We start from the raw sequence: 57,671 nt of genomic DNA, 5'->3' as shown, positions 1-57,671 counted from the left end.
GTGAACTGTATATCGGCGACAAACTGGTGAACGACGTGGCTCCCAAGGACCGCGACATCGCCATGGTTTTCCAGAACTACGCTCTGTATCCGCATATGACCGTGTTTGACAACATGGCTTTCGGTCTGAAACTGCGCAAGACCCCCAAGGATGAAATCAAGCGCCGCGTGGAAGAAGCCGCCAAGATCCTGGACATCGCCCACCTGCTGACCCGTAAGCCGAAGGCTCTGTCCGGCGGTCAGCGTCAGCGTGTTGCCCTGGGCCGTGCTATCGTCCGTGAGCCCAAGGTCTTCCTGTTTGACGAACCTCTGTCCAACCTGGACGCCAAGCTGCGTGTTGCGATGCGTACCGAAATCACCAAGCTGCATCAGAGACTGCAGACCACCTTCATCTACGTTACCCATGACCAGACCGAAGCTATGACCATGGCCAGCCGTATCGTTGTTATGAAGGACGGCGTTGTGCAGCAGGTGGATACCCCCCAGAACCTGTATGACTATCCGGCCAACGAGTTCGTCGCCGGCTTCATCGGCAGCCCCCAGATGAACTTCTTTAATGTGAAACTGGATCGTGAAGGCCAGGATGTCGTCGCCACCTTCGGTGACAACAAGATCGTTGTTCCGGAACAGAAAGTGGCCAAGTTCATTGATGAAAGCTACATCGGCAAGGAAGTTATCATGGGCATCCGTCCCGAAAACATCCATGATGATGAGCAGAAGCTGGCTGAGTTCGCTTCCGCTACCATCGATGTTGACGTTGAAGTGACAGAACTGATGGGTTCTGAAACCTACCTGTACCTGAGCACCACCGGCAAGGAAGGCAACATCATCGCCCGCGTTGATCCCCGTACTTCCAGCAAGGCCGGCCAGAAGATCAAGATCGCTCTGGATACCAACCACCTGCACTTCTTCGATAAGGAAACCGAAAAAACGATCCTCAACAAGTAAGGATCACATCGGTAAAAAGTCAGAAAAAAACTCCCGGACCTTGATGGTCCGGGAGTTTTACTGTTCGGGATGATATCTGGATATTTTCAGGCCGGGAATAACGGACAGCTCCTCCAGGGAAGTGACGTTCTCCACATTTCCGTCTGAGAATCCTTTTCCGATAGATATCCTGTTGTAGGATCCGCCGGAAACCTGAAGAAATACGATTTCCTCTCCGTTGATCTCGTAAACTACGGCGCTGTGGTAGTATTCATGGCCGCTCTTCCTGTATTCCACGCGGACAATATCTCCTACACAAAGACCGCCGGAAGACTTGGTGTCATAATAAAAATCCCAGTTGTGCTGCGGATTGACCTCACCGGAAAGCAGATAACCGATAAACTGGGCGAAAGCGAAGCATTCAGCGTATCCGCCCCTGTCCGGAGCGGCTTTCCTGACATGGTCGATGGGCCAGCGGCAGCCGTACCATCCTTCCTGATAAGCTTTCCGGTTGTTCCTGTCTACCGTTGTGGTCCAGCCGGGACATTCAGGATGGCCGTGAAAGGTCTGGGGGATATCCGCCTGGGTTGTCCAGTACCAGCCATCGTACAATTCGTATTCTTCTATAATCGCATCCAGGTTTTCCGTGGTCAGAACATTCTGAAAACGGGTATCCTGAAAAGAGAAGGCAGCCAGAGCCTGGGAAAAGGAAAAGACGGCATAAAACGCTGCTGTAAGCAGGGCTGCCAGCTTCAATCGTTTCATGCGGTCACTCCTTCAGGATTCATTTCCGGAATCTATTATACTGTTGACAAAGGAGAGTTTCAACCTCAGACAAGATTGCGTTTTCCAAAAGAGTGATCTGTGATATAATAAAATATCAATGGAAAAGGGGAGGAATTGTATTTGTCCGGTAAAAAACTGATGACGGAAATCATCGGCATCGATGAGCTTCCCGACGATCTCCGCCGTTCACTTATGATTTCTCCTGAACACCGTGTCACCCGAGACGGATCTGTTTATGTGATGCATGAACAGAAAGTCGTTATCCTCCCGGACAGTCAGGAAGGATATGATTTTTTGTGCCTGTTGAAGGGGGGACAGACAGCGTCGGAAGCTGTTCCGGAGAACAGCGGAGATCTGTTCCGGAAGATGCTGGATGATCCGGCATACAGGCCGGATTTCAGTACGCTGCGGAAATGCATGGTCAATCCTGATATTCAGCGCTGCGCGGTTCTTTTCCGCGCATGTCACCCAGATGAAAAGGACTTCCTGCAGATATTCCGGGATATTGCCCCGCTGGAGAAGAAGGATATCCTTATCCGTACCGGACCGTCTGATGTCCTGCTGATCAGGGAAATCTCCGATACAGAGGAAGAAGAACTCGCGGATTATGCCGAGGCGCTGATCGGAACCCTGGAAAGTGAAGGCATCCCCGGAATCAAGGCCGGTATCGGGCAGGCCGCCGCTGATCTTTTCAGCTTCCGGAACAGTTTTCTCCAGGCAGCCGGCGCACTGGAAACCGGTATACAATATCACCGGAATGACAGCGTATTTGTTTACGGCAGGCTGACGTTTGAAAGAATCCTTGAATGTATTCCCCGGGAAAAACAGGCGGAAATAGTCCGGATGATTTTTCCTGAAAACGCGCAGCCCCTTTCGGAGGAAATACTCGAAACGGTGCGGGTTTTCTTCCTGAACGACCTGAATCTTACAGCCGCTTCCAAACAGCTGTTCATCCATCGGAACACGCTGAATTACCGACTGGACAAGATCAAAAAGGATTACGGCCTGGACCTGCGCAGTTTTACAGACGCGGCCGTATTCAAAATCATTACAGAACTGTCTGAAAAGCCCTGAAATCTATCAGTTTTTTACTGAAGGGAGATCCACCATGAAGAAAAAACGCCTCTTTGTCCTGACAATCCTCATTCTGGCACTTACATTAAGTTCCTGCTCCGTTATTCCTGCTTCCACACTTGAAGCGATGTTCCGCACAGATGAATACACCCCCTCTTCCTTGTCATCTATGCAGGGTGATACGGTGATGATCAGCCGGGAGGAATATGAAAAATACAAGCAGTTCTCGGAAATGTTTGATATTTTTGACGCGGCGAATGAAAGCTTCTATGTGGAAACGAATAAGGAACAGATGATCGAATATGCCACCAGAGGCCTGATGGCAGGGCTGGATGATCCTTATTCCTTCTACTATTCCCCCAAAGAATATGAAGAACTATGGGAAGAGGATGAAGGAAAATACGTCGGTATCGGTGTAATGATCCAGGCCAATATGGAAACACAGGAATGCACCATTATCCGGGTGTTTGAAGGCGGACCGGCCCAGGAAGCCGGAGTCCGACGCGGCGATATCCTGTACCGGGTGGGCGAGGATCTGTATGTGAACGCGACAAACCTCCAGGACGCGGTCGATATCATGCGGGGAGAACCTGAAACGAACGTTGACGTGACTTTCCTGCGTGACAATGAGGAAATCACTTTCACGATCACCAGAAGACAGGTGAATGTAAACCAGGTTGAAAGCCAGATGCTCGACAGAAGAACCGGCTATATCGCCCTGTATGAATTTGCCGGACATTGTGACGAAGAATTTGAAAAAGCACTGAATACGCTTGTCTCCCAGGGAGCAGAGGGAATCATCATTGACCTGAGGGACAATTCCGGCGGATGGGTCGACCAGGCCAGGTATATCGCGGATCTGTTCATGGACGAAGGCGAACTCTGCTACCTGAAGTACAGGGATGAAGAGAAGCACGGGGATGAATACAAAACCAAAGACGGCAAAGTGGATGTGAAACTTGTGATCCTGATCAACGAACACAGCGCCAGCTCCTCCGAAATCCTCACCGGAGCCCTGAGGGACTGCGCGGGGGCTGTAACAGTAGGCGTCAAGAGCTACGGAAAGGGCATTATCCAGGGAGTATTCCCCGTAGGCAATAAAGGCGCCGGATATCAGATGACCATTGCCCAGTATTTCACCCCCGGCGGATCCGCAGTTCATAAAGTCGGAATCACTCCGGACTATGAAGTTCCGCTGCCGGAAGGGGACAACGGAACCTATGAATTCGCGGACCGGAAAAACGACGTCCAGCTGATCAAAGCCATTGAAGTGATGGACGAACTGCTGCATTAAAACGATTTCATTTGCATAATGGTTATAAGTAGGCTATAATATACAGGCGAATTGTCCCAATTTCTCCATGGAGGTTGTTGGATGTACAAGCTTTTGCTGGTATCTGATCAGGAGGATGTGCTGAACGCATTTTCCAGGATTCAAAACTGGGAACTGATCGGCTTCAAGCCGCCGCATATCCGCCATGACTACGAAGGCATGCTGGACAGCCTTGCCAAGCATCACGCGGATGGTATCTGCCTGGCTGTCAGCCATGAACAGGAAGAGCTTATGCTTGCCTACCTGCAGGAGAATTTCCCGAAGGTATCCATTTTTGAGGCAGGAAGAACCGAAGAGGAAGTCCTTCGGTACCTGAATGAGCTCAAGGCCCTGCTGAACAAGATCCACGCGGATTTTTACAACGAAAGATCCAATACCCGTGATGTGCTGCAGGTTTGCAGGCATGATTACTTTAAAAAAGTGATCAACGGCCAGGTAAAGAGCAGTGATGACCTGCACCGGAACATGAAGCTCCTGCGCAGCCGGATGGACGCGGACAGACCCTGCCTTCTGATTGAAATCGACCAGTCCGCCCCGTACGACAAGCTTGAAGGCAGATGGCATTACGGCAAAGACCGCCTTGAGGTTGCGCTGCGTACTTCCTTTGCCGGTGACCTGAACGGAATCCATATCCTGCCCACGATTCATTCGGACGGACGGATCCTTGTGCTTGCCTGCCCGCTGCATGGCGTGGACACGGACATGACAGTGGATAAAATGACTGCCATGCTGACTACCTATACAGCAGACAGCATCCAGCATATGAAAGAGTTTTTCGGACTTGATCTCCATATTACCGGAATTCGCGTATATCCCGCACTGACCGCTTTGTGCGGGGATACGGATGAAGCATAAAAAACTACATATCAAGGAGGAATCACGATGGGTATTCTGAACGCTATCAAAGGTCAATTGATCGATGTGATCGAATGGTCCGACAGTTCCAGCAAAACAATGGTTCACAAATATGACATGAACGGCAAGGAAATCATGATGGGCGCCCAGCTGACCGTTCGTGAAAGCCAGGTCGCTATTTTTGTGAACGAAGGCGAACTGGCTGATGTGTTTGAGCCCGGAAGGTATGAGCTCCAGACAAGCAATATGCCCATCCTTACCGCCCTGAAGAGCTGGAAGTACGGGTTTAATTCTCCCTTCAAATCTGATGTCTATTTTGTCAACACCAAGCAGTTCCTGGATATGAAATGGGGCACAAGCAACCCCGTTATGATGCGCGATGCCGAATTCGGCATGATCCGCGTACGCGCCTTTGGTATCTACAGCTTCAAAGTATCCGATCCCGCCAAATTCCTCAAGGAAGTGTTCGGCACTGCGGCGCTGTTCACGGTTGAAGGCGTTGAAGGCCAGATCAAACGGACCCTCGTAAGCGGCCTGAGCGACGCGATCGCAGAAAGCAAAATCCCTGCGCTGGATCTTGCCGCCAATTATGAAGAGCTGTCCGACTATGCCATGAAAGCCATCAATCCCAAGCTGGCTGAACTGGGCCTGACGCTCTGCAGTTTCGTGATCGAAAACATCTCCCTGCCGGAAGATGTGGAAAAGAGTATTGATAAGCGCACCTCCATGGGCGTGCTCGGAAACATGGATCAGTACGCCAAATACCAGGCGGCTGAAGCGATCCGTGACGCTGCCAACAACCAGAACGGCATGGCCGGCATGGGCGTTGGCATGGGCGCGGGCGCGGCCATGGGCCAGATGTTTGCCAACAGCATGAACCCCTCCGCACCGCAGGCTCCCGCCGCCGCTGCCGGCGCTGTATGCGCTGCCTGCGGAGCGCAGATCCCTGCCGGAGCGAAATTCTGCCCCGAATGCGGCGCCAAGCAGAATGCCGGAAGCTTCTGCACAAGCTGCGGAACCGCTATTCCCGCCGGAACCAAATTCTGTCCGGAATGCGGTGCCAAACAGTAACAAATAACCCATCAAAAAGGAGCTGCGTCACGCAGCTCCTTTTTTCATGAATTCAAAATGCTTATCTAAGTGATCAGGAGAGCATCGCCGCGCCGATAATGCCGGCTTCAGAACCGAGAACGGCAATTTTCACAGGAGGCAGGGGCTGGTCATTGAAAAGAACATAACGGGGATATTCCTTCAGAATGGGATCCAGAAGATAGCTGCCGGCTTTGCTGACGCCGCCGCCAAGGACAATGATCTCGGGATCCAGCAGGTTGACAACGCTGGCAACGGCCTGGGACAGATAACTGATGAACCGCTGATAAACGGAAACCGCAACTGCGTCACCGGCTTTGGAAGCATCAAAAACTGTTTTTGCCTCAATGCCGGAAGAATCGCCGCCGGCCAGGGCCAGGATCATGGAATCCGGATGTTCCACAACAGCTTCACGAGCCATACGGATCAGGGCCGTGGCAGAGCAATACCGCTCCAGGCATCCCTTGTTTCCGCAGGTGCAGGGTACACCGTCCAGATCGAAGATGACATGGCCCAGTTCTCCGCCGATGCCGTGGGCGCCGCTCCAGATCCGTCCGTTCAGGATGATACCGCTGCCGATACCTGTTCCAATCGTGATGAAAACGCTGGAGGAGGAACCCGCACTGACGCCGGCAACGCTCTCGGCAAGCGCCGCAACATTGGCGTCATTTTCAATAAACAGCGGCTTGTCAAGGAACTGACGGAATACCGTGCGGAAGGGAACGTGATTCCATCCCATGTTTGTGCATTTGATGATCTCCCCGGTGGACGCGGAAGCGATACCGGGAATGCCGATGCCGACAGATTCAATATCATCCACAGACAATCCGGCGCCGGCAGCAGTGGACTTAACACATTCGGCGATCCGCTTTACCTGCTCCTCAAAAGGAATATCCGTACGTGTGGGGATGGATTCCTCGTGGATAATCCGGTTGCTGCTGTCCACAGCACCAAACTGGATACCTGTTCCACCCACATCAATACCGATTCTGATCATTCAAAGGATCCTCCTTGTTCATTCGTTTCATCCTGCAAAACCGCGGACAATTCACGTGCCGCGTTATAACCGGTGCGCTTCAGACTGAGGTTACGTGCGGCAACTTCCACAATAATGGCGAGGTTGCGGCCCGGCTTGATCGGCATGAGCTGATGGGGAACCCGGACACCCATGATCTCGATCGTTTCATCCTGGATGCCGATCCGGTCATAAGCCTTGTTTTCGTCCCAGGTTTCCAGTTCGATAATCAGGTCGATGGTTTTGCTCTGCGCCACAGCGCCGATTCCGTACAGCGCTTTGATATCGATCACGCCGATACCCCGGATCTCCATCAGATGGCGGATCTTTTCAGGACAGGTACCGATCAGACGGTTGTCCGAGATCCGGCAGATATCAACCACATCGTCCGCAACCAGCTGATGACCGCGCTTGATCAGCTCCAGCGCGGCTTCGCTTTTGCCTACGCCGCTTTTCCCCGAGAGGAAGACACCGACGCCATATACATCAACGAGCACCCCGTGCCTGGTGATATGGGGAGCAAGCCGGCGGTTCAGGTAATTGATGGCCAGGGCCGTGAACTTGCTGGTCACCATCTGGCTGGAATAGACCGGAATATCATGCGCTTTTGCTGCCGCCAGGAACTCCGGCGGCGGCGTCTGATTCCGGCAGATGATAATACAGGGAATCGGATAACTGCAGTATTTATCCAGGAGTTTTGTACGTTCTTCCGGAGACTGTTTCTCCAGATAAGCCATTTCCACCTTGCCGATGAGCTGCGGACGTTCAAAGGCAAAAAACTCGTAGAATCCGCAGAACTGCATACCCGGCCGGTTCAGGTCAGGCGTACGGATATCCCATTCCGTCCTGGAGGAGGGAACAAGACACTCCAGATGAAGCGAGGACTCAAAGTCCTTTGCTGAAATCAAACCATTACCTCCCTGCGGCTTTCAAACAAAAACAACATTTTACAGGTGCTTAGCTGGTCATTATCCCCTGAAATGATCAGCAGCAGCCTTTTCAGCCGGAATACAGCTGACAAAGCGATCCATATACCGGTTAAAACCTTCTTCATCCGCAGAATCAGGAGATACGGTGATCTGCTTCATACCGGTGAACACATGATCCTGCAGGTAATCTTCCAGGGTTTCGTTTTCACCGCGGTAAAGCAGGAAATCAGCCAGCAGGGCAATACCCCATGCTCCGCCTTCTCCCGCTGTTTCCATTACAGTAACAGGCGCGTGAATGGCGGCGGCAAGGTAGTTCTGACCGACTCCTTCGGTTTTAAACAGGCCGCCGTGGCCGTAGACACGGTCAATCGCCACATTCTCCCGGTTCATGATCTCCATGCCGTATTTCAGGGTTTCCATGCTGGAATAAATCTGGGCGCGCATGAAATTGGCCAGATTCATACGGGCATCAGGAAGGCGTACAAAGAGGGGACGGCCTTCAGACAGTCCGGTGACGGGCTCACCGGCCAGATAATTGAAATTCACCAGTCCGCCGCAGTCCTTATCGCCCTCCAGAGATTTCCTGAAGAGCTTTGTGAAGACATCACCGGCCTCTGTTTTGACACCCAGAAGGTCCGCGAACTCCCGGAGAAGTGAAACCCAGGCATTGATATCACTTGTACAGCTGTTGCAGTGAACCATACCGACCTGTTTGCCGGCAGGCGTGGTGACAATATCGATTTCGGGATAGACTTTGCTCATGGGCTTTTCCAGGACGATCATGCTGAAGATGGAAGTACCGGCGCTGACATTGCCCGTTCTTTCACGAACGCTGTTCGTGGCGGCCATACCCGTTCCGGCGTCACCTTCAGGGGGACAGAGCGGGCATCCGGCTTCCAGGTCTCCGGCCGGATCCAGCAGCAGGGCGCCCTCTTTTGTCAGGGTACCGGCATTCTGGCCGGCACACAGCACTTCAGGCAGGATATCGATCAGCTTCCAGGGATATCCCTTGTCAGCAATCAGGGAATCAAAAGCGCTGACCATCCGGCTGTCATAGGAACAGGTATCGGAATCGATGGGCATCATACCGCTGGCATCACCAACACCCAGCACTTTACGACCGCTCAGGAGATAATGGATCCAGCCGGCAAGGGTGGTCAGATAGGCAATATCCTTTACGTGGCTCTCATTGTTCAGGATCGCCTGGTAAAGATGGCTGAGGCTCCAGCGCTGCGGCATGTTGAAGGAGAACAGATCCGTAAGCGCGTCGGCCGCCTGGCCGGTAATGGTGTTGCGCCAGGTGCGGAAAGGAACCAGGAGATTCATGCCGGCATCGAAGGGGAGATAGCCATGCATCATGGCACTGATGCCAAGAGCGCCGATTTTATTCAGTGTGACATGATATTCATCCTGTATGTTTTTCTTCAGATCGGCATAACAGGACTGTAGGCCGGAAATTATGGCTTTTTCACTGTAGGTCCAGACACCGTCCACATAATCATTTTCCCATTCATGGCTGCCGCTGGCGATGACCTTATGATCACGGCCGATCAGGACGCCCTTGATACGGGTTGAACCGAATTCTATACCCAGAACAGCAGTACCGTTGACAATCTGATTGATATCCATATGATTCTGTTCCTCCTGTGATAAGTAAATTCATCCGCTGAAAGAAATCGTATCACATCGTTTTTTAACTGTAAAGATGAAGATTATTCTGACATTGTACGGTTTAGCACGGTTATTCATGAGTTTTAATCATATTTTCATCTTCTTTTTGCCTTCTTTTCAGAACAACGGGGCAGGATTTATGTTATGATACACGTGCCGGTTGAAAACGGCAGAAGGGAGCTAAAAAATGGAACCGTATACGATCGAAGACATTGAGCTTCTGAGAAAAAAGAGCGGGCTGAGTTATCAGGAAGCTGTCGCGCTGCTTGATTATCATAACGGCAGTCTTGCCCGTGCGATCATTGACCTGGAAAAAAGCGGCAGACTGAAAAATGAGGAAGATATACAGAAAGAAGGAACACGTACCATGAGTGAGAACGGCAGGAAGAATGAAACCAAGGAAAAAGCCCTGAATCTTTTACAGAAGCTATATCGCAGCAGGATCAAAATCCGCAAGGGCGATACCAGCATCGTCAATGTATCCGTACTTTTCGGCGGACTCTGCCTGCTGTTTGCGCCGCATATGACCATCGCAGGTGTGATTGTTTCCATGATCCTGGGCTATCAATTCTCTTTTTCCGGCATGGATCCCGAATTCGCGTCCGACAGCCTTGAGAAAATGGTGAAAAACGCCGCGCAGAACGCCAAGAGTTCTGTTTCCAACGTGGTCAAAACCATTACGAACGACGAAAAAATGAAAAAGGGCCATATGCAGTTTGAACTGAACATCAATAAGGATGATCAGAAAAAGGCCGAAAAAGAGAACGATACCAAAGACAGTGCAGTATTCGGAAACGAACCCCAGGAACTGCGCGACCAGGCGAAAGAACTGGAGGAAACAATGGATTCCTTCTTTGAAAGCAATCCGGCAGCCACAACCTATCACAGCGCTTACTCCGCCGCTGCCTCCAGCGTACCCACCATTCAGGTTCCCGTACAGACGGAAACCAAAGAGGGTGAAGTCAGCATAGACGATGATCAGGACGGATTTTCCTCCGTAACGATCGGATAACAGAGACAAAAACGGTATCCTGACCGGATACCGTTTTGCCGGTGTTTCCCAAATACAGAAAAAGGAATGATCCTATGGCCAGAATACTCATTGTTGAAGACGAAAAGAAAATCGCCCGTTTTCTCGAGCTTGAGCTGAAACATGAGGGATATGAAGTGGATACGGCTTTTGACGGACGGAGCGGACTGAACACCGCCCTGGAAACAAATCCGGATCTGCTGATCCTGGACCTGATGCTTCCTGAACTGAGCGGTATAGAAGTCTGCAGACGACTGCGGCATACCAGTGACCTGCCCATCATCATGCTTACCGCGAAAGATGATGTTTCGGACAAAGTCATGGGCCTGGATATGGGCGCCGACGATTATGTGACCAAACCTTTTGCCATAGAGGAACTGCTTGCCCGGATCCGCGTGGCCCTGAAAAAACGGCGGGCCGGGGTTCAGGCCGCTCCTGAACAGGAGGATCATATCCTTACAGCCGGATGCCTGAGTATCGATACCGCATCCTGGCAGGTGCGCGTGAAGGGCGAACTCGTTTCCCTGACCCGGAAGGAATTCGATACACTGAGATACCTGATGGAACACCGCGGAACAGCGGTCACACGCGACCAGATCATGAACGAAGTCTGGGGATACGATTTCATCGGCGATTCCAACATTGTCGATGTCTATATCCGTTACCTGCGCCATAAGATCGATGATCATTACGGCATCAAAACAATCCATACCATCCGTTCCGTGGGATATTTATTTGAATATGAAGAAGAATAAAAAGAAAAAGCAGACGAAAATCAGGACTGAGAAAAACAGGAACCGTGATCTGGTCCTTGCGAACAAAGCCAGCGACAGCATTCACGGCGGTGTCAGCAAAATACGGCTGTCGCTGGCATTCCGCATCGCGCTGCATTACTGCATCCAGCTTTTCAGAAGCTTTATTCCCGTACTCTGCATCCTTTCCTTTGTTTTCTGTATGGCAGTAAGCATCCCCGTATCAAGGGAGGTACGTGCCCTGATCCCGGAAAACATAGATGAAGAAACCGGAAAAACGGTGAGCCGCGGGCGGATCACAGCGGAGCGCACGGATGTGGAACCGGAAACGGAATTCTTTCCGAGGGTCGGACAGCAGTTTTCTATTTTGTTCAACAACCTTTTTTCCGATGAAACCCTCTGCTTCTACTACGCCCGGGATAACAGCGCAAACTGGCTTGTGTTCCTGAACATGCATGATATCTTTGTCCTGTGGATGATGATCGCAGGCGGTATCCTGCTGTGTGACGTGTTCCGGATGTTCTATTTTTTCCGGTATGACCAGCGGCTGAACAAAAGGGTGCTCGCGCCGATCAGGGATATCACAAACATGGCGGAAACGCTTTCTGAAAGCAATCTGTCCAACCGGATCAATATTGCGGGAACAAAGAACGAACTGAAGGACCTGGCAGTTGTGATCAACAGGATGCTTGACCGGATCGAAAGAAGCTACAACAGCCAGAAACAGTTTGTTTCCGATGCCAGCCACGAGCTGAGGACACCCATTTCCGTCATACGCGGATATACAGATATGCTGAAGCGGTGGGGAAAAGATGATCCGGAAATCCTGGATGAAGGCATATCCGCCATCTCACAGGAAACCGAGAGCATGAAGGACCTGGTGGAAAGCCTTCTTTTCCTGGCAAGGCATGATAAAAAGACGCTGATGATGGAGATATCCGCCTTTGACCCCTCCGAACTGATCCGCGAAGTCCAGAAAGAAGAAGCAATGGTCCATACAGACTATACATTTGAGACGGATCAGATGGAACCGATGACAATCAAGGCTGACCGCAACATGATGAAACAGGTCCTGAGGATCCTGTGCGACAACGCCGTCAAGTATTCCAGTCCCGGATCCAGGGTGACACTGTCCTGCAGGGACGAAAAGAACGGGACCTGCTGCCTGGCAGTACGCGATGAAGGCCAGGGCGTATCACAGGAAGACCTTCCGAAAATCTTTGACAGGTTTTACAGAAGCGATAAAGCGCGCAAGTCCGAATCCGGCGGACACGGTCTGGGACTCAGCATCGCAAGGATCATTGTGGTGGCGCACAAAGGAAAAATCCGGGTCAGATCAAAACCCGGATTTGGATCGGTGTTTTCCATTATACTTCCTGTGGAATAAGATCACTTTACATACCGGTTCACAGGAGCAGGCGCGCGCATTTTATGCGTGCGCTTCTTTTTATGCCGCCTGATGAGGAGGATGATGACGGCAATCAGCACCAGCGGCGGTCCGAAAAGAATGAGGCAGAATTCAAAATTGAAAGGCGGGAAGGGATTCGGATCCGCATAGGTTTCCGCGACAATTTCCTCCAGCGTTTTCGGAGCGTTTTCACGCTGATCAATCGTACGGGAAGCGGTCAGCAGGTACCTGACAGTTTCTCCGTAAGGCGGCGTGTAATACATATAACCAATCTCTTCACCAGCTTTGATCGGCGCCCTGAAATCCCTGGTATACTGGATCTGGAATGTGTTTGTAACGCTGTCAAACACATCCGTCAGGCTTTCCGCGATCCGGTCGATCTCACTTTTGGTCGTCACGATACTGACATTCTGATCAACAGGGGTACACACCAGCTGCAGCTTTCCATTCTGCGTATCCGATGTGGAATAGTTGCTGGTTACAATGGTAATGGGATTCATGTTGAATATTTCCACAGGTGTAACGCTCATATACTGGCTGAAGCCGTAATCCATGAGCTTGATCGTATCTGCCCAGCGGGCTTTTCGGCCTGTGAACATAACAACAGAAACCAGTTCAACCCCGTCCCTGGACGCGGCACCCGCGAAACAGTAACCGGAATGAGAGTGGGAACCGGTTTTGATGCCGGTGGCGTTTTCATAGTAATATTGATTCGGATTGTCTTCAGATCCGGTCAGCATATATTCTGTTTTGGTTGTGATGGAACGGGCCCTGTTTTTATTTGTTTTCGGAAGCTGATAGGAGACCGTTCCCGCGATCTGGCGGAAAAGGTCATTCCTCATTGCTTCACGGGCGATGATGGCGATATCCCTCGCGGTGGAATAGTGATTATCATCGTGATAACCGTGGGCATTTTCGAAATGGGTATTGATACAGCCGATGTTGGCAGCCGATTCATTCATCAGGTCCACAAAATGAGGAATGTCCCCGGAAACAGTTTCCGCGATTACGTTGGCCCCGTCATTGGCAGACAGCAGCATCGTACCGTAAAGAACATCAATAAACCTGATTTCCTCTCCGGCCTTCAGATACATCGTAGACGAATCGGAAGGCACGTTGACTGCCGTTTCAGACACCGTCACCATCTGCTCCGGATCATCCACATACAGGATTCCCAGCAGCACCGTCAGGATTTTTGTCATGGATGCCGGATAACGCACAGCATCCGCGTCTTTTTCGAAGATGACTTCTCCCTTATCCTGTGTCATCAGGATGGCTGAAGCGGCATAAAGCTGTTCAGGGACAAGGTTTTCAGGATGCTCTTTATCATATTCGGGGGCATCCGGCGCAAGCGTAGGCTGGGGAATCTTCTCGGGAGTGGCAGTAGGTTCGCTGTTTTTCTTGGCGGCAAAAGCACAGGTCCAGGAAGTGAAAAGCAATATGAACACAAGCAGAAATGCTGTGATTTTTTTCATCTGCGCATCACCTCACAATTATATACAGAAATAAGCATTATTTATGACACGGAAGCAGGAACGGAAAAGGACGGAATCAGCGTATTGCCGCTCAGCTGCAGGAAGAGGAAAATCAGGCCAATAACAGCCAGGTACAGGGCAAACCAGGAAAGGGGTACTTTGGCAATGACACGAAGCATGAAACGGATCGCCAGATAACCGACAACAGCGGCAACAATGATGCCGACAAGGGAAGGAATGAGCTCGATCTGGCTGATATATCCTTCCTCAATCGCGTCCTTGCCTTCCATCAGAAGAGAACCGACAATGGCAGGCGCACTCATCATAAAGGAAAATTTTGCGGCTGTGGATTTATCGAGTCCTGTGGAAACGCCGCCGAGGATTGTTGAACCGCTCCTGGATACACCGGGGATCATACCGACGCCCTGGAACAGGCCCATGACCACCGCGTGCAGCAGGCTGACCTTATGATCCCCGCCGGATTTTCGCCTGGCCGCGATCCTGTCGCAAAGCAGCAGGAAGAAAGCGGTGATCAGGAAGGAAAAGCCAAGGAACCAGCCGCTGTCAAAGACAGCAAAACCGTTCACTTCCGGAAACAGCTTTTTGGCGGCAATATAGACAGCCAGCGTGGGAAGGGAAGCGGCAACGAGAAGGACCAGGGTTTTGTTGCGGACAGGATGCATGATCATATCCAGCCATTCCCTGCGGAAAACGATGAAAACAGGGATCAGCGTGCCGACATGCAGAAGAATGTCAAACATTTTCATTGCCGGCGTATCTGTCTGGATTCCGAAAAACAGACGGGAAAGCAGCAGGTGACCGCTGGAAGAGATAGGAAGAAACTCACCAAGCCCTTGCAGCAGGCCCAGTACAGCACATAACAGAACGGACATAAAAAAGCCTCCACAGATAAAATCATTTTATTCTACCATAAGGGATAAACTTTGCAAAGCTTGACTGAACACAAGCAAACAGATATAATTTTTTGCCGGATATGCAGGAAATATCGTTAGTTTGTAAGGAGTGTAGCCTTTCATATGAAATTAGGTGTTGTTGGTCTTCCCAATGTCGGCAAAAGCACATTATTCAACGCGATCACAAACGCGGGAGCCCAGGCGGAAAACTATCCGTTCTGCACCATTGAGCCCAATACCGGCGTTGTGCTTGTTCCGGATCCCCGTCTCAACGTCCTTGCCGATATGTACCATCCGAAAAAGGTGACACCCACCACCATCGAATTTGTTGATATTGCCGGACTTGTGAAAGGCGCAAGCCGGGGCGAGGGACTGGGCAACAAATTCCTTTCCCATATCCGGGAAGTGGATGCCATTGTGCATGTGGTCCGGTGTTTTGATGACGATAACATCATTCATGTGGATGGTTCAGTGGATCCGGCCAGGGATATTGAAACCATAAACCTGGAACTGATCTTCGCCGATATGGAAACCGTACAGAAAAGAAAAGACAAAGCGGAAAAAAGCTTCCGCGGCGGAGATAAAAAAGCGGGTGCCGAAGCAGAACTGGCCGACCGCCTGTACGCGCATCTTGAGAGCGGGAAACCCGCCCGCACCCTGGAGTGCGATGATGATGAAAAGCAGATCCTGACGAGCTGGTTCCTGCTGACGACCAAGCCTGTCATCTACGCAGCCAACATATCTGAGGATGATCTTGGCAAAGACGATACAGAGAATGATTATGTCAACCAGGTACGGAAGATCGCCGAAGCCGAAAACGCTGAGGTTATTGTGATCTCCGCTGCCATTGAACAGGATATCGCCTCCATGGGACCCGATGAAAAGAATGAATTCCTGGAGGAACTGGGCATCGGCGAAAGCGGACTGGACCGGCTGATTACCGCCAGCTACCGGCTCCTGGGACTGATCTCTTTCCTGACAGCAGGTGAGGATGAATGCCGTGCCTGGACGATTGTAAAAGGAACCAAAGCACCGCAGGCCGCCGGAAAAATCCATACGGATTTTGAAAAAGGATTTATCCGCGCGGAGATCGTTCCCTTTGACACCCTGGCGGAACTGGGCAGCATGGCTGCCTGCAGGGAAAAGGGCCTGGTCCGCAGCGAGGGCAAGGATTATGTGATGAAAGACGGAGATATCACCCTGTTCCGGTTCAATGTATAAAGAAGGGATCGAGTTATCATGTCACGTATTCAGTATTTCTGGAACCGCCTGAAAAAAATGGACTGGAAAGCCATGTGGAAAACAACCGGCCTGCTGAAAAAACGCAGCGGGAAGGGAAGGCTGTGGCTTCTGGCCGATATGCTCAAATGCGGCATCAAATACAACGCGGGTTATATTGACTACAAAATCGCGCAGATGTACAAGCTGAACGATGAACAGCGCAAAACGGTCATCACGCGCGGTATTTCCAACGATATTGTCCGCAGGATGAATCCGAAGGAATACTGGCATACATTTGATGACAAAGCGGAATTCAACGAATTCTTTAAGCAATGGATTCCGCGCAGGTGGATCCGGATTGATGACAACACATCCACAGAAGATGTTTACGCGCTCTGCAGGAGTTTCCACGAACTGATCGGCAAGCCCCTGGAAGGATCCAGCGGCGCCGGCATCCAGAAGTATTCCGAGGACGACTGGAAGGACGGACCGGAAGCATTCCTGGCCAGGCTGAAGAAAGACGGCATCGGTATCCTGGAAGAGATCGTCATTCAGCATCCGAAAATGGCTTCCCTGTGCCCGACTTCCGTCAATACCTGCCGTATCGCCACACTGCTGGGCGACAAGCAGCAGGGGATTGTATATGCCTTCCTGCGGATCGGCAACGGACGCGTGATGGACAACGTGGACTGCGGCGGTATGGCTTCCAGGATCAATCTGGATACGGGGAAACTATGCACGGTAGGCGCTGACAAGCAGGGGAACACGTTTATCAAGCATCCGATGACAGATACCAGCATCATCGGTTTCCAGATTCCCTTCTGGAACGAAGCGAAACAGATGTGCCTTGAAGCGGCTCAGAAGATACCACAGATGCGTTTCATCGCATGGGACGTGGCCATCACTGAAAACGGCCCCACCTTTATTGAAGGGAACAGTTTTCCGTCGCACGCGATCCCGCAGTTCGCGGCGCATTATCCGGACGGAATCGGCATACTGCCAGAATTTGAGAAATTTATTGACCTGTAAGAAAAAAACTCTTGCACGCGGTTGACTATTGTGATATAGTTCATATGTTATGCGGACGGTCCTCTGTCCGGAGTAATATGATTCATCCGTTCGGATGAACCGCCGGGTCACGAACGTCTATGAGGGAAGGAGGCACAAACCATGAACGAAATTATCCGCTCTATCGAAGCAAAACAGATTCGCAGCGATCTGCCCGAAATCAACGTCGGTGATACCGTGCGTGTATGGGTTAAGGTTGTTGAAGGCAACCGTGAACGTCTGCAGGCTTTCGAAGGAACCGTTATCGCCAAGCGCAACGGCGGAATCCGTGAAACATTCACTGTTCGCCGCGTATCCTACGGTATTGGCGTGGAACGTACTTTCCCGATCCATTCTCCCCGTGTGGATCACGTTGAACTGATCCGCCGCGGTAAGGTCCGCCGTGCTAAGCTGTACTACCTGCGTGAACGTCAGGGCAAAGCGGCCAAGATCAAGGAAGTCAAGCGCGTCTGATTTGTGCTCTAAAAACTGCTGCAGTGCAGCAGTTTTTTTGTTTTTGGTTCAGTTCCCTCACAGAGAAGGATTCAACAGATGGATTGTTGAAATATAATAAGATATATTATTGACAGATGAAGGAGATTAATCCCATGAGAGACAGAACCGAAGCAGCATCCAAAGCCAAAGAGCTGGTAAGCCGCATGACGCTTGAGGAGAAAGCCTCTCAGCTGAAATATGACGCACCCGCGATCCCGAGGCTTGGAATTCCCGCCTATAACTGGTGGAATGAAGTGCTTCACGGTGTTGCCCGTGCCGGTACCGCCACGGTTTTTCCGCAGGCCATCGGCCTGGCTGCCATGTTTGATGAGGACCTTCAGGAGAAAATCGCTGACGTTATTTCGGATGAGGCGAGGGCAAAATACAACGGACAAAGCAGCCACGGAGACAGGGATATCTATAAAGGCCTGACCGTCTGGAGCCCGAACATCAACATTTTTCGTGACCCGCGCTGGGGACGGGGACATGAAACCTACGGAGAGGATCCCTATCTGACTTCCAGGCTCGGCATCCGCTTCATCAAAGGACTGCAGGGCAGCGGAAAATACCTGAAAACCGCGGCGTGCAGCAAGCATTTCGCTGTTCATTCCGGGCCGGAAGCCGTCAGGCACCAGTTTGATGCCCGCGTGAATGCCAAAGATATGAATGAAACCTACCTGGCCGCGTTTGAAGCCACTGTCAGGGAAGCGGAAGTCGAGTCCGTGATGGGCGCCTACAACCGTGTCAACGGTGAACCGGCCTGCGGCAGTGAAACCCTGCTGAAAAAGACACTGAGAGACAAATGGGGTTTCCGTGGACACGTGGTCAGTGACTGCTGGGCCATCCGTGATTTCCATGTTAACCACAAGGTGACCGCGACAGCACCCGAAAGCGCAGCACTGGCGATAAAAAATGGCTGCGACCTGAACTGCGGCAACACTTATCTTCATATCCTGGAAGCCTTACAGGAAGGCCTGGTTACCGAAGAAGACATCACCACCGCCTGTGAACGGCTGTTTACTACAAGATTCCTGCTCGGTCTGTTTGCGGATGACTGTGAATATGACAGCATTCCCGTTACGGATAACGATACAGACGAGCATGCCGCTCTTGCCCTGGAAGCCGCTGAAAAAAGCATGGTGCTGCTGGAGAATGACGGCATCCTGCCCCTGGATCCGCAAAGTATCAAAACCATTGCGGTAATTGGTCCGAACGCTGACAGCATTCCCGCGCTTGAGGGGAACTATAACGGCACAAGCAGCCGGTATGTCACTTTCCTGGAAGGCCTGCGGGATTACGGCAGGAAACATGGTATCCGTGTTCTGTACAGCCTTGGCTGTCATCTGTTCAAAGACAGGACATCCGGCCTGGCGCAGGCTGACGACAGGCTGGCCGAAGCTGCTATGTACGCGGAAGCCGCGGATGTTACGATCGCATGCGTCGGGCTGGACGCGGGTCTGGAAGGCGAGGAAGGGGATACCGGTAATGAATATTTCAGCGGGGATAAAAAAGACCTGCTGATTCCTGAATCACAGCGCAGGCTTCTGGATGTTCTCGAAATGAGCGCCAGGAAACTTATTACCGTTGTTACCGCTGGCTCCAGCCTGAACGTGCCCGGCGGAAACGCGAAAGTATTTACCTGGTATCCGGGGCAGGCCGGCGGTACCGCCCTGGCGGAACTGCTTTTCGGCGAAAAGAACTTCAGCGGACATCTTCCGCTGACATTCTATCAAAGCATTGACGATCTTCCTGATTTTGAAGATTACAGCATGGAAAACAGAACCTACCGCTACTTTACAGGTAAACCGCTGTATCCCTTCGGTCACGGACTGAGCTACACCACCTATGAAGTTCTGAAAGCGGATGCGGATGATCTCACCGTATCCGCCGAGATCCGCAATACGGGCAGCATGGCAGGCGACGCTCTGATCCAGGTATACGCTGCCTGTGACAGTCCCTTTGCGCCTGTTCATCCCAGGCTCTGCGGTTTTCAGCGTGTCAGCCTGAACCCCGGGGAAACGAAAACCGTTTCCGTAACCCTGGATCCTTTCACCCGCACCGTGATCAACAGTGAAGGCAACAGGATTTCCGCGGAACACGGCACCCTGTATGTCGGTCTCGGCCAGCCGGGCTTTGAGAATGCCGGAGATACGGTTGAGATCCGTTTCTGATCCATTTTCATCATTATTCGGAGGATTTAATGTTTACAGGCTTCACCGACGAAACAATCCAGTTTCTGCTGGACCTGAAATTTCATAACAACAGCACCTATTTCCATGAGCAGCATGACCGCTATGTAGAAACAGTCCAGACCCCTTTTTACGAACTGATCAACGATCTTGCCGATGATATGCGGAAGATTGATCCGCTGATGGAAACGAGACCCTATAAATGCCTTTCCAGGATACACCGGGACACCCGGTTTTCCAGGGATAAAAGCCCGTACCGCGATCATCACTGGTTTCTTTTCAGACGGGCCGCAGAACCCAGGGATAAAAGCCTTTTCTATTATTTTGAGTTCGGTCCTGACAGACTGGGCTGGGGAATGGGCATCTGGGGTGAAAACAGGGAACTGATGGATCTTTTCCGGAAAAGGATGAGAGCGAATCCGGACGGTACCCTGGCCCTGATCGATGATATGAATCTGGCCGGACGGCACCTGCTGCTCAACGGCAGATTCTATAAAAGAATGGATATACCCCCTGAAATACCGCAGCGGCTGAAGCAATGGTATACCGGAAAGGAAATCTACATCAGCCGGTATGAACCGGACTGGAAATGGGCTTTTTCAGACAGAATAGTCAAAGAAATCAGAAAAGATTTCCTTGCCATGGCACCGATGTACAGACTGCTCCGGGGCTGTATGGATGACATACAGAAGGACGGGACAGAATGATATCCCACCGGAAGGAAGTGAATTGACCGTGAGAAAACCGTTCAGACCGCATCCTGATGAACACAGAGAGGAAAGAAGGCACCGTATTCCCTTTATTGCAAAGGTTTTTATGCTTATCGGCATGATCACGGTGCTGTATTTCCTGATCACATACGCCGTGATGCCCGTGCTGGCCATGCTGACGGTGTCCTGAGGAATCGCTTATGAAAAAAACAGGTAAATGGTTTGCTTCTGTTATCGCAAAAGCGCTTGTTATTATCCTGGTCATTGTTCTGCTGCCGTTCGTCAGGCCGCTTGTCAGGCGTCTGCTGCCCGACGCGACAGGGGAGATCAGGGTGCAAAGCGTTATTCTTGAGCAAAAGCTTGAATCCAGCAAACGGCTTGAAGTGACCACAATCGATGAGGAAGGCGTCCTGGAAGCGAAAACCAATGTGATCATTTTCGGAACCGTAGGGTCCACCACCATACGGTACCGGTATACAGCGAGCATCGGAATAGACCTGAGCAAGGTCGTTATGACAACAGACAGCGACCGGATCATATTTGCCCTGCCTGATCCGGAAATCCTGAATGACGGGATCGAAGCCCTTGAGATCAACAAAAACAACCTGTTTTCCAAGGCGATTGAAAAAAGCGTGGAAACGCTTCTGAACGAACAGAAAATGAAATGCCGGGAACAGTATGTTACTGAAAAGGAGCATTCTGACAGGGCATGGGAAGATATACGGAAATCTTTCGAGGAAACGATCTGCCAATGGCTGGAAAACTACGGTGAACGACACTATGAATTTGAATTTGTCAGACTGAATGACGCGGCGGCCGCTTCGGCCGCTGTTTTTATGTGACAGAAGCTGCCGCATCGGCGGTTTTGTTCGCCTTGACTGAAATCTCTTTTTTGCATAATATAATGAAGTAATTTTTTTTGCCATGAATGAAACGGGCATCGTTTATGCCTGCGCGAAGGGATCTGCGGACAGTTCCCGTAAACAGATTATATCCATAAATGGTTTATGAAAGATGATAAAGCAATAAAGGAAGTGATTCCGATGAGCGATCAGAACGCTAAAATCAACTGGTATCCCGGGCATATGGCCAAAACGAAAAGGCTTCTCCAGGACCACATCAAGCGTATTGACCTGATTATCGAAATATGTGACGCCCGTCTGCCGTATTCCAGCCGGAATCCGGAACTTTCCTCCATGATATCCAGGAAGCGGCATCTCCTGTTCCTAAACAAATCTGACCTGGCGGACGCAAATATGAACAATCTGTGGATTCAGTATTTCCGCAGGCAGGGAACAGAAGCCCACCTGACTAACGCCGCGAAAATGAACGGCAAGGAAACGCTGGGCCTGATTGACAAGGCCACAAAGGAGATTGTGGATAAAGCCCTTGAAAAAGGCGTCCGGAAAACTGTCAGGGCCATGATCACAGGAATCCCCAATGTCGGGAAAAGCACACTGATCAACCGCCTTTACGGACGCTCTGTTACCCAGATCGGTGATCGTCCGGGGGTCACCAAAAGCAATCAGTGGGTAAAGGTTTCCCCTTATCTGGAACTGCTGGATACCCCCGGACTGCTCTGGCCCAGACTGGATAACCAGCTGTCCGCGCGCAGGCTGTGCTATATCGGATCCATCAAGGATGACGTTGTTGATACCGCTGAACTGACAATCCATCTTCTTGAGGATCTGTGCAGCGTTATTCCGGACGCTGTAGCGGAAAGATTCCATATTGAGGATACAGGTCTGAAAGGCGTTGAGCTCCTGGATGCCGTATGTACGGGAAGAGGCTGGCTGCTGAAAGGCGGCAGAATGGACTATGACCGCTGCTGCAGCGTTGTACTGGATGAATTCCGGGGAGGCAAGCTCGGGAGAATCACGCTGGAAAAACCTGCCGAATTCGAAACGGAAGAGGATAAGATAAATGATTGACAGAGCTCTTCATGCTGCCGAACTGATGGAATTTGACAGAAATTACCGCAAAGGCGGGCTGGTTGTAGCCGGCATGGATGAAGTGGGACGCGGTCCGCTTGCCGGTAATGTGGTGACAGCCTGCGTTGTCATGCCTGAAGAACCCCTGATTCCCTGGATCGATGACAGCAAAAAGCTGAGCGAAAGCCGCAGGGAAAAGGTTTTTGACGAGATCATGTCCTGCGCCCTATACGTCGGTATCGGTGAAGTGAGCCCGGAAGAGATCGACAGGATCAATATTCTTGAAGCCACCCGCAAAGCGATGCGGAAGGCTGCGGAAGCCGTTCCTGCCGATATTTTCCTGATCGACGCTGTAACCGGCCTTGGACTGAAAGGAAGGGAAGTCCCTATTATCAAGGGAGACGCCACCTCCTATTCCATCGCCGCGGCCAGTATTGTCGCCAAAGTCATCCGGGACCGGCAGATGAAGGAGCTGGATAAGCTGTATCCTGAATACGGATTTGCCAGGAATAAGGGATACGGCACAAAGGAACATACTGACGCTTTAAAACGAATCGGACCCTGCCCCGAGCACAGGAGGAGCTTTATCACCCATTTTGTATGAAGATGACCTATGAAACCGGACTGCTGGGCGAGGATATGGCTGCTGTCTGGCTGGAAGAGCATTATGGAATGCGGCTGCAGGAAAGCAGGTACAGGAACAAAGCCGGAGAAATTGACCTGATTATGCTCGATAAGGATTACATTGTTTTTGTCGAGGTTAAAACAAGGATATCAGGCAGACCCGGATGCGGGCTGGAGTCCGTGAACCGCAGAAAACAGCAGCGGATCGCCAGGGCTGCCACGCTTTACCTGATGCAGCATAAAATGCTGAACCACGCCATCCGCTTCGATGTGATCGAAGTTCGGGATGATGAATTCCTGTATATCCCAAACGCGTTCCAGCCGGGCGGCATGTTTTACAGATAAAGAAAGGTGCGTTACAGACTGATGACATATAAACGGTTTTCCCTGTTCATGGTTTTGACGATGCTGATCGTTATGCTGTTTTCCGCCGGCTGCGCTGCAGCGGAAAACCTGCTCGTCAATGCTGATTTTACAGAAATTGATGAAGACGGGATCCCCGAGCACTGGTATACAGACGCCTATTATCCCCAGATCGGGTACAGCGTGTTCAGCACAGGCAAAAACGGCCAGGAAGGCAGGAATACCGTTACTGTCCGCAACATCAATGAAAATGACGCCCGTTTTGCCCAGACGGTTGCGGTTGAACCGGATTCCCTGTATCTGCTCAGCGGTTATATCAGCGCGGATGAAGTATCCGGAGGGCACGGTGCCAACCTGAGCGTTGAAGGTGTCTACGCTTTCAGTGAGCAGGTATATGATACAGACGGGGAATGGCAGTATATCGAATATTACGGCGAAACAGGACCTGAACAGCACTATATAACCGTATTTGCCCGCCTCGGCGGTTACAGCGGTATGTGTACGGGAAGCGCAGCCTTTTCCGGGCTTTCCCTGGAGAAGGTGGACAGCATTCCCGATGACACAATCGCGGATATGTGGTACAGGGAAACCGATGATACGGATGATTACGCGGATGACGAGGAATACGGGGAAGAGGAAGAAGAATCCAATATCCCCACTGTATTCTGGCTGATCCTGATCAGCCTGGTTTATGCGTTTGTATGCCTTGTCATCCTGCACCGCCGGCATCACAGGCCTGAACTGATCTCCGATTATGAAACTGTATCTTCCCTGAAAGTCGCTGCCCTGCTTGCAGCCGCACTGGTTCTCCGGATGATCATCAGCTGGTTTGTGGAAGGATACCTGGTTGATGTCGGGTGCTTCCTCAGCTGGGGAAAGACAATGTATTCCCATGGTCCCTGGGGATTCTACGCAGGAACAAGTTTCTGCGATTATCCTCCTCTTTACACCTACATCCTTGGACTGAACGCCTGTATCACGGATCTGCTGCAGGCAGGAACCGAACTGACGAGGGTTATTTACCGCTTTGTTCCGTCCATATGTGACCTGGCTGGATGCTGGTTGATCTACCGGCTGATGATCAGGCAAAAGCTGTTCAGGCCGGATACCTGCCTGTGCTTCCTGGCGCTTTCGCTGTTCAATCCGGCAACGATCCTTAACAGCGCCGCGTGGGGACAGATGGACAGCGCCCTCTGCCTGATGCTGCTTGCGGTTGCCTTGTTTGCGGTGAAGGGGAACTGGATTGCCGCCCTGCCGCTGTATGTGTTATCTGTGCTTCTTAAGCCCCAGGCCCTTATGCTGGGGCCGCTGGGACTTGTATATATCCTGTTGACCTTTATCCGGAATCCTGAAGCACGGAAAACAATCCTCATTGGTACTGCTGTAAGCCTGGGAGTACTCGCTTTGGGTGTGATTCCTTTCAGCCTGCAGCAGGACTGGGACTGGCTGATCAACCTTTACAGCCGTACGCTGGCTTCCTATCCCCACGCAACGGTCAATACAGCAAACCTGTATTACCTGCTTGGCGGGAACTGGGCTCCTGTGGCTGATGAAGCCCATGTGATGGCGCCGGTACTTCTTTGCATCCTCTGCGCCGGTTACGGGATCTGGTGGTATTACCGCGCGGAAGGGAAGCCGAATCACAGCACTGAGACTTTCATCTGTTTCCTTTTCTCGGCCGCGTTTATCGTTTGTGCCTTCATGAAGGCTTCCTGGGCCTGGATCGGCGGCATAGCCATGGCGTTCCCCTTTGCCGTTGTGATCAGTCCCGCGGTCCGTTCCCGCAATATACAGCTCCTGCCATGGCTTGGGGGACTGCTGTATATCCTTTTGTATGTATTCGGCATCAAAATGCATGAGCGGTATGTTTTCCCCGCACTTCTCCTGCTCGCACTTGCCTGGACACTGCTCCGGGACCGTCGGATCCTCTATATCCTGCTGCTGTTTACGGTGACGGTATTCATCAATGAGGGAATTGTGCTGGACAACAGTATCCGCCTGGGATCAAGTGCCGGTCACCTGAACAAGGATACGGTATGGCTTGCGGATATCATCAGCGCCGCCAACATCCTAGGCGCGCTGTACGCGCTGTGGCTGAACCTTGAATTGTTCCTCCGGGACGGCAAGGAGAAACCTGCCCGGGAGAAGGCACCGGATGCAAAGCCCGAACCGCTTAACGACCGGTTCCTGCACTGGAAACGGAAAGATACGATCCTGCTCACCCTGATCACCGCGGTATATGCCGTGATCAGCCTGCTGACGCTAGGAAGCACAAAAGCTCCACAGTCATACTGGACATCCAGCAGCCCGGACGAACAGATCATTTTTGACCTGGGAGAATCCAGAAGCGGAACGGAAATCCTGTATTTCGCACAGGTCAGCCAGAAAAACTTTACATTTGCTTCCAGTGTGGACCTTGAAAACTGGAGCGATGAAGTTTACGCGCAGATGGATCAGGGTCAGTGCTGGAAATGGAAGTATGTCACCATTTCCACGGAAAAACCCACGCGGGATAAGCCCTACAACCGCGAATTCACCAACTCGGAAAGCGGTATTGTCCGTTTCAGCGGCAGGTATATCAGGCTGTCGGCATGCCAGGTCAACCTAGTCCTGAATGAAGTCCTTTTCCGCGATGCTGACGGGAAAATCCTTCCCGCAAAGGTTATCAGACAAAGCGGCGCTGAACCGGAATCCTCCCTGTTCTCCGATCCGTCCAACATGCTGGATGAACAGGATACCATGGAGGGCCTGCCGGCATTCCCGGAAACGAGTGAAACAAAACAGGCAAAAATCCAGCCCAGCTGGTGGAACAGCACCTATTTTGACGAAATCTATCATGCCCGAACCGCGTATGAATTCACGCGGGGAACCGTACCGTATGAAACCAGTCATCCGCCGCTCGGAAAAGTGCTTATGAGCCTGTTTGTCTCCCTGTTCGGCATGACACCCTTCGGATGGCGTTTTGCCGGGGCACTGGCCGGTATCATTATGCTTCCGGGTATGTATCTGCTCGGCAAGCAGCTTACCAAGAAAACAAGCACAGGATTGATCGCGTGCCTGCTGATGGCGCTTGACTGTATGCATCTGACGCAGACGCAGATCGCGACAATTGACAGTTTCCCGGTTCTGTTTATCATCTTCGCATTCTTCTTCATGCTGCGTTTTATGCAGACGGATTATGTGTCTGAAAAGCTGTCGGCATCCCTGAAAAACCTGGCCCTGAGCGGACTTTTTATGGGACTTTCCATCGCCAGCAAATGGATAGGAATTTACGCGGGTGCCGGCCTGGCGATCCTGTTCTTCTGGCACTGCATCCGGATCATCCGCGCGAAAGCAGCTTCAGGCCAGGACGAGAAAAGTGCCGCATGGGGCAGAACCTTCTGGATCTGCGCCTGGTGCATCCCGTTCTTTATAGTCGTTCCTGTACTGATCTACCTGGCCAGCTACATTCCCTATATGGCCTATGCCTTCAAACGTATGGAGACCATATGGGATTATATTGCGGAAGTCTGGAACGCCCAGGTGGGGATGTTCAATTACCACAGCCAGCCCGGGCTCGGTATGGATCATTACTTCTATTCACCCTGGTGGCAGTGGCCCATCATCGGCAAGCCTATGTATTATGCTTCCCAGCAGTATATACCCTATGATTCTCCGGTTCACCACAGCATCTTCTGCTTCGGAAACCCGGTTATCTGGTTCGGCGGGCTCGCCGCGCTGGTCCTCTGTATATTCCGCTGCGCACAGGCCAGAAGATACCGCATTGAAGGATCCGATTATCTGTGGCACCTGCGTTCCTTCCGCTGGGACAGCCGTTACGTATTCCTCTTCATTGGCATCCTCGCGCAGTATCTGCCCTGGGTTCTTGTTCCGCGGGGCACCTATATCTACCATTATTTTGCCAGTATTCCTTTCCTGATGCTTGCCATCGCCCTTTGCTTTGACGGATACGGAAATAAAGCGGTAATCCCCGCACGGATCGCGGCTGCGGTATTCATAGCCGCCGCGCTGGTATTCTTTGTCATCCTTTTCCCTTACGCATGCGGAATCAATGTTCCCACAGGCTGGCTTGACCTGGCCATCGGACATCTGCAGATCTGGTACTGAGAGGGGAGTAAAGTTCAGTGAGAGAGGTTATGGCCAGGACGGTCAGCTTTGGAGTCAGCGGTGTCAGCGGATTCCAGGTCAATGTTGAAGTATTCGGCATTGACAGCATGCCAGGTATGGAAATCATCGGCCTGCCCGATACTTCCGTACGGGAAAGCAAGGACCGGGTCAATGCCGCCATCATTAACAGCGGCAGGGAAATGAAGGCCCGCAGAATCACTGTCAATCTCGCTCCCGCTGACATGAAAAAAGAGGGCCCCTCCTTTGATCTTCCGATCGCGGTCGGAATCATGATCGTTGTCGGTGCAATGGAACCAGATCCTCATATTGATATGGACAAAACTGCCCTTTTTGGCGAACTGAGCCTGGACGGAAGCGTGCAGCCGATCAACGGAGCGCTTCCCATGGTCATCAGCGCCAAGGAAAACGGCATACACACCGTTATCCTGCCGGAAAAGAACGCCAGGGAAGTTTCCTGCATCCAGGGAATCAGGATCCTCCCGGTGAACCATCTGAAGCAGGTGATTCACTGGTTTGAAGGGACAGGGACCATTGCTGAACAGGAACAGATTTCCTTTGAAACCCTGAAAAACGAAGCTGTTCCCGCAATGGATATGGCCCAGATCAAAGGGCAGAAAGGCGCCAGGCGCGCAGTGGAAGTGGCTGCCGCGGGCGGTCACAATATGCTGATGATCGGCGTACCCGGCAGCGGAAAAACCATGCTGGCGCGCTGTATCCCGGGAATTCTTCCGCCTATGAGCTTTGAGGAATCCCTGGAAACCACCAGGATCCATTCCATTTGCGGCAGGCTGCCCGCCGGGAGCGGGCTGATGGTGACCCGTCCTTTCTGCGCGCCGCATCATAACGCGTCCGTTGCCTCCCTGATCGGTGGCGGCCAGGATGCCAAGCCCGGTGAGGTTTCACTGGCACATAACGGCGTACTCTTCCTGGATGAACTGCCGGAATTCAGCAGGGGAGCACTGGAATCCCTGCGACAGCCGCTGGAGGACGGCATTGTTTCTGTGGCCCGTGTGAAACGCCAGGCACAGTATCAGTCCTCCTTCATGCTTGTGGCCGCCATGAATCCCTGTCCCTGTGGTTTCTACGGAAGCAACCGGCGCACCTGCCGGTGTACGCCGCCTGAAATACGCCGTTACCTTGACCGGGTATCCGGGCCTCTTCTGGACAGGATTGACCTGCAGATCGAAGTAGATTCCGTTCCCGTAAATGAAATCAATGACGCTGTCCCTTCCGAATCTTCCGCACAGGTCGCGGAACGTGTCCGGAAAGCGCGTGAAATACAGCTGGAAAGATACCGCGGAACCGGCAGGCACTGCAACGCGCAGCTGACAAATACAGAAGTCAGCAGATACTGTACGCCGGATGCCGAAGGCCTCAGGCTGCTGAACATGGCCGTAGATTCCATGCACCTGAGCATGCGCGCATACCAGCGGATCCTGAAGGTATCCAGAACCATTGCCGACCTGGCAGGAGAAGAAACCATATCCTCCGTTCATATTGCTGAAGCCGTGCAGTACCGTGAGCTTGACCAGAAGTATTGGAGATGAACCGGATGGAACGAAGTATAACGGATTTCCAGTATGACTGCTGGCTGGCTTCCGCCGGTATGCCGTCAGGAACCGTCCATAAAGTACTGGAGCGTTACGGTACTCCGGAAGCCTGCTGGCAGGCTGTTCAGAAACACGATGAATCCATCAGCTCCCTTGTCACACCCCGGTTTGTTCAGATCCTATCGGAAACCTGTAATGAAAATGCCCTGGGCAAATACAGGCAGAAGCTGGAGAAGCATTCCATCCGTTCGGTTCTTTTTTCGGATCCGCTTTATCCCGCTTCGCTGAAAGAAATACATGATCCTCCGGCTATTCTTTTTTATCAGGGAAACCTGGAGTGCACGGAAAGCAGAATGCTGGGTATGGTCGGAAGCAGGGCTGCTTCCTATACAGGACAGAAAGCGACAAGGAAACTGGCTGAAGACCTGAGCGCCCAGGGCGTCACGATCGTCAGCGGCATGGCCTGCGGCATTGACGCTTCCGCGCACAGGGGATGCCTGGACGGGAAAAGCCCAACGATCGCGGTGCTCGGATGCGGTCTGGACAAACCATATCCGGCTGACAACATTCCGCTGCGGGATGAAATCCTGAAGAATAACGGGCTTGTACTGAGCGAATATGCTCCGGGTGAAAAAGCCGCCGGCTGGCATTTCCCCGTCAGAAACCGGATCATTGTGGGACTAAGCCGGGCACTGATCCTGATGGAAGCCAAAATACGCAGCGGGAGTATGACATCCGTCAGCCACGCGCTGGAGCAGGGAAAAGATGTTTTTGTCTATCCCGGGGATCCCTCATCGGAGAATTTCGAGGGAAATCACCAGCTGCTCCGGGAAGGCGGCATCTATTTTACGAGCGCCCGTGACATCCTGGAGGATATGCACTGGCTTGACAATCCTCCTGCTGTAAGGCACAATAGCGATTGTGCGCAGACATCTTTGTGCCGTACACCTGAAGAAGAATCTGTGATCAAAGCCCTGAAACCCGGCACCCTCAGCTTTGAACAGCTTCTTATCCACACCGGAATGAATCCGCCTGTGCTGATGAGCACGCTGACGATCCTGCAGATCAGGGGCGTGATTGAAGCACTGCCGGGTAAACAATACCAGATTAAGCAATAAGCTGCTCCGAAGGAGAGAGATTTATGGCAACCACCAAGCAGAAACTGATCATTGTCGAATCCCCCGCGAAAGCGAAAACCATCGGGAAATACCTGGGCAAAGGGTATAAGGTTGAAGCTTCGCAGGGACATGTCTGCGACCTGCCGAAAAGTCAGCTGGGCGTTGATATTGACCATGATTTTGATCTGAAATATATCACAATCCGCGGACGCGGCGACATTCTCAGCCGTATACGCAAGGAAGCGCGGAACGCCTCCCAGGTTTATTTCGCGACAGACCCTGACCGCGAGGGAGAAGCCATCAGCTGGCATCTGTTTCACGTACTTGGCGTTGATGAATCTGCTCCGTGCCGGATTGAATTCAACGAAGTTACCAAAAAGGCTGTTCAGGCAGCCATTAAGAAGCCCCGTAAGCTGGATATGGGCCGCATTGATGCCCAGCAGGCCCGTCGTGCCCTGGACCGTCTTGTAGGCTATAAGATCAGTCCTCTGCTCTGGGTAAAAGTGAAAAAGGGCCTGTCCGCAGGCCGCGTTCAGAGTGTTGCCACCCGTATGGTGGTGGAGCGTGAACGCGAGATCGATAATTTCATTCCCGAGGAATACTGGGATATCAGCGCTGAATGCGCAGCGGGCGGAGAAAAGAAGCCTATCGCTTTCACCGCTAAATTCGTCAGCCTGGACGGTAAAAAGTGCCCTGTTTCCAGCAGGGAAGAAGCTGAAAAGATTAAAGCGCTGATCGAATCCGGCAGTTTTTCCGTTACCGACATTCGCAGGAAGGACAAAAAGAGGCAGCCCGCTCCGCCTTTCACAACCTCCAGCCTGCAGCAGGAAGCCGGCAGAAAGCTCAGCTTTACGACTGCCAAAACCATGCAGGTGGTGCAGCAGCTCTATGAAGGTGTTGACCTGCAGGGAGAAGGAGCGCAGGGTCTTGTAACCTATATCCGTACCGACAGCGTACGGATCAGTGATGAAGCCATGACCGCCCTGCGCGCGTTCATCCCGGAAAAATACGGCAAGGAATTCCTTCCTAAAGTAAAGAACGAATTCAAGGGACGGAAAAACGCGCAGGACGCGCATGAAGCTATCCGTCCTACGGACGTAACCCGCACCCCCGAATCCATCAAAGCATCCCTGACAAGGGAACAGTTCATGCTGTACCGGCTGATCTATAACCGTTATGTGGCCAGCCAGATGTCCCCGGCTGTCTATGAAACCCTGTCCGCGGAGATCACCGATAAACGGATCGGCCTTCGTTTCTACGGAGAACATAAGACTTTTGCCGGCTTTACCGCCCTTTATGAGGAAGGTACGGACGAAGCCACGGATAACGTGGAAATGACCCTTCCGGCCCTGAAGGAAGGCCAGAAGATCACGGTCAGCAAAGTCAGTACAGACCAGCATTTCACTCAGCCGCCGAGCCGCTTTACAGAAGCGAGCCTGGTTCGTACGCTGGAAGAAAACGGGATCGGCAGACCTTCCACATACGCGCCTACCATCACCACCATTATTTCCCGCGGATATGTTTCCAGGGAGAAAAAGCGTCTTTTCCCGACAGAGCTCGGTATCATGGTGACCGAGATGATGGAAAAGTATTTCTCCAGGATTGTTGACACTGAGTTTACAGCCATCATGGAAGAAAAGCTGGACGAAGTGGAGGAAGGTAAGACCGACTGGAAACAGATTCTCCGGGAATTCTATCCGGACTTTGTATCCACCCTTTCCGTGGCAGAAAAAGAAATTGAAAAAGTTGAGGTCAAGGATGACGTAAGCGATGTGCGCTGCGATAAATGCGGCTCCATGATGGTCTACAAAATGGGTAAATACGGCCGCTTCCTCGCGTGCCCGAATTTCCCGGAATGCAGGAACACCATGCCGATCCTGAATTATATCGACGCTTCCTGCCCGTTATGCGGCAAGCGGCTTCTGGAAAAAACCAGCAGGAAAAACAGAAAGTTCTATGGATGCGAAGGCTATCCCGAATGTGATTTTGTCAGCTGGGACAAGCCTGCCAATGAAAAATGCCCCAAGTGCGGACAATACATGATCGAGAAGAGGAACAACAAGGGCGAAACGCTGCATCTCTGTACCAATGAAAACTGCCGGTTCAAAAAAACCGTTGCCGGCGCAGAGGAAGAAGAGAATGAGTGATCGTACCGCAACGGTCATCGGAGCCGGTCTCGCCGGCTGTGAAGCCGCATGGCAGCTGGCGCAGAAGGGGATACAGGTTCGTCTGATCGAAATGAAACCCGTCCGGATGTCGCCGGCGCATCATTCCGAACAGCTGGCCGAACTTGTATGTTCCAACAGTTTCCGCGGCGACAGGCTGACCAATGCCGTCGGACTGCTGAAGGAAGAAATGCGGATTATGGGTTCGCTGATCATGCGCTGTGCTGATGAAACACGCGTACCGGCCGGCGGTGCCCTTGCAGTGGATCGTGATTCCTTTTCAGCGCATGTGACAAAAGCTGTTTCAGAACATCCCCTGATTCAGCTCGTCCGAGAGGAAGCTGTATCCATTCCCGACGGTCCTGTGATCATTGCCACCGGTCCGCTGACAAGCGACAGGCTGGCTGAGGTGATCATGTCCGTTCCCGGTCTGTCAACGCTGAATTTTTATGACGCCGCGGCACCCATCGTCCTCAGGGAGTCCCTGGACGAAAACAAGCTTTTCCGCCTCAGTCGGTATAACAGGGGAAACGACTACCTGAACGCCCCCATGACAGAAGAACAGTACACTGTTTTTATCAATGAGCTGGTAAGGGCTGAGACTGCCGAAGTGCACGGATTTGAGGAAAACCGTGTGTTTGAGGGCTGTATGCCGATCGAAAGCATGGCGAAGCGCGGCTTTATGGTTCCTGCTTTCGGGCCCATGAAACCTGTCGGCCTGGCAGATCCCAGGACAGGCAAAGAGCCTTTCGCTGTCGTTCAGCTCCGTCAGGACAATGCTTCCGACACCATGTATAACCTTGTGGGCTTCCAGACTCGTCTTAAATTCGGTGAACAGAAACGCGTCTTCGGCCTGATTCCCGGACTGGAACATGCCGAGTTCGCCCGTTACGGCGTTATGCACCGGAATACTTTCCTGAACAGTCCCGGATTCCTGAATGCGTCCTTTGAAATGATCAGCCGGAAGCAATGCTTCTTCGCCGGACAGATTACCGGTGTGGAAGGCTATGTTGAAAGCGCCGGAAGCGGACTGGTTGCAGGATTAACCCTGGCCGCCGAGCTGAACGGCACCGAACCGCCCGTCTTCCCGTCATACACAGCCCTTGGCGCCATGGGAAAACATGTATCCACCCCGAATCCGAATTTCCAGCCGATGAACTGCTCCTTCGGGCTGATTGACCCGCTTCCGGTTGTTCCGGGTCAGAAGCGCCTGAAAAAGAAGCAGGACCGGTATGAAGCAGTCGCGGAGAGAGCCCTGGCCTATATCCGATCCATGAGTTCAGAGACAGGAGGGAATTGACGATGTCCAGTCCTTTCAGAGGTACCACCATATGCGCCGTGAAGCGCAACGGCCAGATCGCCATTGCCGGTGACGGCCAGGTGACAATGGGGGAGCATACCATTTTCAAAACAACAGCCCGTAAGGTTCGCCGTCTTTATAACGGCGAGGTTGTTGTCGGCTTTGCCGGCAGCGTCGCTGATGCTTTCACGCTGTGCGAAAAGTTCGAGGAGAAACTGCAGCAATGCGGCGGAAACCTGGAGAAGGCCGCTGTGGCCCTGGCCCAGAACTGGCGCGGTGATCAGATGATGCGCCAGCTGGAATCCATGATGATCGCAGCCAATAAAGACAGGCTGCTGATCCTCAGCGGTACAGGCGAGGTAATCGATCCGGATGAAGGAATCGCCGCGATCGGTTCAGGCGGAAACTACGCGCTTGCCGCGGCCCGCGCGCTGCTTCAGAATACCGACCTGAGCGCCGCTGAAATCGCCGAGAAGGCCCTGCATATCGCGGCAAGCATATGCGTTTATACGAATGATCATATTATCGTCGAAACTGTTTAAAGGCAGGTGAACACCATGAGCGAGCAACTGACACCCAGGCAGATTGTACACGAACTGGATCGTTTTATTATCGGCCAGGACGAAGCAAAAAAAGCTGTCGCCATTGCCCTGCGGAACCGTTACCGCCGCAGCCGGGTGGAAGGTGATCTCCGTGATGAGATTATTCCGAAGAATATCCTGATGATTGGTCCCACCGGTGTAGGTAAAACGGAAATTGCCCGCAGGCTCGCCAAGCTTGTCAGCGCTCCTTTTATCAAGGTGGAGGCCACCAAATTCACCGAAGTCGGCTATGTGGGCCGGGATGTGGAAAGCATTATCCGTGACCTGACCGAAAACGCTGTCAGAATGGTCCGCAGGGAACATGAGGAACGTGTTATGCCCCGGGCGCGGGTCCTGGCTGAGGAACGCCTCAGCGATATCCTGGCACATGGTCCCCGGAAGAACAACGCCTCCAATCCCCTTGATTTCCTGCTTGGAAAACAGAAGGAACAGCAGCCCAGCGGAGAAGAAGTCGCGGCTCTGGCCCGGCGGAAGGAAGATATCCGCCAGCAGCTGATGCGCGGCGAAATTGAAGACACTGAGCTCGAGCTTGAAGTGGAAGAGGAAGCTCCCACCCTTGAAGTCGGTGGAAGCAGCATCAGCCTGGGCGATATGATGGGCAACATGATGCCCAAACGCACCCGGATGCGTCATGTGAAGGTCAGCGAAGCCCGGAAGATCCTGACTGACCAGGAAGCTGCCAAACTGATCGATAATGACGCTGTCCAGGAAGAGGCGGTGTACAGAACCGAGCAGAACGGCATCGTATTTATCGATGAAATCGACAAGATCGCCAGCGCTTCAGGTGCCCACGGTCCTGACGTGAGCAGGGAAGGCGTACAGCGCGATATCCTTCCCATTGTGGAAGGCTGCACCGTCAGCACGAAATACGGAGCCGTAAAGACGGATTATATGCTGTTCATTGCTGCCGGAGCATTCCATGTCAGCAAGATCACAGACCTGATTCCCGAGCTGCAGGGCCGTTTCCCGGTGCATGTGAAGCTGAAGAGCCTGACAAAGGAAGACTTCATGCAAATCATGACTGTGCCTGAAAACGCACTCACCAAGCAGTACCAGGCTTTGCTGGCTGTGGACCGGGTGATGGTCACGTTTGAGGAAAGCGCCATCTCCGCGGTGGCTGAAGCGGCATGCAACGCCAACGAAAACGCCGAAGACATCGGAGCCAGGCGGCTGCACGCCATTTTCGAGCAGCTGCTTGAAGACGTTCTGTTCAACGCCGGCGATGAAAACATGCCGCCCTTTGAGCTGAAAATCGATGAAGCCTATGTGAACGAACGGCTGAAAGGTGAGAACCGCCCGATGGACATCCGCAAGTTTATTCTTTAATGCATAATCAATACCGCCTGACGCTTTGCAGGCGGCTTTTTTCATGTTATAATCCATTCAAAACAGGCGGGGAGGATCTTCATTATGATTAATACAATCGGTATGATCGGCACCGGAAATATGGGATCAGCGATTCTGCGCGGCATTGTGGAAGCGGACTATGTAAAAGCTTCCCAGATCATCGCGTATGATACAAGCAGCCGCAGGATGAACGAACTTTCTGAAGATCTTCCGGGTATCATGATCGCCCGTGACTGCCTTGAGGTAGCGGAAAAAGCTGACCTGATCATCCTGGCGATCAAACCGATCTATGTGAAGGATGTCATCGATGAGATCCATTCCGGCCTGGACGGAAAGGCAGTCCTCAGCATTGCTGCCGGCTGGACAGTCAGCATGCTGGAAAACGCGCTGTACGGAACCACGGCCACTTACCTCCGGGTGATGCCCAACACGCCTGCCCTTGTTGGCGAAGGCATGACAGCGATCTGTGACAACACCACCTTCTCCAAGGAAGATTTCAACTACGCAAAGGGAATCTTCGATTCGGTAGGCAAGACAAAGGTCCTGCCCGAAAGGCTGTTTGACGGCGTTGTCGCGGTCAGCGGAAGCAGTCCCGCCTATGTTTACATGATGATCGAAGCGATGGCTGACGCTGCCGTAAAAGAGGGAATTCCGCGTGTATATGCCTATGAAATGGCAGCCCAGAGCGTCCTGGGCAGCGCGCTGATGGTCCTGTCCTCCGGTACGCATCCGGCAGCCCTGAAAGACGCGGTCTGCTCACCCGGCGGAACCACCATCGAAGCGGTGGAAGAACTGGAACGCAAAGGATTCCGTGCTGCCATTATGGACGCGATGGATGCCTGCGCCAGAAAGAGCCGGGAACTGTCCAAGGAATAAGGAAGAGGTAATAATCCCAGATGGATGAAAACAGGAAATCAGTCAATATTTATACAGACGGCGCCTGCAGCGGCAACCCCGGCCCGGGCGGATGGGCTGCCATCCTGGAATTCGGTCCGCACAGGAAAGAGCTGAGCGGATATATGGCCGGGACAACCAACAACCGGATGGAACTTTTCGCAGCCATCAGCGGTCTGGGCGCCCTGAAAGAGCCCTGCAATGTGAAGCTCTATTCTGACAGCAATTACCTGGTCCAGGCTTTCAATGACCACTGGATCGAAAACTGGAAGAAAAACGGCTGGAAAACAAGCAGCGGGGCCAAAGTGGAAAACCAGGACCTGTGGTTTATCCTGTCCGCACAGACAACGAAACACAACGTGACATTCATCAAGGTTAAAGGTCACGCGGACCATCCGGAGAACAACCGGTGCGATGAGCTGGCCAGGGCCGCGATCGATGAATACAGGAGAATCAACACAGAACCTGCCGAAGAGCAGAAATAATCAAAGTATTACAGGCGGAGAATGGCTATGATCCTTTATGAAGGCAGGCCTGAAGACGTTTCCGGAAGGCTGGCCAGGGAAATACGCACCTATGATTTCCTGGATAAACTGGGAATTTCTTATCAACGGACCGATCATGAACGCGCGGATACAATGGAAGCCTGCAACGCGATTGACGCAGTACTCAATGTTGTGATCTGCAAGAATCTGTTCCTTTGCAACCGGCAGAAGACGGCTTTTTACCTGCTGATGATGCCCGGCGGCAAGAAATTCAAGACCAAACAGCTGTCTGCACAGATCAATTCAGCGCGTTTGTCCTTTGCGGAAGCGGAAGATATGCTGAAATACCTGGATATCGAGCCTGGAGCTGTGAGCATTATGGGCCTGATGAACGACAGGGAACACAGCGTCCGGCTGCTGATCGACGAGGATATACTGAAGGATGAATACATCGGATGCCATCCCTGTGTCTGCACATCCAGCCTGAAAATGAAAACGGCTGATGTCCTGGAACGTTTCCTGCCGGCTGTGGGCCATACTTACAGAACGGTACAACTGAAAGGGGAGGAATGACTCCCTTTTTTTTCGTGCAGAAATGATCAGCTGACACAAAACATCTATGAAGCAGGAAGCAGAAAATACAGTCATACAGGATGCTGGTTGACAGACCGGGCCGGTCATGATATCATAAGCACAGATATATAACTATTCGCTAAACCACAGTTTTACGAATAGTTGGACCTGAAAAAGCGTTTACAGGGCTATAACGTTCCGGGAGGGTCTGTTCCCATGGCAGAGAGAACCAATCGTTACAGAGAAGATATGGATGCGAAACGTATCCTGCAGATTCGTGATATCACCCACGACCTTCCTCAGGCCTGCGGTGATTTTATCCGGTCCATCGCTATATCCACTAGCACGCTGACGAGGCTCGCATATGCCATCGATCTGAATACATTTTTCACCTTTCTGCACAATGAACGCATCAGCTTTTCCGATAAGCCCCTACGCTTTATGACGGACCAGGACCTGGAAAAACTCGACAGAACCGATATCATCGCCTACACCGAATACCTGACCTACTACCTGAAGAATGAAGATGATTCTTCGGTACCTAACAAAGTATATGTAAATCATGAACTGGCGATTAAAAGAAAACTTTGTTCCATTCGCTCCTTTTATGATTATCTGTTCAAAAACCAGCGGATCTCCTCCAACGTGACCGAGCTTGTCCCCCTCCCCAAGATCCATGAGAAACCGATTATCCGCCTGAATAAGGACGAAATGGTTCGTTTGCTGGACCAGGCGCAGACCGGTGACCAGCTGACCAATCATCAGCAGAAATACCAGAAACTGACGGCAAAACGTGATTTCGCGATCCTCTCCCTGTTCCTGGGCACCGGAATCCGCGTCAGTGAATGCGTCGGTATCAATATTGCGGATGTTGACCTTGAAAACAATGCTTTTATTGTCACACGCAAAGGCGGAAACCAGGTTGTGCTATATTTCCCGCCTGAAGTGGCAGATGCGCTGGCCGAATATATGGAGGAACGTTCCCGTACAGAGGCCGTGGAAGGTCATGAAGACGCCCTGTTCCTGAGCCTTCAGCGGCGCAGGATCACACAGCGTGCCGTACAGAACCTGGTCAAAAAATATGCTGCTGTTGCTGCGCCCCTGAAGACCAAAATCAGCCCGCATAAGCTCAGAAGCACGTACGCCACCAATCTGTATAATGAAACAGGAGATATTTACCTGGTGGCGGACGTACTCGGCCATACTTCCGTGGATACCACCCGTAAACACTACGCGGACATGACAGACGCTCGCAGAAGAATGGCTGCGGAACATGTCCATCTTCCGGGTGATCCTGATTTTCATCAGTAAAACATGATCCGGTCCACTATTTTGGGACCGGATCATGTTATGTCTTTTATTTTTCTGTCAGTTCAAGGATACGCTTCGTCAGCTTTTTCAGTTCGCTGTTGGAATGTCCCTTCAGGCTTTCGGCATAGACGGTCAGTTTCTTTACAGCGCTGATCAGATCCCTGAAAACATCATCGCGGCGGGAACGCGGCGCAGCGTCACGGACAGATTCACCGGCCTGTTTCTGCCTGTATACAGGTTCTGTAAGCCTGATCCACTCCCCTTTCAGCAGGTCGAATTCCGAACCCGAATACGGAGCGCAGGCCTGCAGGCTGAATTTCTCACAGACAGCTTCCGCCAGTCCTGTACAGGACTCATCATCCCCGTGATTGACAAATACAACAGCAGGTTTTTGCTCAAAGGAAGCAACCCAGTTTATCAGTCCGTCCCTGTCAGCGTGTCCGGAAATTCCGGCCAGCAGCGCCACCTGGGCATTGACGTCGATTTCCTCGCCCAGGATCTTCACAGTCGCTGCACCGTCATAGATAATTCTTCCCAGGGTGCCGTTGGCCTGGTATCCGGCAAACAGGATCGTATTCCTTTTGTCCCAGAGGTTATGTTTCAGGTGATGCCTGATCCGGCCGCCTTCGCACATACCGCCGGAGGAAATGATGACCTTGGGTGTCTGATCTGTATTCAGCGCTTTTGATTCCTCAGAGGAGACAATGGTATTCAGTCCGTCAAACCAGATGGGATTCTGTCCGTCCGCCATGATCTCCTTTGTGGCCGGATCCAGGCAGTCCTTGCTGCACTGCAGGAAGACAGCCGTAGCTTCGTTTGCGAGCGGGCTGTCCACATATACGGGAAAAGACTGGAATTCCGGCAGCATATGATTCTGTTTGATCTCCCGGAGGAAATACAGGATCTCCTGCGTTCGGCCCACAGCAAAGGAAGGAATAATGACAGTGCCTCCCCTGCTGAATGTCTGCCTGAGGATCTCGGTCAGCGCAGGAACAGGTGCCTGCACGGATTCATGCAGCCGTGTTCCGTATGTGGATTCGATCAGCAGGTAATCAGCTTCTTTGATTTGCTGCGGATTATTGATGATCGGCTGATCAGTGTTTCCCACGTCTCCGCTGCAGACAAGCTTCTTTTTGATGCCCCGGTCTTCCAGGAAAAATTCAATGAAGGAGGAGCCAAGAAGATGGCCCGCGTCTGTAAACCGGACAGACAGCCCTTCATCGATCATATAAACCTCTCCATACAGGCAGGGCCTGAACAGTTCCATCGTGCCAGCCGCGTCTTCGGCTGTATAAAGCGGTTCCACCACAGCACCGCTGTGGCGCAGGTTCTTTTTGGTTTCGTATGCGGCATCGGTTTCCTGGATATGGGCACTGTCTGCCAGCATGATCGAGCAGAGGTTTGCGGTTTCAGGCGTGGCATACACTGCTCCGCGGAATCCCTGCTTGTAGAGGAGCGGCAGCAGACCGGAATGATCAATATGGGCATGGGTCAGGAAAACGTATTCTATCCTGGAAGGCGCTACGGGAAGCTCTGACCGGACGTACTCGTTTTCACCCTGTTCCATTCCGTAATCAACCAGGAAATAACGGTCATCCATCCATTCCACAAGCGTACAGCTTCCGGTGACCTGGTGTGCCGCGCCGATAAAAGTGATCTTCATTCCGTTCGGACCTTTCATTGTTTATGATTGCCAAACAGCAGTGAGGCCGATATAATAGATAAGCTTTTTGTACTGGCAGAAGGTTTAGGGTTCTTCGGTATCCTCCTCATGTTCCAGTACAATACCGTCAATACCGATTCCGCGGTATTCCGCGTCTCCGTTGACACACTTCATACAGTTGTCACAGATTTTTTCCGGATCGAGATCGCAGCGGTCGCATTCCCCGCAGCCGATACACTCCCGGTCATACAGTACACATTGTTTATGTACGGCCATCGTTCCGGAACACCTCCTTTTTGCCCATTATACATTTACTCTGAAAGGAAGGTCAAGCACAGGCATGGTTGAATTGAGATGCTTTACAGAGAAGGAATATCATCAGTTTTTCAAGGGATATATATCAGATCCGTTGATGGATCCGGTTCCTTTTGTATATAATAAAGAGCAGATATCCCGTTCCTATGCCTATAACCACGGAGGATACAGGGAAAACTACGCGCATTTCGGTATTTTCCAGGACGGAGTGCCCGTTGGCTCATTCCAGCTGAAAAGAATGGACCCCGTAAGCAAAAAATGTGAATTCGGGATCATCCTGCAGAATGATCTGGTGAAAAACCGCGGAATAGGAACCGAAGCGATCAGGCTGGGTCTGGAAGCGGCCCGGGAGCAGTTCGGAATGAAGACAGTTATCGGCGATACCATGGGCAGAAACAAGCGCATGATCCACGTGTTTGAGAAACTGGGATTTACGCTGGTTGAAACCATACCCGGATCCTTTGAGCTTCCCGGCGGTATCCGGGAAGACAGGCTGGTGTTTGAGAAAAACCTTGAGGAGGTCTGATGATCTATGGCAGCAAAAATCACGCTGAAACCCGGAAAAGAAAAACGTGTTTATACTTTGCATCCCTGGATCTTCAAAAGTGATATAGACCAGGTTGATGCCCAGTGCCTGCCCGGCGATACGGTTGATATAATAAGTTCGAAGGGCCGGTTCCTTGCCAGGGGTTACTATAATCCAAACAGTCAGATCGCTCTGCGGATTTTGACCTATCATGAAGATGAAGCTGTGGACCGTGCATTGATCTTCCGCCGGATCCATGAAGCGGTAGAATACAGGCGTTCTTTTGCCGATCTGAAAAGCTGTCGTGTTGTTTTTGCTGAAAGCGACAGGCTGCCCGCGCTGATCGTGGACGCGTTTGATGATATCCTTGTTCTTCAGTGCCTTGCGCTTGGCATGGAAAGATTTAAACAGGATGTGGTGGATGCCCTGGTGGAAGAGCTTCATCCCAGAGGCATATGGGAACGCAACGACGTTCCCGTACGCAGGCTTGAAGGCTTGGATATGTGCACAGGTCTTCTGTACGGAGAAGTACCGGACCGTGTGCAGATGGTTGAAAACGGCGTAAAATTCTGGGTGGATGTAAAAGAAGGCCAGAAGACCGGTTTTTTCCTGGATCAGAAGGAAAACCGGGCGGCAATCGCTCCGTTTGTCAAAGGCCGCAGAGTCCTGGACTGCTTCACGCATACGGGTTCTTTCGCCCTGCACGCGGGATATTACGGCGCCAGTGAAGTGACCGGTGTCGATATCAGCGAGTACGCCTGCACATTTGCCACCGAAAACGCAAAGCTCAACGGACTGGAAGACAGGGTTCATTTTGTGACCGCCAACGCGTTTGACCTGCTTTCCGACCAGAGCCGGAAAAAGGAAAAATATGATGTCATTATCCTGGATCCCCCTGCCTTTACGAAAACACGCGGCGCTGTGGACAGCGCTCTGAGAGGCTATAAGGAAATCAACCTGCGCGCGATGAAAATGATCGAAACAGGCGGCTACCTGATCACCTGTTCCTGCAGCCAGCATGTTCTTCCTGAAATGTTCCGTAATATGGTGCTGGATGCGGCCAGGGACGCAAAAGTGCTCCTGCGGCAGGTAGAATTCAGGACACAGGGAAAAGATCATCCGATTCTTCCCTATGCCCAGGAAACAGAATACCTGAAATGCGGTATCTATCAGGTTTTCAGATAAGAAAAGAGAAAAGCGAAACTCAGATATCGTAGCCGAGATTTTTCAGGTCTGAGACATTGTTACGCCAGTCCGGACGTACCTTCACCCAGAGCTTCAGGTTGACATGTGTATCGAGCAGTTTCTCGATATCGCCTCTGGCTTCGGTACCGATTGTCTGGAGCATGGCTCCGTTTTTTCCGATAATGATGCCCTTATGCGCGCTTCTCTCGCAGTATACGGTGGCGTTGATCTCGGTAAGACGGTCACTGAGCTGCTCGATCTTCATAATTTCAACATCGATCCCATGCGGCACTTCGTCCCTCAGGTGGCGAAGTGCTTTTTCACGGATAATTTCAGCACAGAGGATACGTTCCGGCTGATCTGTGATCATATCATCAGGGAAATAACGCGGTCCTTCTGGAAGCTGTTTCCTGATACACTGAATCAGTTCATCCACTCCGCTGCCGGTTTTTGCGCTGACAGGAATGATCTCATCAAATCCGGCATCCGCTGCTTTGGCTGTGGCGGCAAGGATTTCTTCCGGGGATGCCAGGTCGATCTTGTTCAGGGCCAGGATCACCGGCACCTTCTTCCCTTTCATATCCGTAGCAATGGTCAGGTCATTATCGGTCAGATGGGTGACATCAAAAATGACCAGGACCGCATCCATTCCGTCCATGGCATCCCGTACGGAATGCATCATATACTCTCCCAGACGGGTACGCGGATCATGGATACCGGGTGTATCCAGGAAAACGATCTGGTAATCCGCCTGTGACAGTACGCCCATGATCCGGCTGCGCGTCGTCTGCGGTCGGCTGGATACAATGGCAATCTTTTCACCGATCATCCGGTTCATCAGGGAGGACTTCCCGACATTGGGCCTTCCGATAATGGTAACAAATCCGGAATAGTGCTTCTGTTCCTGCTGTTTCATAATGATCTCCTGTTTACTGATCCATGCTGTGCGGCCCGAAACCTTCAGGCAGCAGCTCTGTAAGTTTTTTCTCCTCAACATGGCCCGGCCATGTGACAAGGATCCTGATATCCGGCGCGAATTCGTTCAGTACCTGCCTGCATGCGCCGCAGGGCCAGGCTTTTGTCGTGGCGGCGATAGCGATGGTATCAAAGGAAAGCGCGCCTTCGCTGACCGCCTTGAACAGTGCTGTACGTTCCGCGCAGTTTGTTAATCCGAAGGAAGCGTTTTCAATATTGCATCCTGTAAAGATCCTTCCGTCAGTGGAATGCAGTGCCGCGCCAACTGGATAGGATGAATAAGGCGAATAACTTTTTTTCATGGCTTCCCGTGCCGTTTCCAGCAGCTGTTCGTCTTTTTCCGGATCTGTGTCCCGTGTTACGGAAGCGGCTGAAAGAATCTTTTTCTCCATTGCTCTCATCCTTTTCTTATCATCGTCTTCTATATGATCATATCCCATCAGATGACAGATCCCGTGAACCAGGAGGTATACCGCCTCCCTCATTTCAGAATGGCCGTATTCCCTGGCCTGAGCTGCCATATGGGGAACTGAGATAAACAAATCCCCCAGGAAAACCGATCCGTATTCATCATCATATTCCTGCCTGAGAAGAGCAGGACAGCTGCCTGCTGTTTTCCCTTCCGGATAACGCACTGAAGGAAACGATAATACGTCCGTGGAGCGGTCGATCCCCCTGTATTGTCTATTGATTTCCTGAATGGTTTCATCATCGCACATGCATACGGAAATAGCACAATGCGCAGAAACGTTTTCACATTTCAGGCAAAGATCCGCCGCGGCCTGCATTTTCTCCAGGATATCATCATCAGTCTGATATCTTATATCCCAATCAATCAGCACTTTCTGCCTCCCTGCCGGTCTCCTGAACGGCATTATTCTGTTCATCAGGCTTTTCCGCGGCATTCACTTTCTTTTCCGCCGCGTTTCTGTTCTCATTGGCCTGATCAGAATCCGAAGACTTTTCCGTGTTCTTTACGGATTCATCTTCTGAAACAGTCTGGCTCGTTTTTGTTCCGGGCTGAACAGCGTATTTCTCCACTTTGGGATACTCTATTCTTTCATGATAAACGCCTTTAAGGATGCCGGAGAAAGCACTGCAGATCTCATCAATGTCATGCAGTGAAAGCGGGCATTCACTGAGCTGTCCGTCTTCCAGTTTTCCGCGGATGAGGCGTTCAATATACTGGTCAATGGCTTTAGGTGTAGGATCCTTCATGGAACGGACCGCGGCCTCAATACTGTCCGCCATCATCACAATGGAAGCTTCACGGGTCCTGGGTTTGGGACCAGAATAACGGAAATCATTAATATCCACATGTTTGCCGTCAGACAGCTGAAGCGCCTTATGATAGAAGAACATCACAGGAGTCACGCCATGATGCTGCAGGATAATATCCTGGATTTCAGGAGGCAGGTGTGCCTTCTGGGCCATCAGCGCGCCGTCCTTTGTATGGGAGGTCAGGATAGCGGCGGAAATATAAGGATCTGTTTTTTCGTGCGGATTGGTCCCGTGTTGGTTTTCGCTGAAATAACCCGGCCGTTTCAGTTTTCCGATATCGTGATAATACGCGCCGGCACGGGCCAGGTAAGCGTTGGCGCCGATCTTATCCGCGGCTGCTTCCGCCAGGTTCGCGACGATGATGGAATGGTGATAGGTTCCGGGCGCCTCGATCATCAGCCGTTTCATAAGAGGATGATTTGGATTGGCAATTTCCAGGAGCCTGCTGGGCGTAGCCAGGTGGAATACCGCCTCAAAGGCAGGCTGCAGAGCCACGGCGATGGTGCCGCTCAGCAGACTGCCCGCTATGGTCCAGACTCCGGTCTGAACCATATTCAGCGTTTCCGCGGAGGTGAGCAGTTTGATGCCGGCGATCATCACAACATTGAAAACCGCGGCGATCAGTCCTGACAGCAATACGCGTATACGCTGGGGCCTGCCCTTCAGGAACCAGACTGTCGCCACACCGCAGGACAGCGTGTTGGCTGTGATAAGCACAACATCGTAGAATGATGTAGTGCTGCTGCAGGAAGTAATGGCGGCAAAAAGCAGCGTTAGCGGAACCGTCAGGACAAGTCCTGCCCTGTAACCGATGAGAACCGTTCCGAGGATCGCACCAAGGGATATCGGAATAATATAGATGCTGGGAAGCAGCGTGGCCAGGACGGCTGATCCGACGCAAAGAACAAGGATGATCAGGATAACCGCCAGTTTCCGGATATCCGTCAGTACGTCCTTCAGCAGCAGCCGGAGCATCATCAGAAGGATCACCATGGAAACAAGCACAATAATGGATGCTCCGTAATAGACGGAGTAATCATAGTCATTTTCATTCAGCATGCCCAGGCTTCTGATCATTTCGACCTGGCTGAGGGTGATACGGTCTCCTTCACGGATAATGTTCTGCCCCTGCAGGTAAACGATCGGTTCAACCGCGTCCCTGGCTTTCTGGCGGGCCTCTTCTGTTTCTGCCGGATCTATGATCATATTCGGCTTGATACAGGTCCGCAGGACAGTCGGTACGATGATCTGGGTGAACGAAATGTCCAGCGAATATCCGACGTTCTGCTGAATGAGGTTGATCGCCTGGCTCACCTGTCCCTCACGGATTGTGGACGAGTTCAGGGAATTTTCCACAGCTTTCGTGACGGTACTGACCATTTTTTCAAATTCATTTGTATCAGACCTGAGGATGATTTCCATCTGGGCACGGTTCAGTTCAAGAATGTCCACCATGGAGAAAGCATACTCGATCTCCTCTTCGGAAAACGGACGGTCCGCAATCAGCTGACCGTTTTCGTCCGTTCTCAGCGTCAGTCCGTATTGCTGGATGGAACGAAGCTCCTGGAAAGCGTCGGCAAGGGATGTAAGTACTTCTTCCTTAACTCCCTGTTTATAATGATAATTCGGCGTAACCTGTTCCGCGGCTGCGTTCTGCAGCTGCTCTGTTGTGACCTTATCGATGACATCCTTCGTGGCGTCAATCGTGACATGGGAGATTGAATTGACACGAAGGTCGTATTTACGCGGAGTACACACACATAACAGCAGGCCGAGGATAATCAGAAAAGCGGCCAGGATCATCAGGAGACATGTGCTTTGTGAAGAGTGCAGCCATTTCCGGAAAGAATCCCTGAAATTCCTTCCTTTTTCAGCTTTGTTCTCTGTCATTGTTCGTCCTTTCCGGATACCTGATCCGAAACACGTGTTTTTTCGTATGCTTCAACGATCTGCTGTACCAGTTCGTGCCGGACAATATCCTTGCCGGACAGCTCCACAATACCGATTTCCGGGATATTCCGCAGAAGGTTCACAGCTTCCGCCAGGCCGGATTTCTTGCCTGCGGGAAGATCTGTCTGGGTAATATCGCCTGTAACAACAACCCTGGAACGGAATCCCATGCGTGTCAGGAACATTTTCATCTGCTCTGATGTGGTATTCTGCGCCTCATCCAGGATAATAAAGGCATCTGACAAGGTGCGTCCGCGCATATAAGCCAGCGGGGCCACTTCAACGATACCGCGTTCAATGAGCTTGTTATAGGAATCTGAACCCATGAAATCATACATGGCATCATAAAGGGGACGAAGATAAGGATCCACCTTCTGGGTCAGGTCTCCGGGCAGGAAACCAAGTTTTTCCCCAGCCTCAACAGCCGGCCTTGTGAGGATGATTCTTTCAACTTCCTTGTTTTTCAGAGCCATCACAGCCAGGGCCATGGCCAGGTAGGTTTTGCCTGTTCCGGCAGGACCGACCGCAAAAGTGAGTACATGGTTCCGGATGGTATCCACATAGAGTTTCTGACCGACTGTTTTGCAGGTGATCTCTTTGCCGCGGTGTGTTACGGCAATAACCCTTTTCAGGTTTTCCTCGATCTGAGATACTTTTCCTTCGCGCACCATGGCGATGGTATAACGGATCCTGATCCGGTCAACGTTTTCATTCCTGTGGATCATTTCAAGGAGAAGCGTAATAACCTGTCCCACAAGCTCCCTGTCTTTTTCCTCACCGGTAATCACAAGATGATTGCGGCGCAGCGCGATGCTGACGTTGCATTCCTGTTCGATCAGCGCGATGTTGCGGTCATTCATTCCGAAAAGTGAAACATAGGCATCCATGGACTCAGCTGTAAGTTCGAGTTCTGTTGCTTCAGGCAAATCTGTGACTCCCCTTCTTCAGATTCTTTCTATAATATAATGATAATGAAATAATACTGTTTGTCAAACAAAATCACCTTCCTGCGGGATGCGGATATTCCGCGTTTTTTCGTGGATTGATGCCGCATTTCCGTATCCCCTGATCATATACAAAGAAAAGACAAAAAAGTGCCTGAAATGCTGACGGTTTCTTTATTGACACCTTTTTTGAATTATGTTAGTATCCATGTAATTTCATATTGATGAAAGACGATGATGGATGGTAATCCTTACCGCAGACGCTGCAGAGAGCCGTCGGATGCTGCGAGACGGTGCCGAGCGTAGGGAGACTGCTTCCGGAGTTGGTTTCGTGAACACCGTCAGGTTATTAAGGAAACCCGGGCGCCCCGTAACAGGCTGAGAACTTGTCAGAGTTCAAGAGAGACTCCTGTTGCAGGAGTAATATGGGTGGTACCGCGGAGAAATTGTTTTTCGTCCCTGAAGCATATGCTTCAGGGCTTTTTAGTTTCAATTGTCCAAGGGAGGATTGTTCCATGAGTAAAAACGAACTTGTCCATGTCAGTGACTGTACGCTGCCCCAGTCTGAAAACCAGTGTGAACTCAGTTTCAGGGAAAAAATAGAATTATGCCGCCTGATCGATAAGCTCGGTGTTTCTTCCATAGATCTCTGCCCGATCAGGCAGAAGAAAATAGACAGGCTTCTTGTGAAATCCATCTGTTCAGCCGTGAAAAATGCAGCTGTTTCGGTTCCTGTGGACCTGATGGATAAGGAATCTGTCCAGATCACCTGGGAAGCCATGAAGGAAGCCGTCAATCCCAGGCTGCAGGTCGCTGCTCCTGTCAGTTCCGTTCAGATGGAATATATCCTCCATATGAAAGCGGATGCTGCCTGCCGGAAAGTGGAGGAAATGGTCCGGTGCTGCCGTGAGCTGACAGAAAACGTGGAGTTTATCGCGCAGGACGCAACCAGAAGCGACTGCTCTTTCCTTGTGAAGGTGATCACCGCTGCCATCGGTGCCGGCGCTTCTGTTGTTACGCTGTGTGACACTGCCGGTGCCATGATGCCGGAGGAAATATCCGCCTGGCTTGAATCACTGAAAAAAGAGATTCCGGATCTGAGCAAAACAACCCTCGGGTTTTATTGCTCCGGTGAACTGAACATGGCGGACGCCAACGCTGTGTCCGCCATCCGCTGCGGAGTAAGGGAGATCAAAGCCACTGCCTGCAGCGCTACCGCGATATCGCTGCCGAATATTGTTCGCATCCTGAACGCCAAGGGCGGCACCATGGGTGTCTGCACAGACATCGGTGTCGAAAAAATCCGGAAGATCACCGGACAGGTGAATACAATCTGCCAGGCCTCCGGACGGAAATCCGAGATCGGTTCCGGCTTCAGTGATGAGGAATCTGACGCGGATTATCTTCTGAGCATCCACGACAGTATGGAAACCGTGATACGGGCTGCCGAAAAACTCGGTTATGATCTGAACGCTGACGATCAGCAGAAGATATGGAAAAGCTTCTGCCAGACAGTAGAAAAAAAGGAACATATTACCCTGAAGGAACTGGATGCGATCATAGCTGCTGAAGCGATGCAGGTTCCTCCCGCCTATCATGATATTCATTACATGATCAGCACAGGCAACCAGATCGGCGCCGTCGCGCATATGAAGCTGATGTTCCATAATCAGGAAATTGAAGGAACCGCTTCCGGAGACGGTGTTATTGACGCAGCGTTCAATTCCGTTGAACAGGCAACCGGCAGGCACTTCGAGCTGGATGACTTCCAGATCCAGTCCGTTACAGAAGGACGGGAAGCCATGGGTGAAACAGTTGTCCGTCTCCGCTGGGAAGGAAAACTGTATTCCGGCCGAGGTATATCAACTGATATCGTCGGTGCAGGCATTATGGCTTACATCAACGCCGTCAACAAGATCGTCTATGAGGAGGAAGAAGCATGAATCTTTCCTTTTCCACCAGGGGATGGAATTCCCTTTCCTGGGATGAACAGGTCCGGGACGCTTCTGAAATGGGGTTCCAGGGAATCGAACCCTATAATATCCAGGAGTTTCCTTCCCTTTCAGGCCGCGGAGGAGCTTTCCACAGCTACAGCCTGAATGAAACGGTTCGTGAACTGAAGAAAAACAGGCTTGTCCTTCCCTGCCTGGATTCGTCCATTGATCTTTCCCTGCCCTTTGATTCGCCTGAAAAGGCGCAGTATCTGATCAAAACCGCTTCCTCCCTGAAAACACGGTATGTCGCGTTCTGTGCCCTGAGGGACAATGAGGAACAGATCAGGCAGAATATTGAAGCCCTGCTTCCCCTCGCGCAGGAAGAAAACGTCTGCCTGCTGATCAAGACCGTCGGCATTTATGCTGATACATCCCGTCTGCGCGCGCTGATGGACAGCTACGCCTGCGACGAACTCGCCGCCCTGTGGGATATGCATCATCCCTACCGGGATTTCAGGGAAATTCCGGATACCACAATCCGGAACCTGGGCGGGTATGTGAAACATGTTCATTTACGTGATTCCGACGATGACGGCTCCTACAACCTCATCGGCGAAGGCACCCTGCCGATCCGTGATATGATGAACGCCCTTTCTTCCATTGACTATGACGGTTTCATCTCCCTTGAATGGAAAACGGAATGGATTGAGGATATACCCGACCGCGATATTATTTTCCCCCATTTCCTGAACTATATGAACCGTTTTGAAAACCCGCGTGGCAAGAAAAAAGGCCTGTATTTCAATGAAGACGGTACAGGAAAATATATCTGGAAAAAAGACGAGCTGATCGACCTGACATTCGGCCGTGTGCTGGACCAGCTGGTGGAAGAATTCCCTGACCAGTATGCGTTCAAATACACGACACTTGATTATACCCGGACCTATTCGGAATTCCGTGATGATGTGGACCGTTTCGCGCGAGCGCTTATATCCATGGGCGTCAGGGCAGGCTCCAAAGTGGCTATCTGGGCAACCAATGTGCCCGCCTGGTATATCACCTTCTGGGCCGCGACCAGGATCGGCGCCGTTCTTGTAACCGTGAACACCGCCTACAAAATCCACGAGGCCGAATACCTGCTCCGGCAGAGCGATACCCATACGCTGGTCATGATCGAAAGTGCCCTGGACAGCAATTACAGAGCCATCATTAATGAATTATGTCCGGAGATCGCCCAGACAAAAGCCGGAACGCCGCTGCACTGCAAAAAGCTGCCTTTCCTCCGGAATGTGATCACAGTCGGTTTTGTTCAGCAGGGCTGCCTGACGTTTGAAGAAGCCATGAAGCGCGCGGATTCGGTTCCTGTTGAGACCCTGAACGCCATGACCCAGAGCGTCAAGCCGGACGATGTCTGCAACATGCAGTATACATCCGGTACAACAGGTTTTCCGAAAGGCGTTATGCTGACACACTATAACGTTGTCAATGACGGCAAATGCATTGGCGACCGGATGGGCCTGTCTACCGCGGACCGGATGATGATACAGGTTCCCATGTTCCATTGCTTCGGTATGGTGCTTGCCATGACCGCTTCGATGACCCACGGCACAACGCTTTGTCCGCTTCCCTATTTTTCCGCAAAGAATTCCCTGGCCTGTATCAACCAGGAAAGGATCACCTGTTTCCACGGCGTTCCGACCATGTTTATCGCCATGTTCAACCATGAGGATTACAGGAAAACAGATTTTTCCTATATGAGAACAGGCATTATGGCAGGTTCCGGATGCCCGCCGGAACTGATGAAACGGGCGGCACAGCCTGATGAGATGAATATGCGCGGGATTGTCAGCGTATATGGCCAGACTGAGTCCTCTCCCGGAAGCACCATGTCCGCCTGGACCGATTCCCTGGAACTGCGTACAGAAACCGTCGGATATTCATTCCCCCATGTACAGACCAAGGTCATCGATCCGGAAACAGGCAGGGAAGTTCCGGACGGTGTGGACGGAGAATTCTGTTCCAGGGGATATCATATCATGAAAGGGTATTATAAAATGCCCGATGCCACAAACCAGGCGATCGACCAGGACGGCTGGCTCCATTCCGGCGACCTGGCCCGCAGGAATCCGGACGGTACCTACCTGATCACCGGCCGCCTGAAGGATATGATCATCCGCGGAGGAGAAAATATTTATCCGAAGGAGATTGAAGAGTTTATTTATACTCATCCGGCCGTGGCGGACGTTCAGGTTATCGGTGTTCCGGATGCCAAGTACGGCGAGGCTGTGATGGCCTGCATTATCCTGAAAAAGGGTGAGCAGCTGACCAAAGAAGAGATGACGGAATACATCAAATCCCATATGGCCCGTCACAAGGTTCCCCAGTACATCGAGTTTGTGGATGCATTCCCGATGAACGCAGCCGGCAAAGTACTGAAGTATAAGATGCGGGAGGAAGCCGCCGAAAGGCTTGGGCTTGTCGGAGCCGCAGGTATTGATACGGCCAAAGGACTGAAATAAAAAAGAAGGAAGGATTTTTCCTTCCTTCTTTTTATATCCTTATCTGTTTTCAAGAAGATGACGGGTGCCGCTGGGATCTGTAAGCACTTTCGCGCATCCCAGGACAACACAGTCGCGTGCGTCCGCGGAAACGCGGCAGGGTATATTCAGCGCATCGCCGATTGCCTCGGAAAGACCGTAGAGAAGCGCTCCGCCGCCCGTCAGTGTAACACCGCTGTCGAAGATATCGGACGCAAGCTGCGGCGGTGTACGCTCAATCACAATCTGAACCGCCTCGATCAGGTCATTGACCTGATCAACAATGGCTTCGTAGATTTCATCCGATTCGACACTCATCGTCTTGGGCAGTCCGGAAATAAGGTTCCGTCCGGTGATATCCATCACGACGGGAGGATCCTTCCTGACAGCGCCGCCCAGGGTAATTTTGATCTGTTCAGCCGTTCTTTCTCCGATAAGCATATTATACTTTTTCCGCAGATACCTGATAATGGCGTCATCAAAATGATCACCGCCGATATGCACGGAACTGATCACTGATACAGAGCTGTTATACAGAACGGCAAGGTCTGTACATCCTGCGCTGATATCCACCACAAGGCTTCCGTATGGCCCGAGGAAATTAAGCTGTGCCCCCAGGGCAGCCGCAATGTTTTTATCCATCAGCTGCGTCCTGCGTACACCGGCCTCAAACATGGAACTGATCAGCGCTTTCTTTTCCATATCCTTCACACCGGTGGGTACAGCCATAACAGCACGGGGCCGTGCCAGAATATGCTTGCCGATCACGGAAGTGACAAAAAAGCGGAGCATGGCGCTTGTCAGTTCAAAATCAAGCATTTCACCCTGGGCGAGCGGGCGGATAACATTCACATTGGCCGGAGTGCGGCCGATCATCCGGTACGCTTCAGAGCCAAAGGCAATAATATGATTGGTTTCCCGGTCCACGGCAACAACAGAAGGCTCACGGAAGACAATCCCCCGACCCTTCATATAAATAACCACATTGGAAGTACCGAGATCAATCGCGATATCGTTCGTCTGAGCCATGATGCGATCCTTTCATCCCCTTCGATAATACCTGAAAATCATATCATTATAAGATGAAAAAAACAACCTTTGCCCTGCAAAAGAAAACAGGCGTTTCTTGACAAGGCGAAATGATACAAGCATAATATAATATGGTATATTACGGGGATGAGGTGTTGGTTTTGTCTGTCAGAATTCATGCTGTTTCCGCTGGTTCGCCCGCTGAAAAAGCCGGTATACAGCCTGATGACCGGATTGTATCCATTAATGACACACCGATCGCTGACGAGATTGACTATCAGGCCCTTTCCACCGGCACCTGCCTCAGGGTCAGGATTGAACACGAAGGCGTTCCCTGTGATTATACGATTCGTAAATCAGAATGGACTCCGCTGGGACTGAGCCTGGATGAAACCGAATCCATGAAACCCCGCCACTGCCGAAACCGGTGTCTTTTCTGTTTTATCGACCAGCTGCCTCAGGGAATGCGCGATACGCTCTATGTCAAGGATGACGACTGGCGGCTGAGCCTGATGATGGGCAATTATGTAACGCTCACCAACGTTAATGATGAAGAGTTTAACCGCATCATTGAACGAAAGGCCTCCCCTCTCTTCATTTCCGTCCAGGCAACCGATCCTCAGACACGCTGCGTGATGCTCAGCAACCGTCACGCCGGAAACCTGATGGACAGGCTCAGACGCCTGAAGGAAAACGGTCTGCAGTTCCATTGCCAGGTTGTGCTCTGCCCGGGTGTCAATGACGGGGAAATCCTGCGGAAGACCATTACGGATCTCGCCTCTTTATATCCCTCCTCCCAGTCCCTTGCCATTGTTCCGGTCGGACTGACCAAACACAGGGATGGCCTTGCTGACCTGAAGGGATTTGATGCTGTATCCGCCAAAAAGCTGATTGACTTTGTAAAGGGATACCAGGAAAAATACCTTGAGGAATTCGGAACCCGTTTTGTATTTGCGTCCGATGAATTCTACTGTATCTGTAATGAACCCATACCGGATCATACAGCATATGAGGATTATCCGCAGATTGAAAACGGCGTAGGCATGCTCCGGCTGCTGGAGCAGGAATGTGAGGAATCTTATGAATTTCTGTTTTCTGATGGTTTTCCTGAAAGCTCACTAAATCGGCATCTGCTTATCCCGACAGGTGTTTCTGCCCGTCCGTATATCGAAAAGCTGGTCAGCCGGTATGCGCCGAAAGGAACATCTGTAGAGGTAAAAGCGGTCAAAAACAGGTTTTTTGGAGAAACCATTACCGTTACAGGCCTGATTGTTGGGCGTGATCTCATTGACGCCCTGAAAGGCATTCCCTGTGACGAAATACTGATATGCGATACAATGCTGCGCGCGCAGACAGATATGTTTCTGGACGAAACGACCCTGGAAGATGTGCGCAGGGAACTTGGAAAACCGATCAGGGTTGTACAGAACAACGGAGAATCGCTGATCCGTGCCCTGTGGGGATTGGAGGAAGAAAATGGCTAAACCGCTTGTCGCAATTGTCGGCCGTCCGAATGTCGGCAAATCCACCTTTTTCAATAAAATGGCCGGTAAACGGATCAGCATCGTTGATGATATGCCCGGTGTTACCCGGGACAGGATCACCGCTGATGCTGAGTGGCTTGGACATAATTTTACGCTGATTGACACAGGCGGTATTGATCCGAGAAGCGATGACGTTCTCCTCAGCCAGATGCGGGAGCAGGCTGAAATCGCAATGGATCTCGCCGATGTGATATGCTTTTTTACGGACGCGAGAGACGGTCTGACAGAAGATGATAAAGACGTTGCCAACATGCTCCGTAAAACCACCAAGCCGGTACTGCTTGTTGTCAACAAAGTGGATTATCTTGACCTGAATGATAATCTTTACGAGTTTTACGAACTGGGTCTCGGGGATCCCATCGGTATCAGCAGCGTGAATATGCTCGGGTTCGGTGATCTGCTGGACCGTATGATCGAACTGTTCCCGGAGGACGCGGATAACACAGACGATGAAGCAAAGCCCATCCAGCTTGCGATTGTCGGCCGGCCGAACGTTGGCAAAAGTTCCCTGACCAACCGGCTGCTGGGAGAAAACCGTACGATGGTATCCGATATAGCCGGTACCACACGGGACGCTATCGATTCCCTGTATACCGCTGAAGATGGTACTGTCTATAACATCATTGATACCGCCGGAATCCGCAGGAAGCGTTCCGTGGAGGATGAAACGCTGGAAAGATACAGCGTGCTCCGGTCCATTGCCGCCATCAGGCGCTGTGATGTGGCACTGCTTCTGATTGACGCGAATGACGGTGTGACGGAACAGGATACAAAAATCGCCGGTCTGATTCACGATGAAGGCAAGGCCGTTATCGTCATTGTGAACAAATGGGATATGCTTGACAAGGAAACCGGCACCTATGAAAAGTATAAAAAACAGGTGCTGGATGACCTGAAATTCATGACTTATGCTCCCGTTTTGTTTATTTCCGCCAAATCCGGCCAGCGTGTGGGTCAGATCCTGGACAAGGTGAAGGAAGTATATGAAACCGCCTGCCGCAGGATCACAACCGGTGTCCTGAATGATGTGCTGAATGACGCGGTTAACGCTCTTCAGCCTCCTGTCCAGGGCGGAAAACGCCTGAGAATCTACTATGCAACACAGGGTGGAGTACAGCCGCCTTCTTTCGTGCTGTTTGTCAATGAAGAAAAGCTGATGTTCTTCGCATACGAAAGGTATCTGGAGAATTTCTTCAGGAAATCCTTCAATCTGGAAGGAACTCCGATCCGCTTTATCCTGCGGGAAAAGAAAAAGGAGGATTGATTTTCATGCCCAGGGAAATCCTTTACATTATATGCTGTCTGCTCGGTTACCTGCTGGGTTCCATTTCCGGAGGCATTATCACATCCACGCTGGCCAAGGGACCTGATCTCCATACCGTTGGCAGCAAAAGTACCGGAGCCAGCAACGTTCAGCGGACCATGGGCTGGAAATACGGTATCATCACATTCCTGATTGACGGCCTGAAAGGCATAGCAGCCTGTGCAATCGCTGAATTGTTTACAGGAAGCCATTTCGCGGCCATGCTGGCTGGTCTGTTCTGCGTGATCGGCCATAACTGGCCTGTTTTCTTTCATTTCCGCGGAGGAAAAGGCGTTGCCACAACCGGCGGTGTGATGCTTTACTGTTTTCCCCTTCCCGCTCTTCTGTGTATAGCGCTGACCGTTGCGGTCATTGCTCTTTTCAGGTATATCTCTGTAGGCAGCATGCTGCTTGTTGTCACTTTCTTTATCCTGTCTTTTTTCTTCAGTTCCTGCAACGCATGCGTCATTGTATGGACCTTTATTCTGATGGTTATGTGCATCGCAAGGCACCATGCCAATATTGATCGGCTGATTCACGGAAATGAAAACAAGCTCGGACATAAAGCACATCCTTCCGGAGGTGCTCATGAACAATAATATGAATCATGTCCGCAATTTCTGTATTGTGGCACATATCGACCATGGCAAAAGCACTCTCGCAGACAGGATCCTTGAAAAAACCGGTGTTTTTGAGAAGCGTGAAATGGTTGAACAGATCCTTGACAGCATGGAACTGGAACGGGAACGCGGCATAACTATCAAAAGCAAAGTTGTTCATATGACCTATCGCGCGAAAGACGGTAAAGACTATATCCTGAACCTGATCGACACTCCCGGCCATGTGGACTTCACCTATGAAGTCAGCCGCGCGCTGGCCGCCTGCGAAGGCGCCCTGCTCGTTGTTGACGCAACCCAGGGCATTGAGGCGCAGACCCTTGCCAATGTCTACATGGCTCTGGAACATAATCTGGAAACCATCCCTGTCATCAATAAAATCGATCTTCCTTCTGCCCGTCCTGAGGAAGTAAGGCAGGAAATAGAAGATGTAATCGGCCTGGACGCCAGCTATGCCCCTCTGATTTCAGCCAAAACAGGCCTGAATGTGGAAGATGTTCTTGAAGCGATCGTCAATCATATTCCCGCCCCGCAGGGAGATCCGGACGCTCCCCTCAA

Annotated in this window: 50 protein-coding genes and 1 other annotated feature (2 of these 51 running past the window's edge); of the genes, 37 read left to right on the top strand and 13 right to left on the bottom strand. The window is 51.6% G+C overall.

All coding sequences use genetic code 11. The features are described 5' to 3' along the window. Positions 1-947: the 3' portion of an ABC transporter ATP-binding protein gene (locus JYE50_RS04390; RefSeq protein WP_084094663.1), read on the top strand. 175 nt of this gene lie to the left of the window's left edge; 947 of the gene's 1,122 nt are visible here — the last part of the coding sequence; the start codon falls outside the window, past its left edge; its stop codon occupies positions 945-947. A 57-nt stretch (positions 948-1,004) separates the two neighbouring features. Here the strand turns inward: JYE50_RS04390 and JYE50_RS04385 are convergent, their stop codons facing one another. Further along, positions 1,005-1,691 (bottom strand): hypothetical protein, encoded by a 687-nt coding sequence (locus JYE50_RS04385; RefSeq protein ID WP_084094662.1) that lies wholly within the window; start codon positions 1,689-1,691, stop codon positions 1,005-1,007. Positions 1,692-1,832: 141 nt separating this feature from the next. On the opposite strand from JYE50_RS04385, the gene JYE50_RS04380 reads away from it, so the two are divergent. The 4 genes from JYE50_RS04380 to JYE50_RS04365 all read left to right on the top strand — a co-directional run bounded on the left by JYE50_RS04380 (position 1,833) and on the right by JYE50_RS04365 (position 6,045). Next, positions 1,833-2,786 carry a PucR family transcriptional regulator gene (locus tag JYE50_RS04380; RefSeq protein ID WP_084094661.1) on the top strand — a complete coding sequence of 318 codons (954 nt, stop codon included), beginning with the start codon at positions 1,833-1,835 and terminating at the stop codon, positions 2,784-2,786. Between the two features lie 34 nt (positions 2,787-2,820). Further along, entirely contained in the window at positions 2,821-4,080 is a 1,260-nt protein-coding gene (locus JYE50_RS04375) for a S41 family peptidase (protein ID WP_084094660.1), read from the top strand. A gap of 81 nt (positions 4,081-4,161) precedes the next feature. After that, positions 4,162-4,974: a hypothetical protein gene (locus tag JYE50_RS04370; RefSeq protein WP_084094659.1), complete on the top strand. Its 813-nt coding sequence runs from the start codon at positions 4,162-4,164 to the stop codon at positions 4,972-4,974. Between the two features lie 27 nt (positions 4,975-5,001). Beyond that, the gene (locus tag JYE50_RS04365; protein ID WP_084094658.1) at positions 5,002-6,045 is read left to right on the top strand and encodes an SPFH domain-containing protein; all 1,044 of its coding nucleotides are present in this window, start codon (positions 5,002-5,004) and stop codon (positions 6,043-6,045) included. A gap of 73 nt (positions 6,046-6,118) precedes the next feature. Here JYE50_RS04365 and JYE50_RS04360 read toward each other — a convergent pair whose 3' ends face one another. The 3 genes from JYE50_RS04360 to JYE50_RS04350 are packed head-to-tail and all read right to left on the bottom strand — an operon-like array spanning position 6,119 to position 9,636. Continuing rightward, on the bottom strand, positions 6,119-7,060 hold the full coding sequence (locus JYE50_RS04360; RefSeq protein WP_084094657.1) for an ROK family protein: 942 nt from the start codon (positions 7,058-7,060) through the stop codon (positions 6,119-6,121). Continuing rightward, positions 7,057-7,986 carry an HPr(Ser) kinase/phosphatase gene (gene hprK, locus JYE50_RS04355; protein WP_084094656.1) on the bottom strand — a complete coding sequence of 310 codons (930 nt, stop codon included), beginning with the start codon at positions 7,984-7,986 and terminating at the stop codon, positions 7,057-7,059. Before hprK ends, JYE50_RS04360 begins: the two co-directional genes overlap by 4 nt. Positions 7,987-8,046: 60 nt before the next feature. Beyond that, positions 8,047-9,636, bottom strand: coding sequence for a xylulokinase (locus JYE50_RS04350; protein WP_084094655.1), 1,590 nt, complete (start codon positions 9,634-9,636; stop codon positions 8,047-8,049). A gap of 229 nt (positions 9,637-9,865) precedes the next feature. Here JYE50_RS04350 and JYE50_RS04345 point away from each other — a divergent pair, with 229 nt between their 5' ends. From JYE50_RS04345 to JYE50_RS04335, 3 genes are all read left to right on the top strand, one after another. Further along, a complete protein-coding gene (locus JYE50_RS04345) occupies positions 9,866-10,690 on the top strand; it encodes a DUF4342 domain-containing protein (protein ID WP_084094654.1) in 825 nt (274 codons plus the stop codon). A 74-nt stretch (positions 10,691-10,764) separates the two neighbouring features. After that, the gene (locus JYE50_RS04340) at positions 10,765-11,463 is read left to right on the top strand and encodes a response regulator transcription factor (RefSeq protein WP_084094653.1); all 699 of its coding nucleotides are present in this window, start codon (positions 10,765-10,767) and stop codon (positions 11,461-11,463) included. Then, positions 11,450-12,847, top strand: coding sequence for a sensor histidine kinase (locus JYE50_RS04335; protein WP_179138211.1), 1,398 nt, complete (start codon positions 11,450-11,452; stop codon positions 12,845-12,847). Before JYE50_RS04340 ends, JYE50_RS04335 begins: the two co-directional genes overlap by 14 nt. A gap of 2 nt (positions 12,848-12,849) precedes the next feature. On the opposite strand, the gene JYE50_RS04330 is transcribed toward JYE50_RS04335, so the two are convergent. Beyond that, on the bottom strand, positions 12,850-14,343 hold the full coding sequence (locus JYE50_RS04330; RefSeq protein WP_084094651.1) for a D-alanyl-D-alanine carboxypeptidase family protein: 1,494 nt from the start codon (positions 14,341-14,343) through the stop codon (positions 12,850-12,852). Between the two features lie 41 nt (positions 14,344-14,384). Continuing rightward, positions 14,385-15,236, bottom strand: coding sequence for an undecaprenyl-diphosphate phosphatase (locus tag JYE50_RS04325; RefSeq protein WP_084094650.1), 852 nt, complete (start codon positions 15,234-15,236; stop codon positions 14,385-14,387). Between the two features lie 144 nt (positions 15,237-15,380). On the opposite strand from JYE50_RS04325, the gene ychF reads away from it, so the two are divergent. From ychF to JYE50_RS04220, 21 genes are all read left to right on the top strand, one after another. Then, the gene (gene ychF / locus JYE50_RS04320) at positions 15,381-16,478 is read left to right on the top strand and encodes a redox-regulated ATPase YchF (protein WP_084094649.1); all 1,098 of its coding nucleotides are present in this window, start codon (positions 15,381-15,383) and stop codon (positions 16,476-16,478) included. 18 nt (positions 16,479-16,496) lie between these two features. Beyond that, positions 16,497-17,507 (top strand): sugar-transfer associated ATP-grasp domain-containing protein, encoded by a 1,011-nt coding sequence (locus JYE50_RS04315; RefSeq protein ID WP_084094648.1) that lies wholly within the window; start codon positions 16,497-16,499, stop codon positions 17,505-17,507. A gap of 141 nt (positions 17,508-17,648) precedes the next feature. Next, positions 17,649-17,999 carry a 50S ribosomal protein L19 gene (gene rplS / locus JYE50_RS04310; protein ID WP_084094647.1) on the top strand — a complete coding sequence of 117 codons (351 nt, stop codon included), beginning with the start codon at positions 17,649-17,651 and terminating at the stop codon, positions 17,997-17,999. A 134-nt stretch (positions 18,000-18,133) separates the two neighbouring features. Next, positions 18,134-20,191: a glycoside hydrolase family 3 C-terminal domain-containing protein gene (locus JYE50_RS04305; protein ID WP_283399148.1), complete on the top strand. Its 2,058-nt coding sequence runs from the start codon at positions 18,134-18,136 to the stop codon at positions 20,189-20,191. A gap of 29 nt (positions 20,192-20,220) precedes the next feature. Further along, positions 20,221-20,916, top strand: a complete 696-nt coding sequence (locus tag JYE50_RS04300) for a DUF2461 domain-containing protein (RefSeq protein ID WP_084094645.1) — start codon at positions 20,221-20,223, stop codon at positions 20,914-20,916. 28 nt (positions 20,917-20,944) lie between these two features. Beyond that, entirely contained in the window at positions 20,945-21,109 is a 165-nt protein-coding gene (locus JYE50_RS04295) for a hypothetical protein (protein ID WP_179138210.1), read from the top strand. A 10-nt stretch (positions 21,110-21,119) separates the two neighbouring features. Further along, a complete protein-coding gene (locus JYE50_RS04290; RefSeq protein ID WP_084094644.1) occupies positions 21,120-21,761 on the top strand; it encodes a DUF4230 domain-containing protein in 642 nt (213 codons plus the stop codon). 201 nt (positions 21,762-21,962) lie between these two features. Then, positions 21,963-22,850 carry a ribosome biogenesis GTPase YlqF gene (gene ylqF / locus JYE50_RS04285; protein ID WP_179138209.1) on the top strand — a complete coding sequence of 296 codons (888 nt, stop codon included), beginning with the start codon at positions 21,963-21,965 and terminating at the stop codon, positions 22,848-22,850. Next, on the top strand, positions 22,843-23,454 hold the full coding sequence (gene rnhB / locus JYE50_RS04280; protein WP_084094642.1) for a ribonuclease HII: 612 nt from the start codon (positions 22,843-22,845) through the stop codon (positions 23,452-23,454). The genes ylqF and rnhB overlap by 8 nt, the downstream gene beginning before the upstream one ends. Before the next feature lie 2 nt (positions 23,455-23,456). Then, positions 23,457-23,819, top strand: a complete 363-nt coding sequence (locus tag JYE50_RS04275) for a YraN family protein (protein WP_179138208.1) — start codon at positions 23,457-23,459, stop codon at positions 23,817-23,819. A 6-nt stretch (positions 23,820-23,825) separates the two neighbouring features. Beyond that, entirely contained in the window at positions 23,826-27,944 is a 4,119-nt protein-coding gene (locus tag JYE50_RS04270; protein WP_304588221.1) for a phospholipid carrier-dependent glycosyltransferase, read from the top strand. A gap of 17 nt (positions 27,945-27,961) precedes the next feature. Continuing rightward, positions 27,962-29,512 (top strand): YifB family Mg chelatase-like AAA ATPase, encoded by a 1,551-nt coding sequence (locus JYE50_RS04265; RefSeq protein WP_283399147.1) that lies wholly within the window; start codon positions 27,962-27,964, stop codon positions 29,510-29,512. Positions 29,513-29,517: 5 nt separating this feature from the next. Continuing rightward, entirely contained in the window at positions 29,518-30,633 is a 1,116-nt protein-coding gene (dprA, locus tag JYE50_RS04260) for a DNA-processing protein DprA (protein WP_179138207.1), read from the top strand. A 23-nt stretch (positions 30,634-30,656) separates the two neighbouring features. Beyond that, positions 30,657-32,780 carry a type I DNA topoisomerase gene (gene topA / locus JYE50_RS04255; protein ID WP_084094637.1) on the top strand — a complete coding sequence of 708 codons (2,124 nt, stop codon included), beginning with the start codon at positions 30,657-30,659 and terminating at the stop codon, positions 32,778-32,780. Then, a complete protein-coding gene (trmFO, locus tag JYE50_RS04250) occupies positions 32,773-34,098 on the top strand; it encodes a methylenetetrahydrofolate--tRNA-(uracil(54)-C(5))-methyltransferase (FADH(2)-oxidizing) TrmFO (protein WP_084094636.1) in 1,326 nt (441 codons plus the stop codon). Before topA ends, trmFO begins: the two co-directional genes overlap by 8 nt. A 2-nt stretch (positions 34,099-34,100) precedes the next feature. Next, positions 34,101-34,640, top strand: a complete 540-nt coding sequence (gene hslV / locus JYE50_RS04245) for an ATP-dependent protease subunit HslV (RefSeq protein ID WP_084094635.1) — start codon at positions 34,101-34,103, stop codon at positions 34,638-34,640. Positions 34,641-34,655: 15 nt separating this feature from the next. Continuing rightward, positions 34,656-36,026, top strand: a complete 1,371-nt coding sequence (hslU, locus tag JYE50_RS04240) for an ATP-dependent protease ATPase subunit HslU (protein WP_084094634.1) — start codon at positions 34,656-34,658, stop codon at positions 36,024-36,026. Positions 36,027-36,110: 84 nt separating this feature from the next. Continuing rightward, on the top strand, positions 36,111-36,923 hold the full coding sequence (gene proC / locus JYE50_RS04235) for a pyrroline-5-carboxylate reductase (protein WP_084094633.1): 813 nt from the start codon (positions 36,111-36,113) through the stop codon (positions 36,921-36,923). 20 nt (positions 36,924-36,943) lie between these two features. Next, complete coding sequence (gene rnhA / locus JYE50_RS04230; protein WP_084094632.1) at positions 36,944-37,426, top strand: ribonuclease HI; 483 nt, start codon at positions 36,944-36,946, stop codon at positions 37,424-37,426. 27 nt (positions 37,427-37,453) lie between these two features. After that, positions 37,454-37,999 carry a prolyl-tRNA synthetase associated domain-containing protein gene (locus JYE50_RS04225; protein ID WP_084094631.1) on the top strand — a complete coding sequence of 182 codons (546 nt, stop codon included), beginning with the start codon at positions 37,454-37,456 and terminating at the stop codon, positions 37,997-37,999. A gap of 216 nt (positions 38,000-38,215) precedes the next feature. Next, positions 38,216-39,310: a tyrosine-type recombinase/integrase gene (locus JYE50_RS04220; RefSeq protein ID WP_084094630.1), complete on the top strand. Its 1,095-nt coding sequence runs from the start codon at positions 38,216-38,218 to the stop codon at positions 39,308-39,310. Positions 39,311-39,356: 46 nt separating this feature from the next. Here the strand turns inward: JYE50_RS04220 and JYE50_RS04215 are convergent, their stop codons facing one another. Further along, a complete protein-coding gene (locus JYE50_RS04215; RefSeq protein ID WP_084094961.1) occupies positions 39,357-40,973 on the bottom strand; it encodes an MBL fold metallo-hydrolase RNA specificity domain-containing protein in 1,617 nt (538 codons plus the stop codon). An 84-nt stretch (positions 40,974-41,057) separates the two neighbouring features. After that, on the bottom strand, positions 41,058-41,249 hold the full coding sequence (locus tag JYE50_RS04210) for a hypothetical protein (protein ID WP_084094629.1): 192 nt from the start codon (positions 41,247-41,249) through the stop codon (positions 41,058-41,060). Positions 41,250-41,313: 64 nt separating this feature from the next. Between JYE50_RS04210 and JYE50_RS04205 the strand changes: the two genes are divergently transcribed. Together JYE50_RS04205 and JYE50_RS04200 are read left to right on the top strand one after the other, a co-directional pair. Further along, the gene (locus JYE50_RS04205; protein WP_084094628.1) at positions 41,314-41,814 is read left to right on the top strand and encodes a GNAT family N-acetyltransferase; all 501 of its coding nucleotides are present in this window, start codon (positions 41,314-41,316) and stop codon (positions 41,812-41,814) included. A gap of 6 nt (positions 41,815-41,820) precedes the next feature. Next, positions 41,821-42,999 carry a class I SAM-dependent rRNA methyltransferase gene (locus tag JYE50_RS04200; RefSeq protein ID WP_084094627.1) on the top strand — a complete coding sequence of 393 codons (1,179 nt, stop codon included), beginning with the start codon at positions 41,821-41,823 and terminating at the stop codon, positions 42,997-42,999. A 19-nt stretch (positions 43,000-43,018) separates the two neighbouring features. On the opposite strand, the gene era is transcribed toward JYE50_RS04200, so the two are convergent. The 4 genes from era to JYE50_RS04180 are packed head-to-tail and all read right to left on the bottom strand — an operon-like array spanning position 43,019 to position 48,131. After that, positions 43,019-43,915: a GTPase Era gene (gene era, locus JYE50_RS04195; RefSeq protein WP_084094626.1), complete on the bottom strand. Its 897-nt coding sequence runs from the start codon at positions 43,913-43,915 to the stop codon at positions 43,019-43,021. 13 nt (positions 43,916-43,928) lie between these two features. Beyond that, entirely contained in the window at positions 43,929-44,816 is an 888-nt protein-coding gene (ybeY, locus tag JYE50_RS04190; RefSeq protein ID WP_179138206.1) for an rRNA maturation RNase YbeY, read from the bottom strand. Beyond that, entirely contained in the window at positions 44,806-47,145 is a 2,340-nt protein-coding gene (locus JYE50_RS04185) for an HD family phosphohydrolase (RefSeq protein ID WP_084094625.1), read from the bottom strand. Before JYE50_RS04185 ends, ybeY begins: the two co-directional genes overlap by 11 nt. Next, positions 47,142-48,131: a PhoH family protein gene (locus JYE50_RS04180; protein WP_283399146.1), complete on the bottom strand. Its 990-nt coding sequence runs from the start codon at positions 48,129-48,131 to the stop codon at positions 47,142-47,144. The genes JYE50_RS04185 and JYE50_RS04180 overlap by 4 nt, the downstream gene beginning before the upstream one ends. Before the next feature lie 243 nt (positions 48,132-48,374). Continuing rightward, positions 48,375-48,613: a binding site (T-box leader), on the top strand. Between the two features lie 51 nt (positions 48,614-48,664). Here JYE50_RS04180 and JYE50_RS04175 point away from each other — a divergent pair. Both JYE50_RS04175 and JYE50_RS04170 read left to right on the top strand, forming a co-directional pair. After that, complete coding sequence (locus JYE50_RS04175) at positions 48,665-50,092, top strand: hydroxymethylglutaryl-CoA lyase-like TIM-barrel protein (RefSeq protein WP_179138205.1); 1,428 nt, start codon at positions 48,665-48,667, stop codon at positions 50,090-50,092. Then, entirely contained in the window at positions 50,089-52,602 is a 2,514-nt protein-coding gene (locus JYE50_RS04170) for an AMP-binding protein (RefSeq protein WP_084094623.1), read from the top strand. The genes JYE50_RS04175 and JYE50_RS04170 overlap by 4 nt, the downstream gene beginning before the upstream one ends. A 39-nt stretch (positions 52,603-52,641) precedes the next feature. Here the strand turns inward: JYE50_RS04170 and JYE50_RS04165 are convergent, their stop codons facing one another. Next, entirely contained in the window at positions 52,642-53,649 is a 1,008-nt protein-coding gene (locus tag JYE50_RS04165) for a rod shape-determining protein (RefSeq protein ID WP_084094622.1), read from the bottom strand. 161 nt (positions 53,650-53,810) lie between these two features. Between JYE50_RS04165 and JYE50_RS04160 the strand changes: the two genes are divergently transcribed. The 4 genes in view from JYE50_RS04160 to lepA are tightly spaced (at most 5 nt apart) and all read left to right on the top strand, a layout consistent with a single transcriptional unit that may run on beyond the window. Beyond that, positions 53,811-55,133: a DUF512 domain-containing protein gene (locus tag JYE50_RS04160; protein ID WP_179138204.1), complete on the top strand. Its 1,323-nt coding sequence runs from the start codon at positions 53,811-53,813 to the stop codon at positions 55,131-55,133. Continuing rightward, positions 55,126-56,457: a ribosome biogenesis GTPase Der gene (gene der / locus JYE50_RS04155; protein ID WP_084094620.1), complete on the top strand. Its 1,332-nt coding sequence runs from the start codon at positions 55,126-55,128 to the stop codon at positions 56,455-56,457. The genes JYE50_RS04160 and der overlap by 8 nt, the downstream gene beginning before the upstream one ends. Before the next feature lie 5 nt (positions 56,458-56,462). Beyond that, positions 56,463-57,095, top strand: a complete 633-nt coding sequence (gene plsY / locus JYE50_RS04150; RefSeq protein ID WP_084094619.1) for a glycerol-3-phosphate 1-O-acyltransferase PlsY — start codon at positions 56,463-56,465, stop codon at positions 57,093-57,095. Further along, on the top strand, positions 57,085-57,671 hold the start of the coding sequence (gene lepA, locus JYE50_RS04145; RefSeq protein ID WP_084094618.1) for a translation elongation factor 4. 1,213 nt of this gene lie beyond the right edge of the window; only the first 587 of its 1,800 coding nucleotides appear in the window; it begins with the start codon at positions 57,085-57,087; the stop codon falls past the right edge of the window. Before plsY ends, lepA begins: the two co-directional genes overlap by 11 nt.

The sequence above is a fragment of the Aristaeella lactis genome (assembly GCF_018118585.1).
GTDB lineage: Bacteria > Bacillota > Clostridia > Christensenellales > Aristaeellaceae > Aristaeella > Aristaeella lactis.
The sequence above is the reverse complement of the archived record's forward strand: the minus strand, read 5'-3'. Positions and strand labels throughout refer to the sequence as shown.

What these genes read in the sequence shown, in the direction of transcription:
- JYE50_RS04385 (WP_084094662.1), bottom strand. Translation starts at nt 1,691, where the DNA reads ATGAAACGATTGAAGCTGGCAGCCCTGCTTACAGCAGCGTTTTATGCC.
- JYE50_RS04375 (WP_084094660.1), top strand. Translation starts at nt 2,821, where the DNA reads ATGAAGAAAAAACGCCTCTTTGTCCTGACAATCCTCATTCTGGCACTT.
- JYE50_RS04370 (WP_084094659.1), top strand. Translation starts at nt 4,162, where the DNA reads ATGTACAAGCTTTTGCTGGTATCTGATCAGGAGGATGTGCTGAACGCA.
- JYE50_RS04365 (WP_084094658.1), top strand. Translation starts at nt 5,002, where the DNA reads ATGGGTATTCTGAACGCTATCAAAGGTCAATTGATCGATGTGATCGAA.
- JYE50_RS04360 (WP_084094657.1), bottom strand. Translation starts at nt 7,060, where the DNA reads ATGATCAGAATCGGTATTGATGTGGGTGGAACAGGTATCCAGTTTGGT.
- JYE50_RS04350 (WP_084094655.1), bottom strand. Translation starts at nt 9,636, where the DNA reads ATGGATATCAATCAGATTGTCAACGGTACTGCTGTTCTGGGTATAGAA.
- JYE50_RS04345 (WP_084094654.1), top strand. Translation starts at nt 9,866, where the DNA reads ATGGAACCGTATACGATCGAAGACATTGAGCTTCTGAGAAAAAAGAGC.
- JYE50_RS04340 (WP_084094653.1), top strand. Translation starts at nt 10,765, where the DNA reads ATGGCCAGAATACTCATTGTTGAAGACGAAAAGAAAATCGCCCGTTTT.
- JYE50_RS04335 (WP_179138211.1), top strand. Translation starts at nt 11,450, where the DNA reads ATGAAGAAGAATAAAAAGAAAAAGCAGACGAAAATCAGGACTGAGAAA.
- JYE50_RS04330 (WP_084094651.1), bottom strand. Translation starts at nt 14,343, where the DNA reads ATGAAAAAAATCACAGCATTTCTGCTTGTGTTCATATTGCTTTTCACT.
- JYE50_RS04325 (WP_084094650.1), bottom strand. Translation starts at nt 15,236, where the DNA reads ATGTCCGTTCTGTTATGTGCTGTACTGGGCCTGCTGCAAGGGCTTGGT.
- ychF (WP_084094649.1), top strand. Translation starts at nt 15,381, where the DNA reads ATGAAATTAGGTGTTGTTGGTCTTCCCAATGTCGGCAAAAGCACATTA.
- JYE50_RS04315 (WP_084094648.1), top strand. Translation starts at nt 16,497, where the DNA reads ATGTCACGTATTCAGTATTTCTGGAACCGCCTGAAAAAAATGGACTGG.
- rplS (WP_084094647.1), top strand. Translation starts at nt 17,649, where the DNA reads ATGAACGAAATTATCCGCTCTATCGAAGCAAAACAGATTCGCAGCGAT.
- JYE50_RS04305 (WP_283399148.1), top strand. Translation starts at nt 18,134, where the DNA reads ATGAGAGACAGAACCGAAGCAGCATCCAAAGCCAAAGAGCTGGTAAGC.
- JYE50_RS04300 (WP_084094645.1), top strand. Translation starts at nt 20,221, where the DNA reads ATGTTTACAGGCTTCACCGACGAAACAATCCAGTTTCTGCTGGACCTG.
- JYE50_RS04290 (WP_084094644.1), top strand. Translation starts at nt 21,120, where the DNA reads ATGAAAAAAACAGGTAAATGGTTTGCTTCTGTTATCGCAAAAGCGCTT.
- ylqF (WP_179138209.1), top strand. Translation starts at nt 21,963, where the DNA reads ATGAGCGATCAGAACGCTAAAATCAACTGGTATCCCGGGCATATGGCC.
- rnhB (WP_084094642.1), top strand. Translation starts at nt 22,843, where the DNA reads ATGATTGACAGAGCTCTTCATGCTGCCGAACTGATGGAATTTGACAGA.
- JYE50_RS04275 (WP_179138208.1), top strand. Translation starts at nt 23,457, where the DNA reads ATGACCTATGAAACCGGACTGCTGGGCGAGGATATGGCTGCTGTCTGG.
- dprA (WP_179138207.1), top strand. Translation starts at nt 29,518, where the DNA reads ATGGAACGAAGTATAACGGATTTCCAGTATGACTGCTGGCTGGCTTCC.
- topA (WP_084094637.1), top strand. Translation starts at nt 30,657, where the DNA reads ATGGCAACCACCAAGCAGAAACTGATCATTGTCGAATCCCCCGCGAAA.
- trmFO (WP_084094636.1), top strand. Translation starts at nt 32,773, where the DNA reads ATGAGTGATCGTACCGCAACGGTCATCGGAGCCGGTCTCGCCGGCTGT.
- hslV (WP_084094635.1), top strand. Translation starts at nt 34,101, where the DNA reads ATGTCCAGTCCTTTCAGAGGTACCACCATATGCGCCGTGAAGCGCAAC.
- hslU (WP_084094634.1), top strand. Translation starts at nt 34,656, where the DNA reads ATGAGCGAGCAACTGACACCCAGGCAGATTGTACACGAACTGGATCGT.
- proC (WP_084094633.1), top strand. Translation starts at nt 36,111, where the DNA reads ATGATTAATACAATCGGTATGATCGGCACCGGAAATATGGGATCAGCG.
- rnhA (WP_084094632.1), top strand. Translation starts at nt 36,944, where the DNA reads ATGGATGAAAACAGGAAATCAGTCAATATTTATACAGACGGCGCCTGC.
- JYE50_RS04225 (WP_084094631.1), top strand. Translation starts at nt 37,454, where the DNA reads ATGATCCTTTATGAAGGCAGGCCTGAAGACGTTTCCGGAAGGCTGGCC.
- JYE50_RS04220 (WP_084094630.1), top strand. Translation starts at nt 38,216, where the DNA reads ATGGCAGAGAGAACCAATCGTTACAGAGAAGATATGGATGCGAAACGT.
- JYE50_RS04215 (WP_084094961.1), bottom strand. Translation starts at nt 40,973, where the DNA reads ATGAAGATCACTTTTATCGGCGCGGCACACCAGGTCACCGGAAGCTGT.
- JYE50_RS04210 (WP_084094629.1), bottom strand. Translation starts at nt 41,249, where the DNA reads ATGGCCGTACATAAACAATGTGTACTGTATGACCGGGAGTGTATCGGC.
- JYE50_RS04205 (WP_084094628.1), top strand. Translation starts at nt 41,314, where the DNA reads ATGGTTGAATTGAGATGCTTTACAGAGAAGGAATATCATCAGTTTTTC.
- JYE50_RS04200 (WP_084094627.1), top strand. Translation starts at nt 41,821, where the DNA reads ATGGCAGCAAAAATCACGCTGAAACCCGGAAAAGAAAAACGTGTTTAT.
- era (WP_084094626.1), bottom strand. Translation starts at nt 43,915, where the DNA reads ATGAAACAGCAGGAACAGAAGCACTATTCCGGATTTGTTACCATTATC.
- JYE50_RS04185 (WP_084094625.1), bottom strand. Translation starts at nt 47,145, where the DNA reads ATGACAGAGAACAAAGCTGAAAAAGGAAGGAATTTCAGGGATTCTTTC.
- JYE50_RS04175 (WP_179138205.1), top strand. Translation starts at nt 48,665, where the DNA reads ATGAGTAAAAACGAACTTGTCCATGTCAGTGACTGTACGCTGCCCCAG.
- JYE50_RS04170 (WP_084094623.1), top strand. Translation starts at nt 50,089, where the DNA reads ATGAATCTTTCCTTTTCCACCAGGGGATGGAATTCCCTTTCCTGGGAT.
- JYE50_RS04165 (WP_084094622.1), bottom strand. Translation starts at nt 53,649, where the DNA reads ATGGCTCAGACGAACGATATCGCGATTGATCTCGGTACTTCCAATGTG.
- der (WP_084094620.1), top strand. Translation starts at nt 55,126, where the DNA reads ATGGCTAAACCGCTTGTCGCAATTGTCGGCCGTCCGAATGTCGGCAAA.
- plsY (WP_084094619.1), top strand. Translation starts at nt 56,463, where the DNA reads ATGCCCAGGGAAATCCTTTACATTATATGCTGTCTGCTCGGTTACCTG.